The sequence below is a fragment of the Planomonospora alba genome, from assembly GCF_039534085.1.
Classification (GTDB): Bacteria; Actinomycetota; Actinomycetes; order Streptosporangiales; family Streptosporangiaceae; genus Planomonospora_B; species Planomonospora_B alba.
This window is the reverse complement of record NZ_BAAAUT010000012.1, coordinates 57672-115342: the sequence shown is the minus strand read 5'-3', so window position 1 is coordinate 115342 and position 57671 is coordinate 57672. Positions and strand designations below refer to the sequence as shown.

Annotated in this window: 44 protein-coding genes and 1 pseudogene (1 of these 45 only partly in view); 14 read left to right on the top strand and 31 right to left on the bottom strand. The window is 73.8% G+C overall.

What is annotated here, in order from left to right:
• Nucleotides 1-154: 154 nt before the first annotated feature.
• The 3 genes from ABD823_RS09630 to hemG all read right to left on the bottom strand — a co-directional run bounded on the left by ABD823_RS09630 (nucleotide 155) and on the right by hemG (nucleotide 3422).
• Complete coding sequence (locus tag ABD823_RS09630) at nucleotides 155-1045, bottom strand: hypothetical protein (RefSeq protein WP_344857984.1); 891 nt, start codon at nucleotides 1043-1045, stop codon at nucleotides 155-157.
• Nucleotides 1046-1166: 121 nt separating this feature from the next.
• Nucleotides 1167-1874 carry a hydrogen peroxide-dependent heme synthase gene (hemQ, locus tag ABD823_RS09625; RefSeq protein WP_344857982.1) on the bottom strand — a complete coding sequence of 236 codons (708 nt, stop codon included), beginning with the start codon at nucleotides 1872-1874 and terminating at the stop codon, nucleotides 1167-1169.
• A gap of 123 nt (nucleotides 1875-1997) precedes the next feature.
• Nucleotides 1998-3422 carry a protoporphyrinogen oxidase gene (hemG, locus tag ABD823_RS09620; protein WP_344857981.1) on the bottom strand — a complete coding sequence of 475 codons (1425 nt, stop codon included), beginning with the start codon at nucleotides 3420-3422 and terminating at the stop codon, nucleotides 1998-2000.
• 126 nt (nucleotides 3423-3548) lie between these two features.
• Between hemG and ABD823_RS34590 the strand changes: the two are divergent.
• A pseudogene (locus ABD823_RS34590) lies at nucleotides 3549-4367 on the top strand (DUF4349 domain-containing protein); the annotation flags it as partial.
• Between the two features lie 230 nt (nucleotides 4368-4597).
• On the opposite strand, the gene hemE reads toward ABD823_RS34590, so the two are convergent.
• On the bottom strand, nucleotides 4598-5638 hold the full coding sequence (hemE, locus tag ABD823_RS09610) for a uroporphyrinogen decarboxylase (protein WP_344857977.1): 1041 nt from the start codon (nucleotides 5636-5638) through the stop codon (nucleotides 4598-4600).
• Nucleotides 5639-6311: 673 nt separating this feature from the next.
• Between hemE and ABD823_RS09605 the strand changes: the two genes are divergently transcribed.
• The 5 genes from ABD823_RS09605 to ABD823_RS09585 all read left to right on the top strand — a co-directional run bounded on the left by ABD823_RS09605 (nucleotide 6312) and on the right by ABD823_RS09585 (nucleotide 11351).
• The gene (locus ABD823_RS09605) at nucleotides 6312-6908 is read left to right on the top strand and encodes a DUF3000 domain-containing protein (protein ID WP_344857976.1); all 597 of its coding nucleotides are present in this window, start codon (nucleotides 6312-6314) and stop codon (nucleotides 6906-6908) included.
• Nucleotides 6905-8131, top strand: a complete 1227-nt coding sequence (locus ABD823_RS09600) for an HRDC domain-containing protein (protein ID WP_344857974.1) — start codon at nucleotides 6905-6907, stop codon at nucleotides 8129-8131. Before ABD823_RS09605 ends, ABD823_RS09600 begins: the two co-directional genes overlap by 4 nt.
• A gap of 117 nt (nucleotides 8132-8248) precedes the next feature.
• Nucleotides 8249-9391 (top strand): Gfo/Idh/MocA family protein, encoded by a 1143-nt coding sequence (locus ABD823_RS09595; protein ID WP_344857972.1) that lies wholly within the window; start codon nucleotides 8249-8251, stop codon nucleotides 9389-9391.
• Nucleotides 9388-10521 carry a dihydrodipicolinate synthase family protein gene (locus ABD823_RS09590; protein WP_425566585.1) on the top strand — a complete coding sequence of 378 codons (1134 nt, stop codon included), beginning with the start codon at nucleotides 9388-9390 and terminating at the stop codon, nucleotides 10519-10521. Before ABD823_RS09595 ends, ABD823_RS09590 begins: the two co-directional genes overlap by 4 nt.
• Nucleotides 10518-11351, top strand: a complete 834-nt coding sequence (locus ABD823_RS09585; protein ID WP_344857971.1) for a sugar phosphate isomerase/epimerase family protein — start codon at nucleotides 10518-10520, stop codon at nucleotides 11349-11351. Before ABD823_RS09590 ends, ABD823_RS09585 begins: the two co-directional genes overlap by 4 nt.
• A 154-nt stretch (nucleotides 11352-11505) precedes the next feature.
• Here ABD823_RS09585 and ABD823_RS09580 read toward each other — a convergent pair whose 3' ends face one another.
• From ABD823_RS09580 to ABD823_RS09565, 4 genes are all read right to left on the bottom strand, one after another.
• Nucleotides 11506-11697 (bottom strand): ferredoxin, encoded by a 192-nt coding sequence (locus ABD823_RS09580; RefSeq protein ID WP_344857969.1) that lies wholly within the window; start codon nucleotides 11695-11697, stop codon nucleotides 11506-11508.
• Between the two features lie 44 nt (nucleotides 11698-11741).
• Nucleotides 11742-12899 (bottom strand): cytochrome P450, encoded by a 1158-nt coding sequence (locus tag ABD823_RS09575; protein WP_344857968.1) that lies wholly within the window; start codon nucleotides 12897-12899, stop codon nucleotides 11742-11744.
• Complete coding sequence (locus tag ABD823_RS09570; RefSeq protein ID WP_344857966.1) at nucleotides 12880-15984, bottom strand: ATP-binding protein; 3105 nt, start codon at nucleotides 15982-15984, stop codon at nucleotides 12880-12882. The genes ABD823_RS09575 and ABD823_RS09570 overlap by 20 nt, the downstream gene beginning before the upstream one ends.
• A gap of 143 nt (nucleotides 15985-16127) precedes the next feature.
• The gene (locus tag ABD823_RS09565; protein ID WP_344857964.1) at nucleotides 16128-17126 is read right to left on the bottom strand and encodes a LacI family DNA-binding transcriptional regulator; all 999 of its coding nucleotides are present in this window, start codon (nucleotides 17124-17126) and stop codon (nucleotides 16128-16130) included.
• Nucleotides 17127-17338: 212 nt separating this feature from the next.
• Between ABD823_RS09565 and ABD823_RS09560 the strand changes: the two genes are divergently transcribed.
• Both ABD823_RS09560 and ABD823_RS09555 read left to right on the top strand, forming a co-directional pair.
• Nucleotides 17339-18538, top strand: coding sequence for a thiolase family protein (locus ABD823_RS09560; RefSeq protein ID WP_344857962.1), 1200 nt, complete (start codon nucleotides 17339-17341; stop codon nucleotides 18536-18538).
• Nucleotides 18535-20607, top strand: coding sequence for a 3-hydroxyacyl-CoA dehydrogenase NAD-binding domain-containing protein (locus tag ABD823_RS09555; RefSeq protein ID WP_344857961.1), 2073 nt, complete (start codon nucleotides 18535-18537; stop codon nucleotides 20605-20607). Before ABD823_RS09560 ends, ABD823_RS09555 begins: the two co-directional genes overlap by 4 nt.
• Nucleotides 20608-20726: 119 nt before the next feature.
• Here ABD823_RS09555 and ABD823_RS09550 read toward each other — a convergent pair whose 3' ends face one another.
• Complete coding sequence (locus tag ABD823_RS09550; RefSeq protein ID WP_344857959.1) at nucleotides 20727-22175, bottom strand: amino acid permease; 1449 nt, start codon at nucleotides 22173-22175, stop codon at nucleotides 20727-20729.
• Nucleotides 22176-22477: 302 nt separating this feature from the next.
• Here ABD823_RS09550 and ABD823_RS09545 point away from each other — a divergent pair, with 302 nt between their 5' ends.
• Nucleotides 22478-23722: a hypothetical protein gene (locus tag ABD823_RS09545; protein ID WP_344857957.1), complete on the top strand. Its 1245-nt coding sequence runs from the start codon at nucleotides 22478-22480 to the stop codon at nucleotides 23720-23722.
• A 30-nt stretch (nucleotides 23723-23752) separates the two neighbouring features.
• On the opposite strand, the gene dxs is transcribed toward ABD823_RS09545, so the two are convergent.
• A complete protein-coding gene (gene dxs / locus ABD823_RS09540; RefSeq protein ID WP_344857956.1) occupies nucleotides 23753-25672 on the bottom strand; it encodes a 1-deoxy-D-xylulose-5-phosphate synthase in 1920 nt (639 codons plus the stop codon).
• 119 nt (nucleotides 25673-25791) lie between these two features.
• Here dxs and ABD823_RS09535 point away from each other — a divergent pair, with 119 nt between their 5' ends.
• A complete protein-coding gene (locus ABD823_RS09535) occupies nucleotides 25792-26640 on the top strand; it encodes a neutral zinc metallopeptidase (RefSeq protein ID WP_344857954.1) in 849 nt (282 codons plus the stop codon).
• 23 nt (nucleotides 26641-26663) lie between these two features.
• On the opposite strand, the gene ABD823_RS09530 is transcribed toward ABD823_RS09535, so the two are convergent.
• The 7 genes from ABD823_RS09530 to ABD823_RS09500 all read right to left on the bottom strand — a co-directional run bounded on the left by ABD823_RS09530 (nucleotide 26664) and on the right by ABD823_RS09500 (nucleotide 36026).
• Nucleotides 26664-27866, bottom strand: a complete 1203-nt coding sequence (locus tag ABD823_RS09530) for an ROK family transcriptional regulator (RefSeq protein ID WP_344857952.1) — start codon at nucleotides 27864-27866, stop codon at nucleotides 26664-26666.
• A 35-nt stretch (nucleotides 27867-27901) separates the two neighbouring features.
• Nucleotides 27902-29152, bottom strand: coding sequence for a sugar ABC transporter permease (locus tag ABD823_RS09525; RefSeq protein WP_344857950.1), 1251 nt, complete (start codon nucleotides 29150-29152; stop codon nucleotides 27902-27904).
• Nucleotides 29149-29913, bottom strand: coding sequence for an ATP-binding cassette domain-containing protein (locus ABD823_RS09520; protein WP_344857949.1), 765 nt, complete (start codon nucleotides 29911-29913; stop codon nucleotides 29149-29151). The genes ABD823_RS09525 and ABD823_RS09520 overlap by 4 nt, the downstream gene beginning before the upstream one ends.
• A gap of 71 nt (nucleotides 29914-29984) precedes the next feature.
• The gene (locus tag ABD823_RS09515; protein ID WP_344857947.1) at nucleotides 29985-31103 is read right to left on the bottom strand and encodes a sugar ABC transporter substrate-binding protein; all 1119 of its coding nucleotides are present in this window, start codon (nucleotides 31101-31103) and stop codon (nucleotides 29985-29987) included.
• Nucleotides 31104-31307: 204 nt separating this feature from the next.
• A complete protein-coding gene (locus ABD823_RS09510) occupies nucleotides 31308-31997 on the bottom strand; it encodes a sulfite exporter TauE/SafE family protein (protein ID WP_344857945.1) in 690 nt (229 codons plus the stop codon).
• A gap of 354 nt (nucleotides 31998-32351) precedes the next feature.
• The gene (acnA, locus tag ABD823_RS09505; protein WP_344857943.1) at nucleotides 32352-35096 is read right to left on the bottom strand and encodes an aconitate hydratase AcnA; all 2745 of its coding nucleotides are present in this window, start codon (nucleotides 35094-35096) and stop codon (nucleotides 32352-32354) included.
• A 201-nt stretch (nucleotides 35097-35297) separates the two neighbouring features.
• Nucleotides 35298-36026: a metal-dependent hydrolase gene (locus ABD823_RS09500; protein WP_344857942.1), complete on the bottom strand. Its 729-nt coding sequence runs from the start codon at nucleotides 36024-36026 to the stop codon at nucleotides 35298-35300.
• A 409-nt stretch (nucleotides 36027-36435) separates the two neighbouring features.
• Here ABD823_RS09500 and ABD823_RS09495 point away from each other — a divergent pair, with 409 nt between their 5' ends.
• Complete coding sequence (locus tag ABD823_RS09495; RefSeq protein ID WP_344857940.1) at nucleotides 36436-37221, top strand: PadR family transcriptional regulator; 786 nt, start codon at nucleotides 36436-36438, stop codon at nucleotides 37219-37221.
• Between the two features lie 121 nt (nucleotides 37222-37342).
• On the opposite strand, the gene mug is transcribed toward ABD823_RS09495, so the two are convergent.
• The 5 genes from mug to ABD823_RS09470 form a co-directional block, all read right to left on the bottom strand.
• Nucleotides 37343-37894, bottom strand: coding sequence for a G/U mismatch-specific DNA glycosylase (gene mug, locus ABD823_RS09490; RefSeq protein ID WP_344857938.1), 552 nt, complete (start codon nucleotides 37892-37894; stop codon nucleotides 37343-37345).
• 86 nt (nucleotides 37895-37980) lie between these two features.
• Nucleotides 37981-39399 carry a sugar porter family MFS transporter gene (locus ABD823_RS09485; protein ID WP_344857937.1) on the bottom strand — a complete coding sequence of 473 codons (1419 nt, stop codon included), beginning with the start codon at nucleotides 39397-39399 and terminating at the stop codon, nucleotides 37981-37983.
• A gap of 123 nt (nucleotides 39400-39522) precedes the next feature.
• The gene (locus ABD823_RS09480; protein ID WP_344857935.1) at nucleotides 39523-42102 is read right to left on the bottom strand and encodes a polynucleotide kinase-phosphatase; all 2580 of its coding nucleotides are present in this window, start codon (nucleotides 42100-42102) and stop codon (nucleotides 39523-39525) included.
• Nucleotides 42099-43679, bottom strand: coding sequence for a 3' terminal RNA ribose 2'-O-methyltransferase Hen1 (locus tag ABD823_RS09475; protein WP_344857934.1), 1581 nt, complete (start codon nucleotides 43677-43679; stop codon nucleotides 42099-42101). Before ABD823_RS09475 ends, ABD823_RS09480 begins: the two co-directional genes overlap by 4 nt.
• 198 nt (nucleotides 43680-43877) lie before the next feature.
• Entirely contained in the window at nucleotides 43878-44801 is a 924-nt protein-coding gene (locus tag ABD823_RS09470) for an LLM class F420-dependent oxidoreductase (RefSeq protein WP_344857932.1), read from the bottom strand.
• Nucleotides 44802-44948: 147 nt separating this feature from the next.
• On the opposite strand from ABD823_RS09470, the gene ABD823_RS09465 reads away from it, so the two are divergent.
• Complete coding sequence (locus ABD823_RS09465; protein ID WP_344857930.1) at nucleotides 44949-46022, top strand: glycoside hydrolase family 18 protein; 1074 nt, start codon at nucleotides 44949-44951, stop codon at nucleotides 46020-46022.
• A gap of 32 nt (nucleotides 46023-46054) precedes the next feature.
• Here the strand turns inward: ABD823_RS09465 and ABD823_RS09460 are convergent, their stop codons facing one another.
• Together ABD823_RS09460 and ABD823_RS09455 are read right to left on the bottom strand one after the other, a co-directional pair.
• A complete protein-coding gene (locus tag ABD823_RS09460; RefSeq protein ID WP_344857928.1) occupies nucleotides 46055-47296 on the bottom strand; it encodes a class I SAM-dependent RNA methyltransferase in 1242 nt (413 codons plus the stop codon).
• A 62-nt stretch (nucleotides 47297-47358) separates the two neighbouring features.
• Nucleotides 47359-49401 carry an APC family permease gene (locus ABD823_RS09455; protein WP_344857926.1) on the bottom strand — a complete coding sequence of 681 codons (2043 nt, stop codon included), beginning with the start codon at nucleotides 49399-49401 and terminating at the stop codon, nucleotides 47359-47361.
• Between the two features lie 118 nt (nucleotides 49402-49519).
• On the opposite strand from ABD823_RS09455, the gene ABD823_RS09450 reads away from it, so the two are divergent.
• Both ABD823_RS09450 and ABD823_RS09445 read left to right on the top strand, forming a co-directional pair.
• Nucleotides 49520-50185 (top strand): potassium channel family protein, encoded by a 666-nt coding sequence (locus ABD823_RS09450; RefSeq protein ID WP_344857925.1) that lies wholly within the window; start codon nucleotides 49520-49522, stop codon nucleotides 50183-50185.
• Nucleotides 50185-50844, top strand: coding sequence for a potassium channel family protein (locus ABD823_RS09445; protein ID WP_344857923.1), 660 nt, complete (start codon nucleotides 50185-50187; stop codon nucleotides 50842-50844). Before ABD823_RS09450 ends, ABD823_RS09445 begins: the two co-directional genes overlap by 1 nt.
• Before the next feature lie 43 nt (nucleotides 50845-50887).
• Here the strand turns inward: ABD823_RS09445 and ABD823_RS09440 are convergent, their stop codons facing one another.
• The 7 genes from ABD823_RS09440 to valS all read right to left on the bottom strand — a co-directional run.
• Nucleotides 50888-51559 carry a DUF3159 domain-containing protein gene (locus tag ABD823_RS09440; RefSeq protein ID WP_344857921.1) on the bottom strand — a complete coding sequence of 224 codons (672 nt, stop codon included), beginning with the start codon at nucleotides 51557-51559 and terminating at the stop codon, nucleotides 50888-50890.
• Nucleotides 51560-51596: 37 nt separating this feature from the next.
• Complete coding sequence (locus tag ABD823_RS09435) at nucleotides 51597-51992, bottom strand: OB-fold nucleic acid binding domain-containing protein (RefSeq protein WP_344857920.1); 396 nt, start codon at nucleotides 51990-51992, stop codon at nucleotides 51597-51599.
• Between the two features lie 47 nt (nucleotides 51993-52039).
• Nucleotides 52040-52708 (bottom strand): DUF3710 domain-containing protein, encoded by a 669-nt coding sequence (locus tag ABD823_RS09430; RefSeq protein WP_344857918.1) that lies wholly within the window; start codon nucleotides 52706-52708, stop codon nucleotides 52040-52042.
• A gap of 43 nt (nucleotides 52709-52751) precedes the next feature.
• On the bottom strand, nucleotides 52752-53195 hold the full coding sequence (gene dut, locus ABD823_RS09425) for a dUTP diphosphatase (protein WP_344857916.1): 444 nt from the start codon (nucleotides 53193-53195) through the stop codon (nucleotides 52752-52754).
• 64 nt (nucleotides 53196-53259) lie between these two features.
• A complete protein-coding gene (locus ABD823_RS09420) occupies nucleotides 53260-53814 on the bottom strand; it encodes a PaaI family thioesterase (protein ID WP_344857914.1) in 555 nt (184 codons plus the stop codon).
• 36 nt (nucleotides 53815-53850) lie between these two features.
• On the bottom strand, nucleotides 53851-55158 hold the full coding sequence (locus ABD823_RS09415; protein ID WP_344857912.1) for an AI-2E family transporter: 1308 nt from the start codon (nucleotides 55156-55158) through the stop codon (nucleotides 53851-53853).
• A gap of 270 nt (nucleotides 55159-55428) precedes the next feature.
• Nucleotides 55429-57671 carry the 3' portion of a valine--tRNA ligase gene (valS, locus tag ABD823_RS09410; protein WP_344857911.1) on the bottom strand. Its footprint extends 298 nt past the window's final position, so 2243 of the gene's 2541 nt are visible here — the last part of the coding sequence; its start codon lies off the right edge, out of view; its stop codon occupies nucleotides 55429-55431.

The window sequence follows — 57671 nt, the reverse complement described above, 5'->3', positions numbered from 1 at the left end:
AGAGTGGTCGTTCCAGGGGGCCGCCGTGCATCTCCGCCACAGGTGGGAGATCATCGAGAGCATCGGCAGGGTGATCACTCAACGCTGCCAAGTGTGCGGTAAGACCCGCGTCAGAGTGCGGTGACCCGCCGGAGGGCTCCGTGGCGCGCCGGGCTCACCCTTCGGGTTCGGGATGGGTGACCCGGCAGCTGGAGTCGTCGGGCCCCAGCACGTTGGCCAGCACCGGGTTGCCGTTCTCGCCGAACCTCGCCTGGACGAAGACCACGGGCTCCTCCTCGCCGAGTTCCTCGGCGAGGTAGTCCAGGCCCGTCTCGCACAGCTTGATCGCCTGCTTGGAGTTGTCCGCGGACTCGGGCAGGTCCGTGTAGATCCGCAGGTAGCCGCCGACCATGCGGATGTCCCTCACCCGGTCCATCGCCTCGTTCCGCTGGAAGTAGGCGATCGCCCGGGTGTCGGTGTGCCTGGAGCGCCCCGCCGCCTTGACCTCCTTGGCCGACTGGCCCTTCTTCCCTTCGCCGGGCCCGTCGGCCTCGGGCTCGACCGCGCCCGGCTCCCGCCCGGCCGTCCTCCCGGGGCCGGTCTCCCCCCGGCCGGGCGCCCCTCCGGATCCCGTCGCCCCGGACCTCTGCCCGTCCGGGGCCGCGGACCCGTCCGCACCCGGCCCGGCGGCCCGGCTCCTCCCGGAGTCCTCGCGCGCCCCGGCCCCGCCGGCGGCCCGCTCCTTTCCCGCGGGCGCTCCGGAGCCCGTGCCGTCGAGCTCGGCCGTCACCATGGAGGAGCGCCGCCCACCCGCGGCGGGCGGGGCGGCGGTCGGGGAGGACACCGCGGAGGCCACCGCGTCCGGCGCCCCTCCCGGCGGCACGGCCGCCCGCGCCTGCGGGGCCCCGGCCGCCCCGCCGGGCGCCCGCCCTGCCCCGAACGGCGAACCCGCGACCACGACGCCGGTGACCGCCACCGCCACCGCGGCGGCGCCGACGTACAGCTCGATCGCCCGCGACCGGGCCTTCTTCCTCCGGTGCCCGCCCCTGTGCCGCCTGGAACGCACCGGACCTCCGCCCCTCGTCACCCTCGGCCTCACACGACAGGAGATTTTTCCTGAGTATGACAAAGATTTGACGAGAGGCCGCCCTTTTCCGGCAGAGCTTTGCCTCCGCTGCGGCCTTCCCTTACGGGAGCGCGGCGACCAGCTCGCTCACCGGCTTGCGGACGCCGGTGTAGAAGGGCACCTCCAGCCGGGTGTGCCGCCGCGCCTCGGCCCCGCGCAGGGTGCGCATCAGGTCGACGATGCGGTGCAGCTCGTCGGCTTCGAAGGCCAGCATCCACTCGTAGTCGTTCAGCGCGAAGGAGGAGACCGTGTTGGCCCGGACGTCGGGGTAGTCGCGGGCCATCATGCCGTGCTCGGCGAGCATCCGGCGGCGGTCGGCGTCGTCCAGCAGGTACCACTCCAGGGAGCGGACGAACGGGTACACGCACACGTAGCCGCGCGGCTCCTCCTCGGCGAGGAACGCCGGGACGTGCGACTTGTTGAACTCCGCCGGGCGGTGCAGCGCCATCGCCGACCAGACCGGCGTGGTCAGCCGCCCCAGGTCGGTGCGGCGGAAGCGGGAGTAGGCCTCCTGCAGGTCCTCGGGGGCCGGCGCGTGCCACCAGAACATGAAGTCGGCGTCGGCGCGGAAGCCGGCGACGTCGTAGACGCCGCGGGTCACCACGTCCTTCTCGGCCAGCTGCGCCAGGAGATCCTCGACCTCTCCGGCCATGCCCTCCCGGCTGGCCGGGCAGGCGTCGGTCAGCCGGAAGACCGACCACATCGTGTAACGGATCACCTGGTTCAGATCGCGCGCTTTGGGCCGCTGGTTCGCGTCCGTCGTTCTCACCCTCTCGTGAAGAGTCTGCTCCCCCGCCCCTCAAATCTATCGGGGCAGGTGACCGGTCCGTTCCCGGGCCGGGCCTCCGCGGCGGCCCCGGCGGCCCCAGGGACCTCCAGCCCCCGGGGCGCCTCAGGCCACCGAGGAGCCGCTCTCCCGGGAGCCCAGGTGGTCCAGGACCCGGGCCGCCGCCGTACGGGCGGTGGCGATGCAGGCGGGGATGCCGACGCCGTCGTAGGCGGCGCCGCACAGGGCCAGGCCCGGCTGCTCGGCGACCGCGGCGCGGATGCGGGCGACCCGGTCCAGGTGGCCCACGTTGTACTGCGGCAGGGAGCCGCCCCAGCGGGTCACCCGGGAGTCGAGGGGCAGCCCGCGCACCCCCAGGATCTCGGCCGTCTCCGCCATGGCGAGGGCGACCAGTTCGGCGTCGTCGCGCTGGAGCACCGCCTCCTCACCGAGCCGCCCGATCGAGCAGCGCAGCAGGATCAGGTTGGGGTCGGCCTCGGCCAGGTGCGGCCACTTGACCGAGCTGAACGTCGCGGCCTTGACCGCGCGTCCCTCCACCGGCGGGACGAGGTAGCCGGTCCCGGACGGAGCCTGCGGGAACGCCGCCCGCGGGTAGGCCAGGGTGACGATGGCCATGCTGGCGTACTCGATCCTGGCCAGCTCCGCCGCGGCCCTGGGCACCTCGTCTGCGAGCATGCGGCCCGCCGCGGTCGCCGGTGCGGCGACGACCACCGCGTCGGCCTCGACGATCTCCGGCTCGGGCACCGGCCCGGTGACCAGGCGCCAGCCGCTCCCGGCCCGGCGCAGCTGGCGGACCGTCACCCCGGTCCGGATCTCCGCGCCGGAGGCGGCGGCGACCGCCTCGGGCAGGCCGCCCATGCCCTGGCGGAGCGTGGCGAAGACGGGCCCGGCGTCCTTGGGCGCCTCCGCGCCGAGCCTGCGGGCGGCGGCGAGCAGCGAGCGCTCGGAGCGGGCGACGGCGGCGATCCTCGGCATCGTCGCGTCGAGGGAGAGCGCCTCCGCCCGGCCCGCGTAGACGCCGCCCAGGAGCGGCTCGACCAGCCGGTCGACCACCTCGCTCCCCATCCGGGCGCGGACGTAGGCGGCCACCGAGACGTCGGTGGTGACGAGCGTGGGCGGCAGGATCTGGTCCAGCGGCACCCGGGCGAGGCCCGCGGGGCTGAGCAGGCCCGACCTGGCCAGCGCGAGCAGGTCGCCCGGGACGCCCATGATCTGCCCCTTCGGCAGGGCGCGCAGCCTGCCGCCGACCAGCAGGCTCGCCTGGGCGTCACCGGGGTGCCTCAGCTCCCCGGCCAGCCCGACCGCCCGGGCCAGGTCCTTGCCCTCCGGCCGCCGCACGAGCATCGCCTCGGCTCCGGCGTCGACCGGGACACCGGCCACCTCGCTCGTGTGGAGCTTGCCGCCGATCCGCGGGGCGCTCTCCAGGACGGTCACCCGTACGTCCGCGTCGCCCTGCCGCAAGTGCCACGCCGCGGCCAGGCCGGCGATCCCGCCGCCGACCACCACCACATGGCTCCGCTTCCCTTCCATGACTCCTGACCGTACCGCCCTCGCGGGCCGGTCCGTATCGTGCCCCGCCCCGGCCGCCCGGGGAACGTGACGGCATCGTGACCCGTCCCGCAGAACCCGCCCGGGAAGGCCTCCGTCTCCCAGGACATGACCACATTCCGGTACGGCCCGCGACTGGTGATCCCCCTCGCGGGCCTGGCATTGCTCACGGCGGCCTGCGGCGGCGCGGAGAACGCGAGCGGGGCCGCCCCCGTCCCGGCCGCCTCCGCGCCGGCGGGCGGGTCCGGCGAGGCGGGGACCGACCGGGCCGGGGACGTCACCGCCGAGTCCGCGCAGGACGCCGGGGCGCCCAGGCGGCAGACCGGGCAGGTGGAGGCGGTCCCGACCGAGCGGGCCATCGTCTACACCGGGGAGTTGACCGTGCGCGCCGGGGACGTGGCGGCAGCGGCCGACACGGCCAAGCGGATCGTCGCCTCGGCCGGGGGGTACCTCTCCCAGGAGAGGTCGGACGCCTTCCGCGGCGGCGAGGCCTCCTCCACCCTCGTCTTCAAGATCCCGCCGGCGGGCTATCCCCGTGTCGTCGACCGGCTCGGCAAAGAGCTGGGCGAGCGGGAGTCGCTCCAGCAGAACACCGAGGACGTGACCGAGGAGGTCGCCGACGTCGAGAGCCGGCTGAAGTCGGCGGAGTCCGCGCTGGACTCGCTGCGCGAGCTGCTGAAGCGGGCCGAGACGATCGGCCAGGTGCTGGAGGTCGAGCGGGAGATCGCAGACCGCGAGGCGGAGCTCGAGTCGCTCCAGGCCCGGCAGCGGAAGCTGGCTTCGCTCACGGGCATGGCGACGCTGACGCTGAACCTGATCGGCCCGGCGGCCGAGGCGCCCGAGCCTCCGGAGGAGGAGACCGGCGGCTTCCTCAGCGGGCTGGAGGCGGGCTGGAACGCCTTCGTCACCGCCCTCCGGATCGGCCTGACGATCCTCGGGGCGCTGCTCCCCTGGCTGCTGGTGATCGTGCCGGTCTGGGCGGCGGTGGTCTTCTGGCACCGCCGCCGGAGGGCGCGCGCCGTACCGGACGGCGGTCCCGCCGGCCCGGAACAGCGCTCCCCGGGACCGGACGCGCCGGAACCGGACGCGCCGGGACCGGGCTCGCCGGACCGGTGGGGCCTCGCACGGCCGGGGGCGGCCCCGGCGGCCCCGGGCGCTCAGCGGGCGGAGGAGCGGTGCACGAGGTCGGTGAGGCGGGCCAGCTGGTCGGGGTCGGTGCCGGGCAGCACGCCGTGGCCGAGGTTGAACACGTGCCCCTCGGCCTTGGCCCCCCGGGCGAGCACGTCGGCCGCGCGGCGCTCGACGACCTCCCAGGGGGCGAGCAGGAGCGCCGGGTCCAGGTTGCCCTGGAGCGCCTTGCCGGGGCCGACCCGGCGGGCCGCCTCGTCGAGCGGGACCCGCCAGTCGACGCCCACCACGTCCGCCCCCGCCTCGCCGAGCAGGCCGAGCAGCTCTCCGGTGCCGACGCCGAAGTGGATGCGCGGGACGTCCAGGTCGGCCAGTCCTGCGAAGATGCGGCCGCTGTAGGGCAGGACGAACTCGCGGTAGTCCTCGGGCGCGACGGCCCCGACCCAGGAGTCGAACAGCTGCACGGCCGAGGCCCCGGCGGCGATCTGGATGCGCAGGAAACCGAGGGTGATCTCCGTCAGCCGGTCCATCAGGGCGTGCCACAGCCGCGGCTCGCCGTACATCATGGCCTTGGTGCGGTCGTGGTTCTTGGAGGGGCCGCCCTCGATGAGGTAGGAGGCGAGGGTGAACGGCGCGCCCGCGAAGCCGATGAGCGGGGTGGCGCCCAGCTCGCCGGTCAGGGCCCGGACCGCCTCGGTGACGTAGGGGACGTCGCCGGGCTCGATCGGGCGCAGCGCCCGCAGCGCGTCGGCGTCCCTGACCGGGGCGGCCACCACCGGGCCGACGCCGGGCTTGATGTCGAGGTCGATCCCGATCGCCTTGAGCGGGACCACGATGTCGCTGAAGAAGATGGCCGCGTCCACCCCGTAGCGGCGGACCGGCTGCAGCGTGATCTCCACGATCAGCTCGGGGGTGGCGCAGGCCTCGAGCATGGGCACCCCCTCGCGCACGGCCCGGTACTCGGGCAGCGACCGGCCCGCCTGGCGCATGTACCACACCGGCGTGCGGGAGACGGGCTGGCGGCGGCAGGCGCGCAGGAACGGGGAGTCGGCAAGCTCGGGATTCACCATCCCAGGGTGCCATGCCCGCCACGCGGTCCGGCACCCGCCCGGCGGCGGCGCGCCGCCGCACGCGACGCCGCTCCGGGGGAAGATGGCGGGGATCCCGGGAGCCCGCGGAGAAAGACATCAATGAAATTCATCCCATTCGGGCGTTCTGTCCGGAAAAGAGCCGGCACCCCGACGGCCCCGATCCGGCGAGGCCGCGCGCGGCGATCATGTTTGCGGGTACAGTTCCTCCCATCGGTGGACCAGGGGCGGCTCCCGGCCGATCCAAATGTTCGCCAAATGACCGCGCGGCGTCGATTCCGGCACCACTTTGAGGACACGCCGAGCACGTTGCGCGGAATTGTCGGCGCGACGTGCCAACGTCGGACCACGACCCGACGAAAGGCCGTGTGCGATGACCACGATGTGGAATTCACCCGAACGCCGCGGTGAGCACTGCGTCTCCTGTGCCGCCGAGCGGGTTCTCGAGCAGCCGCCCTGCTCCGACGGCCACGAACCGGGCGGGTGCCCCGAATGGTCCTGCGTCGAATGCGGTCACGCGTCGTTCCCGGGAGATCCGGACGGCTCCGGCGCGCCCGCCCCCGACCGGTCGACGGCATCGGTTTGATCGGCTCCGATGGCACCTACGAACACCCCGATGGTCCCCATGCACTCAGTTTCGACCTACTCTTCCGATATGACCCTCGGTGACGCGCCGTCCGCCCCCGCCGCCTTCCGGCGTGCGGTGGCCACCCTGCGCCCGGCCGAGGTCAGGCCGGAGATCGAGCTGGAGGACATCCCCGCACCGCAGCGCCTGGCCCCCTACTCGGCGGCCATCGGCGCCTCGGTCTACCGCGACGACGACGAGCTCGCGGTCGGGCGCCTCATCGTGCTCTACGACCCGGACGGCCAGCGCGGCTGGGACGGCCACTTCCGGCTGGTCGCGTACGTCCGGGCGGACATGGAGCCGGAGATCACCGAGGACCCGCTGCTCGGCCCCGTCGCGTGGAGCTGGCTCACCGAGTCGCTCGACGCGCACGCCGCCGGCTACGCCGCCGCCGGGGGCACCGTCACCCGGGCGGTCTCCGAGGGCTTCGGCAACAAGTCCGACGACCCGGTGACCACCGAGCTCGAACTGCGCGCCTCCTGGTCCCCCCGGGAGGAGGATCTCTCCGGCCACGTCGCCGCCTGGTGCGACCTGATGTGCCTGGCGGCGGGCATTCCCCCTCTGCCCTCGGGCGTGGCGACCCTGTCGCCGCGCCGCCGTGAAGATCCGGAGTCCTTCAGAACGTGACCGACGAGACGACGATCGTTCCACTGCTGGAGCCTCGGGAGGGTATCCCGCCCGTCATCGAGGACCCGGCCGGCCTCGCGCGCGTCGTGCGCGCCTTCGCCGAGGGCACCGGGCCGGTCGCCGTGGACGCCGAGCGGGCCTCGGGTTACCGCTACAGCAGCCGGGCCTACCTGGTGCAGCTGCGCCGCGCGGGCGCCGGCAGCGCCCTGATCGACCCGGTCCGCTGCCCCGACCTGTCCGAGCTGGACGCGGCGCTGGCCGGTGCCGAGATCGTGCTGCACGCCGCCTCCCAGGACCTGCCGTGCCTGGCGGAGCTCGGCTTCCGCCCGCGGGCGCTGTTCGACACCGAGCTCGCCGGGCGGCTGCTCGGCTACGAGCGCGTGGGGCTCGGCATGATGGTGGAGAACGTCCTCGGCCTCCGGCTGGAGAAGGGCCACTCGGCCGCCGACTGGTCCACCCGCCCGCTCCCGGAGGACTGGCTGCGCTACGCGGCGCTCGACGTCGAGGTCCTGATCGAGCTCCGGGACGTCCTGTACGAGCAGCTGGAGGCGCGCGGGAAGCTCGCCTGGGCCCAGGAGGAGTTCGCCGCGGTGCTGGCCTACCGGTCGCCGGGGCCGCGCGCCGACCCGTGGCGGCGCACCTCCGGCATCCACAAGGTCCGCTCGCTGCGCGGGCTGGCCGTGGTCCGGGAGCTGTGGGCGCTGCGCGACTCCCTGGCCCGCGAGGCCGACCTGGCACCGGGCCGGGTGCTGCCCGACTCGGCGATCGTCGCCGCGGCCCTGGAGCTGCCCCGCACCACCAAGGCCCTCACCGAGATCCCCGCCTTCACCGGCCGCAGCGCCCGCCGCCACCTGCGCGACTGGCTGGCGGCGATCACGCGGGCCCGCGGGCTGCCGGAGTCCCAGCTGCCCCAGCCCAGCGCCCCCGGGGACGGCCCGCCGCCCGCCAACCGCTGGATGGACCGCGACCCTGCCGCGGCCCGGCGCCTGGCCGCGGCCCGGGCCGCCGTCGCCGCGCTCGCCGACGAGCACGGCATGCCGACGGAGAACCTCCTCCAGCCGGACGCCGTGCGCCGTCTGACCTGGGAGCCGCCCTCGGTCCTCGACGAGGCGGCCGTCGCGGCCCGGCTGCGCGAGCTGGGCGCCCGCGAGTGGCAGATCGCCCTGACCGTCGGTCCGCTGGTCGACGCCCTCACCCGGCTGGAGGCCCGAGGGGAGGCCTGACACCGGCGCGATGCCGGGCCCGGCCGGGCCCGGCGCCGCCGGGAAGGCGCTTGCCCACAAGGCCTGACCTGCCGTACGGTGGTCAGGAAAGCGCTTTCCATAGGAGGCTCGGAGAGAATGTCCCCCCGAAGCATCGGCGTCGTGATGAACGGTGTCACCGGCCGCATGGGTTACCGCCAGCACCTGGTCCGCTCGGTCCTGGCGATCAATGAGCAGGGCGGGGTCGCCCTGTCCGACGGGAGCCGGGTCCTGCTCAGGCCGGTGCTGGTGGGCCGGAACCCCGACAAGCTGGCCAAGCTCGCCGCCGACCACGGCATCGCCGACTGGACCACCGACCTCGACGCGGCCCTGGCCGTCGAGGAGAACCAGATCTACTTCGACGCGCAGGTCACCCAGGCCCGCGTCAAGTCCGTGCTCAAGGCGATCGAGGCCGGCAAGCACGTCTACACCGAGAAGCCCACCGCCGAGACCGTCGAGGAGGCGGTCGCGCTGGCCCAGGCCGCCGAGGCCAGGGGCATCAAGAACGGCGTGGTGCAGGACAAGCTGTTCCTGCCGGGCCTGCTCAAGCTCAAGCGCCTGATCGACGGCGGCTTCTTCGGCCGCATCCTGTCGGTGCGCGGCGAGTTCGGCTACTGGGTGTTCGAGGGCGACTGGCAGTCCGCCCAGCGCCCGTCGTGGAACTACCGGACCGAGGACGGCGGCGGCATCGTCCTCGACATGTTCCCGCACTGGGCCTACGTGCTGGAGAACCTGTTCGGCCGCGTCCGCTCGGTCTACGCCCAGACCGCCACCCACATCCCCGAGCGCGTGGACGAGCGGGGCGAGACCTACGCCGCCACCGCCGACGACGCCGCCTACGGCGTCTTCGAACTGGAGGGCGGGATCATCGCGCAGATCAACTCCTCCTGGTGCGTCCGGGTCAACCGCGACGAGCTGGTGGAGTTCCAGGTGGACGGCACGCACGGCAGCGCCGTCGCCGGCCTGCGCAACTGCCGCTTCCAGCACCGGGCCGGCACGCCCAAGCCCGTCTGGAACCCCGACCTGCCCGTCACCGCGCGCTTCCGCGACGACTGGCAGGAAGTGCCCGACAACGACGAGTTCGACAACGGCTTCAAGATCCAGTGGGAGATGTTCGTCCGCCACGTGGTCGAGGACGCGCCGTTCCCGTACGACTTCGCCTCCGGCGCGCGCGGCGTGCGGCTCGCCGAGCTGGGCCTGCGCTCCTCCGCCGAGGGCCGCCGCCTGGAGGTCGGGGCGTGACGTCGATCGTCCTCCCCGGCGGGGAGTACACCCTGCGCGAGCCGGTGGCCTGGGAGCGGCCCGCCGGACCGCCGCAGAGCCGGATCGTCTACGCCGCCGCCCACGTCGTCGCCGACCCCCTCGGCGACAACACGCCCGGTTCCCCGGCCGCCGTCGACTGGGACGCCACGCTGCGCTTCCGCCGCCACCTGTGGTCGCACGGCCTGCGCGTCGCCGACGCCATGGACACCGCCCAGCGGAACATGGGTCTGGACTGGGCCGCCACGAGCGAGCTCATCCGGCGCAGCGCGGCCGAGGCGGCCGGGTTCGGAGACCCGGCCGCGCTGGTGGCCTGCGGCGCCGGCACCGACCACGCCCCGGACGCCGGGACGCTGGAGGCGGTCACCGCCGCCTACACCGAGCAGATCGAGACCGTGCGCGAGGCGGGTGCCGGGGTCATCGTCATGGCCAGCCGGCAGCTGGCCCGCATCGCGCGCGGCCCGGAGGACTACCACGCGGTCTACGGCAAGCTGCTCTCGCAGGCCGACCGGCCGGTGATCCTGCACTGGCTGGGCGAGATGTTCGACCCGAACCTGGCCGGTTACTGGGGTTCGCGGGACGTGGCGGAGGCCACCGCGTCGTTCCTGGAGCTGATCCGCGAGCACGCGCCGGTGGTGGACGGGGTCAAGGTCTCGCTGCTGGACGCCGAGCACGAGATCGCGCTCCGGGCGGCGCTGCCGGAGGGCGTGAAGCTCTACACCGGCGACGACTTCAACTACCCGTCGCTGATCGCCTCGGGCAGCCACGCGCTGCTGGGTATCTTCGACGCGATCGCCCCGGCCGCCGCGGCGGCCCTGGCGGCGCTCGACGCCGGGGACCTCGCCCGCTACGAGGAGATCATGGCGCCGACGGTCCCGCTCTCACGGAAGATCTTCGAGGCGCCGACGTACAACTACAAGACCGGCATCGTCTTCCTGGCCTGGCTCAACGGCCACCAGGACGCCTTCGCGATGGTCAACGGCGCCCAGGCGGCCCGGTCGCTGCCGCACCTGGCCGAGGTGTTCCGGCTGGCCGACGCGGCGGGGCTGCTGTCCGACCCCGAGCTGGCCGTGCGCCGGATGCGGACGCTGCTGGAGGTGCACGGGCTGTGAGCCGCCTGTCCCTCAACCAGTGGACGACCAAGCGCTGGTCGGTGGCCGAGGCCGTCGACGGCTGCGTACGGCACGGCGTCGAGGCCATCGGCCTGTGGCGGCAGGACGTCGCCGCGCAGGGCCTGGACGAGACCGTGAAGCTGGTGGCCGACGCCGGGCTGCGCGTGTCGTCGCTCTGCCGGGGCGGTTTCCTCACCTCCGGTGACGCCGCCGCCCTGGACGACAACCGCCGGGCGATCGACGAGGCGGCCGCCCTGGGCGCCGCGTGCCTGGTCATGGTGGTCGGCGGGCTGCCCGGCGTGGTGCCCGGCGAGCCGCTGGAACGTTTCGACCGGGACCTCGCCGGGGCCCGGGAGCGGGTCGCCGAGGCGCTGGCCGTGCTGGCGCCGTACGCGGGCGAGCGCGGCGTGCGGCTGGCGCTGGAGCCGCTGCACCCGATGTACTGCGCCGACCGGGCCGTGCTGTCCACCCTGGCGCAGGCGCTCGACCTGGCCGAGCGGCACCCGGCCGAGCAGGTCGGGGTCGTCGTCGACACCTTCCACGTGTGGTGGGACCCGCAGGTGCTGGAGCAGATCGCTCGGGCCGGGGAGCGGATCGCCTCCTACCAGGTGTGCGACTTCCTGCATCCGCTCCCGCAGGACGTGCTGCTCGGCCGGGGGGTGATGGGCGACGGAGTGATCGACTTCGCGCCGCTGACCGCGGCCGTGACCGCGGCGGGCTACACCGGCGACATCGAGGTGGAGATCTTCAACGCCGACGTGTGGGCCGCCGACCCCGACGAGGTCCTGGCGCGGGTGAAGGCCCGGTTCGGCGAGCTCGTCGCCGCCTGACGTCCGCGCCCTCGCGGCGCACCCGCGCGGGTGCGCCGCCCGGCCGCACCGCCCGGCCGCCGCCGGATCAGCCGGCCGGGCGGTCCGGGCCCTCCGGTGCCGGAGGGCCGGGCTCCGCCCGCGCGCCGGGGTTCTCCTCCCCCGGCGCGCGGGCTCATCCGACGGCGATGCTCCGGGTGGGGCAGTGGGAGCGCGCCCGGCGCACCGCGTCGTGCAGCTCCGCGGGCGGGCTCGGGTCCAGCAGGACCACGAGCCCGTCCTCCTCTCCCTGGGCGAAGACCTCGGGCGCCGCCAGCACGCACTGCCCGGCGCCGCAGCAGCCGTCCCGGTTCACGGTGATCCTCATGGCGACCTCCCGGCCTCCTCCCTCCGCGGCCTCCGCGGCGCCGCTCACCAGGTCACCGGGAGGGCGACCAGCCCGTGGATCGCGGCGTTCTCCCGCACGGGCACCTCGGCCGGCGGCACGGCCGTCCGCAGCCCGGGGAAGCGCCGCAGCAGCCCCTGGAGGGCGATCTCCAGCTCCAGCCGGGCGAGGTTCTGCCCCAGGCACTGGTGGGGGCCGAAGCCGAGCGCCACGTGCGCGGTCTTGGGGCGGGTGACGTCGAGCCGGTCGGGATCCGGGCAGAGCGCGGGGTCGCGGTTGGCCGCCGAGAGCGAGGTCAGGGCGAACTCCCCCGCCTTGATCTCCTGCCCGCCCAGCACCAGGTCCTCCTTGGCCATCCGGAACATCACCAGGTCGACGATCGACAGGTGGCGCAGCAGCTCGTCGGCGGCGCCCTGCGCCCCCTCGCGGACCCGGGCCAGCTGGTCGGGACGGTGGAGCAGCAGCAGCGCGCCCAGGCCGATCATGTTCGCGGTCGTCTCGTGTCCCGCGATCAGCAGCATGATCGCGATGTTCACCAGCTCCTCGTCGGTGAGGTCCTCCCTGCGCGCCAGCTCGCCGAGGAGCCCGCCACCGGGCTCGTCCCGCTCGGCGGCGACCCGCTTCGCCAGGTAGGCCGCGAGCCGGGCCATGGCCGCCTCGATCTCCCCCTGGGAGGAGCCCAGGTCGGCGAACGTGCGGGCGGCGTCCTGGAAGGCGCTCCGATCCTCGTACGGCACGCCGAGCAGCTCGCAGATGACCATGGACGGCACGGGGAGCGCGAACTCGGCGACCAGGTCCACCGGGCGGGGCAGGCGCTCCATCGCGTCCAGCCGCTCGGCGACGATCCGCTCGATCCCGGGGCGGAACCGGTTGACCCGCTGCACGGTGAAGTGGGGGGTGAGCAGGCGCCGGTAGCGGCCGTGCTCGGGCGGGTCCATGTCGATGAACATCCCCGGCTCCGGTGTGATCGCCCGCAGGGGCTGGTCCGGGCCGAAGCCGCCGTCGGTCGACGAGCTCCACCGGGGGTCGGCGAGCACCTCGCGGACCAGGTCGTGCCGGGTGACCAGCCAGACCTCCCCGCCGGCCGGCAGCGTGACCCGGGCGACCGGACGGTGGGCCCGCAGCTCCGCCAGGCCGGGCGGCGGGTCGAAGGGGCAGGTTCTCTCATTCGGAAGCGCTGTCATGCCCTCCACGGTGCGCGGCGGCGCTCACCGCGGGCCGACCCGGCGCTGACGCCCACTCCGCCACCGCGGTGAGCGCCGCGTCGGCGCCCGCCCCGGCGCCCGCCCGCCGGGCCCCGCCGTAGCGGGCCGCGCCCAGCAGCTCCTCGGCCCTGCGGGCGGTCTCCGCGGTGTCGGGGCCGGACATCGCGAACCCGCGCAGCGCGCAGGCGCAGCCCAGCAGGAACGCCGCCCGCTCGGCGTCCCCGCGGGCCAGCGCGAGGTCCGCCAGGCCCTCGGCCGCCGAGGCCGCGGCGGGCCGGTCGCCTCCGGCCGCGGCGAGGCCGACGGCCTCCCGGTGGTGCCGGAGTGCGGCCTCGAGGTCGCCCCGCTCCCGCGCGACCCGGCCGAGGCCGGTCAGGATCCGCCCCCGGACCTGCTCCACACCGCCCCAGTGCGGCTCGCACGCGGCCAGCGCCAGAGCGTACAGCTCCGCGGCCTCGTCGGTCCGGCCGCTCCGGCGGGCCACCTCGGCCGTGGCGAGGTGGACCGTGGCCCAGACCTCGGGGACGGCGAGCCCTCGCGCGACGGCCGCCGCCTCGGCGCAGTCCGCGGCGGCGGCGCCGGTCTCCCCCGCGCACAGGCGCTCGGCGGAGCGGCGGCAGAGCAGCAGGGCACGGTCCTCGGGCGAGCCGATCCGGTCGGCCAGCTCCATGGCCCGCTCGACGGTCGCCACGGCCCGGGCGTGCTCGCCCCGCCAGCCCTGCGGCTCGGAGAGCACGAGCAGGACCTGCGCCATGCCCCACCGGTCGCCCAGTGCGGTGAACCCGTCCAGCGCCCGGGTGAACTCCTCCTCGGCGTCCGCCACCCGGCCGGAGCCCATCCGGATGACGCCCAGGACCATCCGGGCCATCGCGCTGACCCAGGGGTCGGGGGCGGCGACGCCCCGCAGCGCGTCCTCCTCCGCGAGCCCGTAGCCGCCCCGCAGCAGGGCGATGACGGGCCCGGCCAGGCGCAGGACGGAGTGGCGCGGCCGGTCCGGGAGGGCGGCCGCGAGCCGGGCGGCCTGGTCGACCAGGGAGCGGTCGGGGATGCTCACGGTGGCCGCGGCGAGGATGCACAGCAGGTACTCCTCCTCCAGCCCGCGCGGCGGCGTCCGGCCGACCAGGTCGAGCGCGCGCCCGGCGTACGCGCTCCCCTCCGCCCGCAGGCCGCGCAGGATCCAGTACCACCACAGCCCGGCGACGAGCCGGACCGCCCGGTCGCCGTGCCCGGCGTCCAGGGCCCGGCGGAGCGCGGCGCGCGCCTCGTCGTCCTCGGCGGCCAGGCGCCGCAACCACACCAGCTGGTCCCGGCCGCGCAGCTCGGGGTCGGCGCGCTCGGCCAGCGCGGTGACGTACTCGGCGTGGGCCGCGCGCACCCGTTCCTCCTCGCCCGGGGCGGCCGGCTGCTCGGCGCAGAAGGCCCGGATGGTCTCCAGCATCCGGTAGCGCCCCTCGGCCACCTCGACCAGGGACTTGTCGACGAGCGCGGTCAGCAGGTCGAGCGGGTCCCGGCCGCGCAGCGCGCCGCCGGAGCCGCGGGCGCCGTCCCCGCAGACCCGCTCGGCCGCCTCCAGCGTGGCACCGCGGGCGAACACCGCGAACCGCCGGGCGAAGACCCGCTCCTCCTCCTCCAGCAGGTCCCAGCTCCAGGCGACGACGGCGCGCAGCGTGCGGTGCCGGGGCAGCGCCGTACGGCTCCCGCCGGTGAACAGCCGGAAGCGCTCGTCCAGCCGGTCGGCGACCTCCCCGGCCTCCATCGAGCGCAGCCGCGCGGCGGCCAGCTCGATCGCCAGGGGCAGCCCGTCCAGGGCCCGGCAGATCCTGCGCAGCACCTCGTCACCGGCGGCCAGGCCGGGCCGTACGGCGGCCGCCCGGTCCCGCAGCAGCCGCACGGCGAGGTCCTCCGGGAGCGGCCGGACGGGGAAGAGCAGCTCCCCGGTGATCCCGAGGGGCTCCCGGCCGGTCGCCAGGATCCGCACCCCGGGACAGGCCGCCAGCAGCCGGTCGGCCAGGCGGGCGACGGGCTCGACCAGGTGCTCGCAGTTGTCCAGGACCAGCACCGGCGCGTGCCCGGAGAGCGCGGCCACCAGCCGGTCCTCCGGGTCGGGCGCCCGGGTCAGGTGGAGTCCGGCCTCCCGGACGCCGAGCTCGCCGAGGAGCAGCCGCGCCAGGTCGCGGCCGTCGCTCAGGCGGGCCAGCTCGGCGAAGCAGACCTCGCCGCCGAGCCCGGCGGCGGTCTCGGCGGCGAGCCGGGTCTTGCCCACTCCGCCGGGACCGGTGAGGGTGACCAGCCGGTGCTCGCCCAGCAGCGCGCGCAGGCGCGCGACGTCCTGCCGCCGGCCCACGAAGCTGGTGAGCTGGGCCCGGACGCCGCGCCTGACCGGCTCGGCGCCGCGCAGGATCTCCAGGTGGGCCGCGGCCAGCTCGGGGGCGGGATCGGCGCCGAGCTCCTCGGCCAGCAGGCGCCGGGTGCGCTCGAAGGCGGCCAGCGCCTCGGCCTGGCGTCCCTCCGCGCGCAGGGCGCGCATGAGCAGCCCGCACAGCCGCTCGCGGAGCGGGTGCCCGTCCAGCAGGGCGCGCATCTCGGCGACCGAGCCGCCTCCCGCCTCGAACCGGTCCTCCAGCACGCCGAGCCGCACCTCCTCCAGGCGGGCGGCGAGCTGCTCGGGCGCCGGGCCGCGCCAGAGCCCCAGCGCCTCCTCCAGCAGGGCGAGCGCGGTGCCGCGCTCACCCGAGGCCAGGGCGCGGCGCCCCTCGGCGGCCAGCCGTTCGAACCGGTGCGCGTCGACGTCGTCGGCCCGGGCGGCGACCCGGTAGCCCGCGGGGGTCAGCTCGACGGGGACGCCGAGCCTGCGCAGCCGGGAGACCTGGGAGTGCAGCGACCGCGTCGCGCCGGGCGGCGGGGGCCCGGCGTGCAGCAGGCCGATCAGGCGCTCGGCGGGGACCGCCGCGCCGGGCTCGCGCAGGAGCGCGACCAGCAGCGTGCGCAGTCCGGGGCCGGGGACCTCGGCGGACCGGCCCCCGTCGTCCACCAGGCGGACGGGGCCCAACAGCTCGAAGCGCATGCTCCGATTCTCCCCGGCGGCGCGGCTGGCGCGGCGGGTTCCGGCGCCGCGGCCGGGGCGCTCCCGCCGGCCGCGCGGTCACCGGCGCGGCCACCGCCTCCCGCCGGGTCCCCGGGGCCGGGTCCCGGCCCCGGGGACGGGCCTCACACCGGGCGGGTGCTCTCCCGGAGTACGACCTCGCCGGCCACCCGCTCGACCCGGGGTTCCCGTGCCTCCTCCACCGCCTCCAGGGCCAGCTCCAGGGCGCGGGCGCCCATGTCCGCCAGCGGGAGCCGTACCGTCGTCAGCGCGGGGACGAGGTCGCGCAGCGTGGCGATGTCGTCGAACCCGGCGACCGAGACGTCCTGCGGCACCCGGATGCCGCGGTCCCGGAAGGAGGCCAGCGCCCCGACGGCCATCACGTCGTTGACCGCGAAGACGCACGTGGCGTCGGTGACCTCGGCCGCGGCGGTGTAGCCGCCGTCGCGGTCGAACGTGCCGTGCACGAGCTGCGGCGCGGGCAGGCCGAGTTCGGCGAGCGCGCCGGTGAAGCCGGCCACCCGGTCCTGCGCGGTGATCAGCCAGGGCGGCCCGGCCAGCACGGCGAAGCGCCGGTGCCCCAGCCCGGCGAGGGCGCGGGCGAGGTCGGCGGCGCCCTCGGCGTTCCCGGGCGTCACCGTGTCGGTGCCGAGCAGGGCCTGGCCGACGCAGGCGACCCGGCCGCCGGTCTGCCGGTAGCGGTCGAGCTCCTCGCGCAGCCGCCGGGTGACCGCGGGGTCGGCGATCCGCGACCCGGACAGCAGCACCGCGCGCACGCGCTGCGCGTTGAGGGTCGCCACGTAGGCGATCTCCCGCTCGGGGTCGCGGTGCGTGGTGGCGACCATGACCATCATCCCCTGGTCCTCGGCCACCCGCATCGCCCCGTCGGCGAGCGCGGCGAAGTAGGGGTCGGTGAGGTCGTGGACGACGAGCCCGATCACGTTGCTGGCCCCGCGGGCCAGCGTCTGGGCGGCCACGTTGGTGCGGTAGCCGAGCTGCTGCGCGGCCTGCTCGACCTTGGCCCGCAGCGAGGCGCCCACCTGCCGGGTGCTCCCGTTCAGCACCCTGGACGCCGTGGCGAGCGAGACCCCCGCGTGCCTGGCGACATCTTCGAGCGTGACCACCGGCGACCTCCTGGAAAACGATTGCCAATCTTGCCAGATCGATCACTGCGCCGCACCTCCGGCGGGAATGCCCTCCGTCGGGCGGAACGCCGCGGGCCGTCCCCGACCTCTCGATCCGGACACGTCCGCCTCCGGGCCGCCCCGTTCGCGCCAAACCTTGTTACCGACCAGTAGCATGGGGGCGAAGCCACCCATCAACGAGGAGCGAACCCGTGCCTTCCTCTCGTGACGTCGTATTCGTCGACGGAGTGCGCACGCCTTTCGGCAAGTCGGGACCCAAGGGCCTGTACGCCGAGACGCGCGCCGACGACCTGGTGATCCGCGTCATCCGCGAGCTGATCCGGCGTAATCCGAACCTGCCGCCGGAGCGGGTCGACGAGGTGGCCATCGCGGCCACCACCCAGATCGGCGACCAGGGGCTGACCATCGGCCGCTCCGCCGCCGTCCTGGCCGGGCTGCCCAAGAGCGTGCCCGGCTTCGCCATCGACCGCATGTGCGCCGGCGCGATGACCGCCGTGACCTCCGTCGCGGGCGGCATCGCCTTCGGCGCCTACGACGTCGCCATCGCCGGCGGTGTCGAGCACATGGGCCGCCACCCGATGGGCGAGGGCGTCGACCCCAACCCCCGGTTCGTGGCCGAGCAGATCGTGGACGGCTCCGCCCTGGTCATGGGCATGACGGCGGAGAACCTGCACGACCGCTACCCGACCATCAGCAAGGAGCGCGCGGACGCCTTCGCCCTCGCCTCCCAGGAGAAGGTCGCCAAGGCCTACGCCGACGGCAAGATCCAGCCCGACCTGGTCCCGGTGGCCGTGCGCTCGGCCGAGAGGGGCTGGGGCCTGGCCACCGCCGACGAGGCGCCCCGCCCGGGCACCACGATGGAGGGCCTGGCCACGCTGAAGACGCCGTTCCGCTCGCACGGCCGGGTCACCGCGGGCAACGCCTCCGGCATCAACGACGGCGCCACCGGCTGCATCGTGGCCGCCGCCGACGTCGCCGCGGAGCTGGGCCTGGACGCCAAGATGCGCCTGGTCTCCTACGCCTTCGCCGGCGTCGACCCCGAGGTCATGGGCGTCGGCCCGATCCCGTCGACCGAGCGGGCGCTCCGCCTGGCCGGGCTCTCCATCGACGACATCGGCCTGTTCGAGATCAACGAGGCCTTCGCCGTACAGGTGCTGGCCTTCCTGGAGCATTTCGGCATCGCCGACGACGACCCCCGGGTCAACCCGTACGGCGGCGCGATCGCCTTCGGCCACCCGCTCGCCTCCTCCGGCGTGCGGCTGATGACCCAGCTCGCCCGCGAGTTCGGCGAGCGCCCCGACGTGCGCTACGGCGTCACCACCATGTGCGTCGGCATGGGCATGGGCGGAACGGTCATCTGGGAGAACCTCGCCTGGGAAGGTGCGAAGTGACGGAGATCAAGGAACTGTTCGCCGACGAGGTCGTCACCAAGGCGGTCGTCCGCGACGTCGAGCTGCCGTACGGCGCGGGCACGATGGCCCTGATCACGCTGGACAACGGCCACGACCACACCAAGCCGTCGACCTTCGGTCCCGCCGGCCTGACCTCGCTGAACGAGGCGATCGACTCGGTCGCGGGCCGCACCGACCTGGTCGCGGTCGGCGTGACCGGCAAGCCGTTCATCTTCGCGGTCGGCGCCGACCTCAAGGGCGCCGCCCTGGTCTCGCGGCGCGAGCAGGCCCTGGCCATCGGCAAGCTGGGCCACGACGTCTTCCGCCGCCTCGGCGAGCTGGACGTGCCGTCGTTCGCGTTCGTCAACGGCGCGGCGATGGGCGGCGGCCTGGAGGTCGCCCTGCACTGCACCTACCGGACCATCTCCTCCGGGGTGCCCGCGGTGGCGCTGCCCGAGTGCTTCCTCGGCCTGGTCCCCGGCTGGGGCGGCACCCAGCTGCTCCCCCGCCTGATCGGCCCGGCGAACGCGCTGAAGCTGATCATCGAGAACCCGCTCTCGCAGAACCGGATGATCAAGGGCAGGGACGCCTTCGCGCTCGGGATCGCCGACGCGATGTTCGAGCCCGCCGACTTCCTGGAGGAGTCGCTGCGCTGGGCCGCCCAGGTGCTCCGCGGCGAGGTGGCGGTGGAGCGCGCCGACCACACCGCCGAGGACTGGTCCGAGGTCGTCAACGGCGCCCGCGCCCTGGTCGACATGAAGCTGCACGGCGCCAGCCCCGCCCCCTACCGGGCACTGGAGCTGGTCGAGCTGGCCCGCACCGCCTCCCGCGACGAGGGCTTCGCCGCCGAGGACGAGGCCCTGGCCGACCTCCTCATGGGCGACGAGCTGCGGGCCGGGCTGTACGCCTTCGACCTGGTGCAGCGCCGCGCCAAGCGGCCGGCCGGCGCCCCGGACAAGGCGCTGGCCCGCAAGGTCACCAAGGTCGGCGTCGTCGGTGCCGGTCTCATGGCCTCCCAGATGGCGCTGCTGTTCGCCCGCCGCCTGGAGGTCCCGGTCGTGCTGACCGACCTGGACCAGGCCCGCCTCGACAAGGGCGTCGGCTACGTGCACGCCGAGGTGGACAAGCTGCTCGGCAAAGGCCGGATCTCCGCCGACCAGGCCAACCGGCTCAAGGCCCTGGTGACCGGCTCGCTGACCAAGGACGCGTTCGCCGACGCCGACTTCGTCATCGAGGCCGTCTTCGAGGACATGAAGGTCAAGCAGCAGGTCTTCGCCGAGGTCGAGGCCGTGGTCTCGCCCGAGTGCGTGCTGGCGACCAACACCTCCTCGCTCTCGGTGACGGAGATGGGCTCGAAGCTGGCGCACCCCGGGCGCCTGGTGGGCTTCCACTTCTTCAACCCGGTCGCGGTCATGCCGCTGCTGGAGATCATCCGCGGCGACGCCACGGACGACGCCGCGCTGGCCACCGCGTTCGCGGTCGGCAAGTCGCTGAAGAAGTCCAGCGTGCTGGTGAAGGACGCCCCGGCGTTCGTCGTCAACCGGCTGCTGACCCGCTTCATGGGCGAGGTCATCGCCGCCGTGGACGAGGGCACCCCGCTGGAGCTCGCCGAGCACGCGCTCGACGACCTCGGCCTGCCGATGACGCCGTTCGCCCTGCTCCAGCTGGTCGGCCCGGCGGTCGGCCTGCACGTCGCCGAGACCCTGCACACGGCCTTCCCCGACCGCTTCGGCGTCTCGGAGAACATGGCCGAGCTGGTCGCCACGGGCAAGCCCGGCGTCTACCGGGCGGACTTCTCCCTCGACCCGGAGGCCGTGGAGATCTTCTCCGGCGGCACCTCCCCGTCGACCGCGGAGCAGGTCCGCGAGCGCGTGCTGCGCGCCCTGGCGCAGGAGATCCGCATCATGCTGGAGGAGGGCGTGGTCGCGGCGGCCCAGGACATCGACCTGTGCATGATCCTGGGTGCGGGCTGGCCGTTCCACCTGGGCGGCATCACCCCGTTCCTGGACCGGTCCGGCATCGCGCAGCCGCGCTTCCTGGAGCCGGGCGTCGCCTCCGTGCCCGCCTGATCCGGGGCCGGTCGGATCCGGGCCCGGGGGACCGGGCCGCGGCCCGGGGCCTTCCGGGTCCGGGCCGCGGCCCGCCGCGTTCCGCCCCCACCGCCCGTCCGGGCCGGGGGCGGACCCCGCTACCGCCCCGCGAGGACGCTGCGGCGGCGGCCGTAGAGGAAGTAGACGCCGATGCCGACGACCATCCACACCAGGAACCGGATCCACGTCTCCACCGGCAGGTTGAGCATCAGGTAGAGGCACGACAGCACCGACAGGGCCGGCACCAGCGGCACCAGCGGGGTGCGGAACGAGCGGGGCAGGTCCGACCGGGTGCGGCGCAGGATCACCACCGCCAGCGAGACGACCACGAACGCGAAGAGCGTGCCGATGTTGACCAGCTCGGCGATCTCGGCCAGCGGGACCAGCCCGGCCAGGACCGCGACGACCGCGCCCAGCAGGACCGTGATCCGGTACGGCGTGCCGTACCGGGGGTGGACCCTGGCCAGGCCCCGCGGGAGCAGGTTGTCCCGGCACATCGCGAACATCACCCGCGACATGCCGAGCATGAGGATCATCACGACCGTGGTCAGGCCCGCCAGCGCGCCGATGCTGATCAGCGACGCGGCCCACGTCTGGCCCACGGCCTTGAACGCGTCGGCCAGCGGGGCCGCCACGCTCAGCTCCCGGTACGGCTGCATGCCGACGACGACCACGGAGACCGCGACGTACAGGGTCGTGCAGACGGCCAGCGAGGCGATGATGCCGATCGGCAGGTCGCGCTGCGGGTTCCGGGTCTCCTCCGCGGCGGTGGCGACCACGTCGAAGCCGATGTAGGCGAAGAACACGATCGCGGCGGCGCTGAAGACGCCGATGACGCCGTAGGCCACCGGCGTGATCCCGAAGAGCACCTGGATCAGCGGCGCGGACAGGTCCCGGACGGCGGGCGTGGGTTCGGCCGGCGGGATGAACGGCGTGTAGTTGGCCGCCCTGACGAAGAACAGCCCGGCCACGATGACCAGCAGGATCACCGCGACCTTGATGGTGACGACGATGAGGTTGAGCCGGGAGGAGAGCTTGATCCCGGCGACCAGCACCGCGGTGAGGGCCAGCACGACGAGCGCGGCCGGCAGGTTGAAGACCGGGTCCTCCCCGGCCAGCGCGGGGGGCAGGCGCAGCCCCATGGAGGCCAGCAGCGAGGTCAGGTAGCCCGACCAGCCCACCGCGACGACCGCGGAGCCGAGCATCATCTCCAGGACGAGGTCCCAGCCAATGATCCAGGCGGGGAACTCGCCCAGGGTGGCGAAGGCGAAGGTGTAGGCCGAGCCCGCCACCGGCACGGTGGAGGCGAACTCGGCGTAGCACAGGGCGGCCAGCCCGCAGGCGACGGCGGCGACGACGAACGACAGGGCGACCGCGGGTCCGGCGAGGTTCCTGGCGACCTGGCCGGTGAGGACGAAGATGCCGGTGCCCACGATGACGCCGACGCCGAACACGGTCAGGTCGAGGGCCGACAGGTCCTTCTTCAACCGGTGCTCGGGCGCCTCGGTGTCACGGATCGACTGCTCGACCGGCTTGACACGGAACATGCCCGTAGGGATCTTGACGCGCGACATGCCCATCGGCACTTCCCCCGATTCTCCCGACCACACCGGGTCCTCCCCCGCCGCCCGGCGGGTCATGCGGGCCGCCGGGCGGGACGGTCCGCGGGCAGGGGGCCGTCGCGGCCGTCCTCCGGCCGATGTCGGCCATCACCCCGACATGTCAGGTTCAACCCCCGTGCCACCCGATGTAACCATCCGATTACGAAAACCCCTCTTGCGGCACGTCGCCCCGGCCGTACGGAGAAAGTGAAACCGCTCCGTCGCCCATCGGGTCCCGAGGTGGTCTCATGTCCGATTCCCCTGGTAGAGACGCTTGCGACGACGTCCGGGCCGCCCGGCGGGGACGCCGCCGCCGCGGCTCCTCCTCCGCCGGCACCGCGGCAGAGGGCCCGCCGCGCGAGCGGGACGCCGCCGGCCGCCTCCCCGGGCACGCGCCGGGCGCGCGGAGGGTCCCGGCCACGCTGCGCGGCGCCCTGGCGGCGCCGTCCGGCGCCGTGCGCGTCGTACCGCTCGACGTCGACGGGCACCGCGTGCGCGTGGCGGTCGCGCCGACCGGCCGCTCGGACGCCGCACGGGAGGCGGCCGTCTGGCACGACCTGCTCGCCGCAGTCGCCTCCTGCACGACCCCCGGCGTACGGCTCCGCCCCGCGGCCGCGGAGATCTCCGCCGTCGAGATCACCGACCGGTCCGCGCTGGTCCTGAACGCCCTCCTCGGCCGCGCCGCCACCCGGACCGCGGTCCGGGCCCTGCACAGGGGAACGTTCCAATTGCCGGTGCGAGCGGGCGGCGGCCCTGGGACGCACCTGCGCCCGGCCCGCGCGACCGCCGCCCTCGCGGCGGCCACGGCCCTGGCCGGAGCGCTCGTCGCCTACTCGGGCGCCGCCTCCCCTCCCGGCGCCGGACCGGCCTCCCTGGCGGTCCCCGGATCGGCGGCCCCGCCGCTCCCGGCGACCGGCCCGGTGGCCCCGCCGCTCCCCGTGCTCTCCGGCCCGGTGACGCCGGCGCCGCCGTCCGCCTCGCCCACCGCCTCCGCGCCGCCGGCCTCCGGGCCGGTCTCCCGGGAACGACGGCCCATGACCCTGGCCACCGCACCGGCGCCCGCCCGGATCCTCCACGCGCCCGGCCCCACCGCGCCGCCGGAGGACAGCGGCCGGACCCGGGGCGCGCGGCCCGCGGCGCCGAAGGCGGTGCCGTCCTCCGCGCCGCGCGGGAGCGCACCGCCGAGCAGCAGCGGGCCGTCGCACGACGAGGCCGCGCCCGCACCGCGGCCCGCCTCCGGTGGCGGGCGGGAGTCCGAGCGCGAACGGGCGCGCGACCACGGGCGGGAGTCCGGCCGCGAGCGGGCGCGCGACCGCGGCGGGGACGCGCCCGCGCGCCCCGCCGCCACCCCGTCGCCGTCACGGCGGCCCTCACCGCCGCCGCAGCCCTCACCCCCGCCTCCGGAGCCGTCGGAGTCCCCGCGGCCCGAGCGGACCTGCCTGCTGAAGGCCGGGGTGGAGACCTCCCTGCTCGGGGTCGGCGTGTGCCTGTGACCCGGGGGCAGGAGGACCGTCCGCCCCGCCTCAGCGGGCCGGGTGGTTCTCCAGGACCGGGGAGCGCTTGGCGACCGCCTCGGTGATCTCCCGGGCGATGTCCTGGGCGGTCAGGCCGATGTCGGCGAGGATCTTCGCCCGCTTGGCGTGGTCCAGGAAGCGCTGCGGGATGCCGTAGGTGCGGACCGGCACGTCGACGTCGGCGTCGCGCAGCATCCGCGCCACCGCGTCGCCGACGCCGCCGACCCGGCCGTTGTCCTCGACCACCACGACCAGCTTGTGCACCCGGGCGGCCGCCACCAGCGCCTCGTCCAGCGGCTTGACCCAGCGCGGGTCCACCACGGTGGCCGAGATGCCCTGGGCGTCGAGCATCGCGGCGGCCTCCAGGCACATCTCGGCCATCGGGCCGACGGAGACGACCAGCACGTCGGGGTCCCCGGCGCGCAGCACGTCCATCTCGCCGAGCTTGCCGACGGCCTCGATCTCGGGGCCGACCGGGCCCTTGGGGTAGCGCACCACGGTGGGGCCGTCGTCGACGGCGACGGCCTCGGAGAGCAGTTCGCGCAGACGCGGCTCGTCGCGCGGGACCGCGACGGACAGGCCGGGGATCACCTGCAGGATCGACAGGTCCCACATGCCGTTGTGGCTGGCGCCGTCGTCGCCGGTGACGCCCGCCCGGTCGAGCACGACCGTGACCGGCAGGCGGTGCAGGGCGACGTCCATGAGCAGCTGGTCGAAGGCCCGGTTGAGGAAGGTCGCGTAGACCGCCACGACGGGGTGGAGCCCGCCCATCGCCAGCCCGGCGGCGCTGGTCAGGGCGTGCTGCTCGGCGATGCCGACGTCGTAGAGGCGGTCGGGGTAGGCCTCGGAGAACGGGATCAGCCCGGTCGGGCCGAGCATGGCGGCGGTGATGGCCACGATGTCCCGGCGCTCGGCGCCGAGCCGTACCATCTCCTGGCCGAACACGTTGGTCCAGCCGTGCGGCTTGGGCTTCTCCTCGCCGGTCAGCGGGTCGAAGGCGCCGGGCGAGTGGAAGCAGTCCTCGCCGTGGTTCTCCGCCGGCGAGTAGCCGAAGCCCTTCTTGGTGAGCACGTGCACGATGACCGGGCGGCGGAAGCCCCGCGCCCTGCGCAGCGCCGCCTCGACGGCCTGGGTGTCGTGGCCGTCGACCAGCCCGATGTACTTCAGGCCCAGGTCCTCGAACATGGCCTGGGGGGCCAGGACGTCCTTGATGCCCTTCTTCATCCCGTGCAGCGCGTCGTAGACCGGGGCACCGACCACGGGGACCTTGTTCAGGTTGTCCTTGACGAACTCCAGCACGTCCTCGTAGCGCTGGGTGGTGCGCAGCGAGGCCAGGTGGTTGGCGAGGCCGCCGATGGTCGGCGAGTAGGAGCGGCCGTTGTCGTTGACCACGATGATCAGCGGCAGGTCCTTGTGCGCGGCGATGTTGTTCAGCGCCTCCCAGGCCATGCCGCCCGTCAGCGCGCCGTCGCCGATCACCGCCACGACCGTGCGGTCGTCCTCCCCGCGCAGCCGGTACGCTTTGGCCAGGCCGTCGGCGTACGACAGCGCGGTGGAGGCGTGGGAGTTCTCGATGACGTCGTGCTCGGACTCCGCCTGGCTCGGGTAGCCGGACAGGCCGCCCTCCTGGCGGAGCGTGTCGAACCGGTCCGCCCGGCCGGTGAGCATCTTGTGCACGTAGGCCTGGTGGCCGGTGTCCCACAGGATGCGGTCGCGCGGAGAGTCGAAGACGCGGTGCAGCGCGATGGTCAGCTCGACCACGCCCAGGTTGGGGCCGAGGTGGCCGCCGGTGCGGGCGGTGGCGCTGACGAGGAGGTCCCTGATCTCGGCGGCGAGCCGTGGCAGCTCGTCCGCACCCAGTGCCTTGAGGTCCCGTGGTCCCTTGACCGACTCCAGAAGACCGCCCAGCCGCCCGGCCCGCTCGCTCACGGAATCATTCCCCTCTGTCCTGTGGTGACAGGGCGAGTCTAGTTCGCCTCTAGCGCGCTGCCCGCAAAGACGAGCAATCTATACGTTTTATCCACAGTTGCCATACCCTTTCCCTCACTATGAACCATCGTCCCCCTGGGCAGCTCAGGTCACTGACGTCTGTCCTCATCACCTCCCTCACACTCGCCCTCGCGGCAGGCACCGGCACCGCCGGGGCGGCGACGGGCGGCTCCGGGGCGGCGCCCGCCGTCCAGCAGCAGGCGCCCCCGCGCGGCAAGGCGGCCGCGACGGCCAACCCCCTCTACCGCACCGGAACGATGCCCACCGTCACGTGCTCGGCCGGCACGATCCGCCAGGGGAGCGCCGCCTCCTACAGGGCTTTCATGACGCGGATCAACTCCTGCCTGGGACGCGCGTGGAAGACCCAGCTGAAGAAGGCGGGCCTGCCCTTCTCCACGCCGAAGCTGCGGTTCGTGACCTCCGCGGTGAGCAGCCCCTGCGGCAAGTGGCCCGCCGGCGCGGGTGGTTACTACTGCTCCGGTAACCGCACCATGTACATCGCCGTGACCCGCAGGAACCTCAAGAACCCCTACGGGCCCAACCACGCGCAGTTCATGGCGCACGAGTACGCCCACCACGTCCAGTACCTCATGGGGGTCATGCCCTACTACGCCCAGGCCACCTGGCGGGCCCGGCCCTCGGCCAAGCTGGCGCTCTCCCGCCGCCTGGAGCTGCAGGCCGACTGCCTGGCGTCGGCTTTCCTCCGCGGGGCCGCCCAGGATCTGGAGCTCACGCCGGAGCACTGGAACGCCATGCTGGAGTGGACCGAGGAGAACGGCCACAAGGCCTGGCCCAAGAACGACCACGGCAAGGGCACCAGCCAGGCCTACTGGATGCGGCGCGGCTTCAGCAAGGGGAGCCCGGCCGCCTGCAACACCTTCACGGCTCCCAGCCGCCTCGTCAGCTGACGTCCGGTCCTCGCCCGCGCGCGTCAGGAACCGGCGCGGGCGAGGACCTCCAGGGGGTCGGCGAGCACCTGGGTGAAGGCCAGTTCGGCGGCGCCGACGAGGGTGGCGTCGTCACCGAGGGCCGAGGTGCGCAGCCGCAGGTGCTCCCGCGCCGGTCCGAGGGCGTCGACGGTGAGCCGGCTGCGGACCTGGGCGGCGGAGCCGAGATATATCTCCCGGAGCATGCCGCCGAAGACGACCATCTCGGGGTTGAAGACGTTGACGAGGTTGGCGACGCCCAGGCCCAGCCAGTCGCCGACCCGGTTCAGCGCCGCCTGCGCGACGATGTCGCCGCGGTCGGCCGCGGCGACCACCGCGCGGACCGCGTCCCTGCCGACCTGCGGGCCGAAGCGCCCGGCGGCCTCCAGCAGGGCCCGCTCCCCCACCTCGGCCTCCAGGCAGCCGTGCGAGCCGCAGCCGCAGGGCCGGCCGTCGGGGTTGACGACCATGTGCCCGACCTCGCCGCCGAAGCCCTGGTGGCCGCCGAGCAGGGTCCCGTTGACGATCACACCGCCGCCGACCCCCACGTCGCCGTGGAGGTAGACGAGGTCGCGGCAGCCGGCGCCGACGCCGCGCAGGTGCTCGGCCATCGCCGCCAGGTTGGCGTCGTTGCCGACCGCCACGGGCAGGCCGAGACCGAGGCGGCGGGACATCTCCTCGCCGAACGGCACGTCCACCGAGCCCATGTTCGGCCCGAACCTGACCACGCCGTCCTGGCGGGCCACCCCGCCGGAGAAGGCCGCGGCCGCCCCGACGCAGACCGTGTCCGGCCGGGTCTTGCGGTGCATCTGCCGGACGAAGCCGGCCAGCGGCCCGGCGACCTCCTCCAGCGAGAAGGGGCCGCGCCGCCGTACCGTCTCCCGCCGGTCGAGGATCGTCCCGCCCAGGCCGACCCGGGCGGCGACCAGCCGGTCGACGCCGACGTCCAGCGCGAACACGTAGACGCGGGCGGACTCGGGGCGGACCACCAGGGAGGGGCGGCCCGCCCGGCCGGTCTCGCGGGGCAGTTCCTCGCGGACCAGGCCGGCGGTGGTCAGGTCCGCGGTGAGCGCCATGATGGTGCTGCGGTTGAGCCCCATCCGGCTGGTGAGTTCGGCGCGCGAGGTCGGCCCGCTCAGGTGGACATGGCGGAGCAGGGCGCCGAGGTTGTGGCGCCTGATCTCCTCTTGGGAGGGACCGGCCCGCATCGCGTGGTGCTCCTTCGGAGCGTCGAGATCACCGATCACCTTAGACCAGCGGCGGCCGCGCGCTTGCGGGAGAGCGCGTCCACGCCGGCGGCCAGCAGCAGCACGGTCCCGGTGACGATGAACTTCACACCGGCGCTGTAGCCCATCAGGCCCATGCCGTTCTCGATGACGGCGACCACGGCGCCGCCCAGGATCGCGTCCAGCACCCGGCCCTTGCCGCCGAACAGGCTGGTCCCGCCGATGACGGCCGCGCCCACGGCGTAGAGCAGCACGTTGCTGCCGCCGGTGTTGGGGTCGACCGAGCTGGCGCGGGAGGCCGCGATGATGCCGCCGACCGCCGCCATGGTGGAGCAGATCATGAAGGCGGCGATCTTCATCCGGTCCACGTTGATGCCGGCCCGGCGCGCGGCCTCGGCGTTGCCGCCGACCGCGTACAGGTGGCGGCCGAACCCGGTGCGGCGCAGCACGAACGTCAGGACCACCAGGAGCACGACGATGAGCGGGACGACGATCGGCACGCCCTTGAGCGAGACGACCGCGGCGTTCCGGCTGCGCTCCAGGTTCAGGACGTAGACGGCGAGCCCGCCGAGGACGGCCAGCGCCCCCACCCGGACCGCGATCAGCGAGATCGGGTCGGCGGACAGGCCGCGCCCGGCCCGCTTGCGCGCGCGCAGCAGCTGCAGCGCCGCGTAGGCGGCGACGCAGGCGGCCAGCAGTCCCCAGCCCAGCGCGGGCGGCAGGTACTTGTTGGCGATCGCCAGGATCGTCTCGTCCCGGATGGAGATGTTGGTGCCGCCCTTGACCAGCAGCAGCACCAGGCCCTGGAAGCCGAGGAAGGCGGCGAGCGTCACCACGAAGGACGGGATGCCGAGTTTGGCCACCAGGGCGCCGAGCACGGTGCCGATCACCACGCCGGTGAGGATCGCGGCGGCCACCGCGGCGTACCAGGGCAGGCCCTGGTCGGTGAGCAGGATCGCCAGCACCGCCGCGCAGACGCCGCTGGCGAAGCCCGCCGACAGGTCGATCTCGCCCAGCAGCAGCACGAACACCAGGCCCATGGCGATCACGGTGACCGCCGCGCCCTGGGTGAACAGGTTGGCGAAGTTGCCCGGGGTGAGGAAGGAGGGCCGCAGGACGGAGAAGACCGTGCAGAGCACGACCAGGCCGAACACCGCGGGCAGCGCGCCCATGTCACCGCCGCGGACCCGCTCGGCGTAGCCGCGGAGGTTGGCTCCGATCGAGGGGGCCGGGGCCGTGGCCGCGGCGGGCTTGATGGTGGTGGTCATGCCGGAACTCCGTTGGTGAGGCCGAGGTCCCCGCTCCGACCGGAGGTGATCAGTTCGACGACCTGCGCGTGGGTGACGTCGGAGGTCTTCACCTGGGCCGCCATCCGGCCGAGGTAGAGCGCGGCGATCCGGTCGGACACCGCGAAGACGTCGTTCATGTTGTGCGAGATGAGCACGACGGCCAGGCCCTGGTCGGCGAGGCGGCGGACCAGTTCCAGCACCTGCGCGGTCTGGGCGACGCCGAGTGCCGCGGTGGGCTCGTCGAGGATGACGACCTTGCTGTTCCAGAGCACCGCCTTGGCGATGGCGACGGTCTGCCGCTGACCGCCGGAGAGGCTGGAGACGAGCTGCCGGATGGACTTGACGGTCCGGACCGAGAGGCTCTCCAGGGTCTTGGCCGCCATCTCCTCCATGGTGTCCTCGTCGAGCACGAGGCCGCGCTTGTGCTCGCGCCCGAGGAACATGTTCTGGACGATGTCCAGGTTGTCGCAGAGGGCGAGGTCCTGGTACACGATCTCGATGCCCAGGGCGGCGGCGTCCCGGGGGGAGCCGACCTGGACGGGCTTGCCCTCGAAGAGGTACTCGCCGGAGTCGATGGGGTGGATGCCGCCGACGCACTTGACGAGCGTGGACTTGCCGGCGCCGTTGTCGCCGACCAGCGCCGTCACCTCCCCGGGGTAGACGGAGAGGGCGACGTCGTGCAGGACCTGCACGGGACCGAAGCTCTTGTCGATCCCGCGGAGTTCCAGTACGGGGGTCATACGGTGCTCCTCGGATGGGGGGAACGGCCGGCCGGCGGGGAGAGGGGCCGGCCGGCCGTGCCCTCGGCGCGTTACTGGATTCCGGCCTCGGTGCACTTGGCGGCGAACTCGCCGGTGCACAGCTCTTCCTTGGTCACGAAGCCGTCGTTGACGACGTCCTTGACGTTCTCGAAGAAGATCGCCTGAGGCTCGAGCAGGACGGCGGGCACGTCGGCGCCGCTCTCGGTGTCCTTGACCGTGCCGGTCGCCGCGGGCTTCTCGCCCTTGGCCAGGCCGATGGCCAGCTGCGCCGCCGCGTCGGCCTCCTTCTTGATGGCCTTGTAGACCGTCATGCACTGGTCGCCCGCGAGGATGTTCTGCAGGCCCTGCACGGTGGCGTCCTGGCCGGTGACCGGGACCTTGCCGTTGAGCTTGTTCTTCTTCAGCACCGTGATGGCGGCGTTGCCGAGGCCGTCGTTGGCGGCCAGCACGCCCGCGATCTTCGGCTGCTCGGTCAGCATCTGCTCGAAGATGGTGGCGGCCTGGGCGTTGTCCCAGTCCGGGACCGACTGGTCCGGGCCCTTGACGTACTCGCCGGAGTCGTACTTGGGCTGGAGCACGCCGTCGTAGCCGTTCTTGAACAGCGTGGCGTTGTTGTCGGTCGGCGAGCCGTTCAGCTCCGCGACGATCGGCTTCTCGACCTTCTTGTCGGCCAGGCACTTCACCAGGCCCTCGCCCTGCAGGGTGCCGACCTTGGTGTTGTCGAAGCTGACGTAGTAGGAGGCGCCGCCGTTCAGCGTCAGGCGGTCGTAGTCGATGGTGGCCACGCCCTGGGCCTTGGCCTTGTCGAGCACGGCCTTGCCGGTGCCGCTGTCCAGGTTGACGATCATCAGGACGGTGGCCCCGTTGGTGATCATCTGGTCGGCGATGGTCTGGAACTGGTTCTTGTCACCCTGGGCGTTCTGGATGTCGTAGGCCACGCCGGCGGCCTTGAACGCCTCCTCCAGGAACTTGCGGTCCGCGGTCTCCCAGCGGGCGGAGGACTTGCTGTCGGGCAGGATGACGCCGATCTTCCCGGCGGCGGCCTGGCTCGCGGCCCCGGAGGGAGCGGCGCTGCTCTGCGCGCTGGTGTCGCCCTCGCCCCCGCAGGCGGTGAGACCGAGGGTCATCGCCGCGGCGGCGGCGGACAGGCTGAGGATCCCCTTGCGCATGGTGCACGGGTCCTTTCTTCGAGAACTTCGAGAGTGGGGGGTCGGGGAAGTACGGCATGCCGAATCCAACGGCACGGTTCCCCGGGTCGCGGACCACCGTGCCGTTGAATGTTGTTTGCGGCAACGTATTCCGGCTTGGCCAGGAATGCCAGACCTCAGGCGGGTAAAGTTTGTTGTGGGCGGTAACAATCCAGAAACGTGGACTTAACCCAGGATGCTCTGAATGATCAGCATCAGTGCGGACAGCGCCGCCACCGCGAGCACACCGGCCCGGATCCGCCCGCCGTCCAGATAGCGGCGGAGCGGTCCCGAGGCCAGGAAGCCCGCCACCAGGAACGGGACCAGCGCCAGCCCCGCGAGGGCGGCCCGGGCGGGCATCTCCCCGCCGACGGCGTTCAGCGCCGTCGACCCCAGGGCCCCGACGGCGAAGTACATCGCGAGCGTGGCGCGGATCTGCGGTCCCCGGGCGTGCTGGTAGACCAGCCCCATCGGCGGCCCGCCGATCGAGGTGGCCTGCCCGGTGAACCCGGAGACCAGGCCCGCGGCCGCCAGCGTGCGCGGGGTGCGCGGCAGCGACACCGACCACGCGGTGAGGCCGACCGCGACCAGCACCATCAGCCCGACCCCGACCCCGAGCGCGTCGCGGGGCGCCGTCTTGAGGATCCAGAGTCCGGCGAGCATGCCGGGCAGGCGGCCGAGCAGCGCCCACGAGATGCCCCGCCAGTCGACGTGCCGCCACTCCTTGGCCAGCGTGAACAGCGGGAGCACCGCCGAGACGAGCTGCAGGGAACCGGGCATCAGGCCGGGATCGAGGATCATGACGACCGGCGCCGCGACCAGGGCGAGGCCGAACCCGACCGCCCCCTGGACGAGCGCCCCCACGAAAACCGACATACCTGCAAGGACAAGTACGAAAAGCTCGTCACCCATGGGGAGACCGTACTGGTGGCCCGTCGGCCGCTCCGGACCGCATGCCGCCCCGGGGGCGGACACGGAGGGCGCCCGTGGAGGCGGAGAGGGGACGCGGAGGGGAGAGGGGACGCGGAGGGCGCCGGCGAAGGCGGGAGGACGGCTCCGGGCCGCAGGAGACCCTCCGGGACCGCAGGACGGGCCCCGGAGCCGGAGGACGGGCCCCGGAGCCGGAGGACGACGGAGCCGCCCGGTGGGAGTGTGTCCCATCGGGCGGCTTCGGTCTGGGGGATCTCCCCGGTGCGGACGGAGCCCGCGTGCGGGCTCCGCCCCCCTGCGTCAGCTCTTGGCGAGCAGGGAGCGCAGGACGTACTGCATGATGCCGCCGTGGCGGTAGTAGTCGGCCTCACCCGGCGTGTCGATGCGCACGACCGCCTGGAACTCCTTGTCGCCGGCCTTCACCGTCACGGTCCGCGGGATGCCGCCGGAGTTGAGCTCCTCGACACCGGTGATGTCGAAGGTCTCCTCGCCGGTCAGGCCGAGGGAGTCGGCCGACTCGCCCTCGGGGAACTGCAGCGGCAGCACGCCCATGCCGATCAGGTTGGAGCGGTGGATGCGCTCGTAGGACTCGGCGATGACCGCGCGCACGCCCAGCAGCGCCGTGCCCTTGGCCGCCCAGTCGCGCGAGGAGCCGGAGCCGTACTCCTTGCCCGCCAGGACGACCAGCGGGATGCCGGCGGCCTGGTAGTTGACCGAGGCGTCGTAGATGAAGCTCTGCGGGCCGCCCTCCTGGGTGAAGTCGCGGGTGTAGCCGCCCTCCACGCCGTCGAGCAGCAGGTTCTTCAGCCGGATGTTGGCGAAGGTGCCGCGGATCATCACCTCGTGGTTGCCGCGGCGGGAGCCGTAGGAGTTGAAGTCCTTGACCTCGACCCCGTTGGCCCGCAGGTACTCCGCGGCGGGGGTGCCGACCTTGATCGAGCCGGCCGGCGAGATGTGGTCGGTGGTGACCGAGTCGCCGAGCTTGGCGAGCACCCGGGCGCCGGAGATGTCCTTGACCGGCTCCGGCTGGGCGGGCATGCCGTCGAAGTAGGGCGCCTTGCGCACGTAGGTCGAGGCCGGGTCCCACTCGAAGGTGTCACCGGTCGGGACCGGCAGCGACTGCCAGATCTCGTCGCCCTTGAACACGTCGGCGTAGTCCCGCAGGAACATCTCCTGGTCGATCGAGGAGTTGACGACCTCGGAGACCTCCTCCGGCGAGGGCCAGATGTCCTTGAGGAAGACCGGCTCGCCGTCGGCGCCGGTGCCGAGCGGCTCGCTGTTCAGGTCGATGTCCATCGTGCCCGCGAGGGCGTAGGCGACGACCAGCGGCGGCGAGGCCAGGTAGTTCATCTTGACGTCGGGGTTGATCCGGCCCTCGAAGTTGCGGTTGCCGGACAGCACCGCGGTGACCGCCAGGTCGTTCTCCTGGACGGCGGCGGAGATCTCCTCCGGCAGCGGGCCGGAGTTGCCGATGCAGGTGGTGCAGCCGTAGCCGACCAAGTTGAAGCCGATCTTGTCGAGGTACGGCTGCAGCCCGGAGCGCTCGAAGTAGCCGGTGACGACCTGGGATCCGGGCGCCAGGGAGGTCTTGACCCACGGCTTGCGGGTCAGGCCCTTCTCGACCGCCTTCTTGGCCAGCAGCGCGGCGCCGAGCATGACGTACGGGTTGGAGGTGTTGGTGCAGCTGGTGATGGCCGCGATGGTCACCACGCCGTGGTCGATCTCGAAGCTCGTGCCGTCGGCGAGGGTGACCGGGACCGGCTTGTGCGGGCGCACGCCGTTGGCCCGGGCGTTGGAGGCGGGGGCGTCGGAGGCCGGGAAGCTCTCCTCGCTCTCCTCGTCCACGCCGTCGCCCTCGAAGTCGGTGACGTAGTTGCGCACGTCGCGCCGCCAGGTCTCCTTGGCCGCCGAGAGCGCGATGCGGTCCTGCGGGCGCTTCGGGCCGGCGATCGACGGCACGACGGTGGACAGGTCCAGCTCGATGTACTCGGAGAAGACCGGCTCCGGCGCGGACGGGTCGAGCCAGAGGCCCTGGGCCTTGGCGTAGGCCTCGACCAGGGCGACCTGCTCGTCGGAGCGGCCGGTGAGGCGCAGGTAGTTGATCGTCTCGCCGTCGATCGGGAAGATCGCGCAGGTGGAGCCGAACTCGGGGCTCATGTTGCCGATGGTGGCGCGGTTGGCCAGCGGCACGCTGGAGACGCCCTCGCCGTAGAACTCGACGAACTTGCCGACGACGCCGTGCTTGCGCAGCATCTCGGTGATGGTGAGCACCAGGTCGGTGGCGGTGGCCCCGGCGGGGAGCTTGCCGGTCAGCTTGAAGCCGACCACCCGCGGGATCAGCATGGAGATCGGCTGGCCGAGCATCGCGGCCTCGGCCTCGATGCCGCCGACGCCCCAGCCGAGCACGCCGATGCCGTTCTCCATGGTGGTGTGGGAGTCGGTGCCGACGCAGGTGTCCGGGTAGGCCTTCCCATCGCGGATCATCACGACGCGGGCCAGGTGCTCGATGTTGACCTGGTGCACGATGCCGGTGCCCGGCGGGACGACCTTGAACTCGTCGAAGGCGGTCTGACCCCAGCGCAGGAACTGGTAGCGCTCGCGGTTGCGCTCGTACTCCCGCTCGACGTTGCGCTGGAACGAGTCCGGCCCGCCGAAGAAGTCGACGATGACGGAGTGGTCGATGACCATCTCGGCCGGGGCGAGCGGGTTGATCTTCGCGGGGTCGCCGCCGAGGTCGCGCACGGCCTCGCGCATGGTGGCCAGGTCCACCACGCAGGGCACGCCGGTGAAGTCCTGCATGATCACGCGGGCTGGCGTGAACTGGATCTCCACGCTCGGCGCGGCGGACGGGTCCCACTGGCCCAGCGCGCGGATGTGGTCGGCCGTGATGTTGGCGCCGTCCTCGGTGCGCAGCAGGTTCTCCAGCAGGATCTTCAAGCTGTACGGGAGGCGCGCCGACCCCTCGACGGCGTCCAGCCTGTAGATCTCATATGCCGCGTCACCGACGCGGAGCGTGTCACGGCTGCCGAAGCTGTTCGCGGACACGATTCGCCTCCCTCATCACCAGGTCGTCTGGGTCGTCTGGCGCCCTGTCGATAAAGGCGCACCTGAAATCCTGCCGCACCGCGGGAGTGGCCATGTCGGTTAGGTATGCCTAACCCGCATGTCACCGGTGGGTTGCAGCAGATGTCTCGACATCAAGATATCCCGCCAGATATCTCGACATCAAGTTACCTGCCAGTACGATCACATCGGGAGGAGGCGCCAGTAGGCCAGCCCGAGGACGGCGACGGAGAGCACCGGCGCGAGGAACTTCTGCTCGAAGGCCCGGCCCGTCTTGAGCCCCATCTTCCACGGCAGCAGCCAGCGCTGCCTCATCGGCCACAGCACCGGGCAGCCCTTCTCGGTGCAGCAGTCGCCCACCACGTGCACCAGGCACCCCATCGCGACCGCCACCCCGAGCCAGGCGTAGCCGACGCCGTCGGAGCGGAACACCAGGAACAGCCCGGCCGTCAGCGCGACGTTCACCATCGCCGAGGCGAACTTCTTGCCCGGGATCCCGATCCCGATCGCCCGCAGCGCCAGGCCGATCATCAGCACGACCAGGACGTCGCGGCCGACCGGATGGGTGGAGGCGAGGTAGTGCGCGCCGAACCCGGCGGCGACCGCGAACAGCAGCGAGTGGGTGGCGTTGCGGTGCCCGCCGGCCAGCCAGTTGACCGCCTTGCTCAGCACCCAGGTGACCGGCCCGAAGGTCTGCGCGATCGTCGCGCTGGGATGGTCGAGGTCCGGCAGCATCGCGGCCCCGGCGCAGACCAGGGCCCCGGCGATGAACTCGGCCGGCGTCAGCGCGTCCGCCATGACGCCGATCTCGACGTATCGGGAGGGTTCGGTGAGCAGTGGCAGCGCGGCCAGGGCGGGCGCCACGCCCAGCCAGGCGATCGCCCCCGTCAGCGCGTGCGTGTGCCCCATCATTGCTCGACCACCACCATCAAGATCACACCTGGTGAGCGTACGGCATGTCCGCGCGGAGCGGCGGACCGCTCCATTGTCACCGGGGCGATCACCGGAGGGGAAGCGGCGGCCAGGGCCGCGAGGCGGGGAAACGGCAGACGGGACCGTTCCGCACCGAAAGCACCCCCCAGCCCTTCCGGCACGGAACGAATCCCGTCTATGTCATTTGTAACGCCTAGGTCTCAGTGCTTGTTCCGAAATCCGGCGAGAATCTCGTGATCTATCTCACTTTTCCGCTGGGTGACCGGAGAATTCCGCCGAGTGATCGCCTCACGGGTCCGGAATGCGGGTGTTGTCTTCGGAACAGTCTAGATATATCTTTGAAGAGTCTAGAGCGATCGAAGGTCGATCGTGGAGACGGGAGGACGACATGGCATCCGCAGAGGCGATGGGCGGCTGGCCGTACACCGACCCGCGTGAGATCCGCCGCGAGATGAGGCGCGCCGCCCGGAGGGCCTGGCGCGCCCTGGCCGAGGGCCGCCCGGAGTACGGTCCCGGTCCCGGGCGGCGCGGGCATCACGGCCCGCCCGTTCCGCCCGGCCTGCCCGGGGGCGGGCCGCATGAGCGCCGTCACCGCGGGCGCCCTGGTGGCGGGCCGTTCGGCGCCGGCTTCCCCTGGGAGTGGAGTCGGGGCGGCCCCTGGGGCGGCGGCCCGGGCGGGCCGTTCGGCGGGCGGCCGCCGTTCGGCCGGGGACGCAAGGCCAAGCGGGGCGACGTGCGCGCCGCGATCCTGGCGCTCCTCGCCGAGGAGCCCCGCAACGGCTACCAGATCATCCAGGAGATCGCCCAGCGCAGCCAGGGCGGCTGGAAACCCAGTCCGGGAGCGGTCTACCCGGCGCTGCAGCAGCTCACCGACGAGGGCCTGGTGCTGTCCGAGGAGCACGACGGCCGCAAGACCTTCCGGCTCACCGAGGCGGGCCGCGCCTACGTCGCCGAGCACGCCGACGAGGTGCGCGCCCCCTGGAAGGAGATGACGCCCGACGTCGACGAGAGCACCTGGGAGCTGGTCGAGCTGGCCCGGCAGTCGGGGTTCGCCATGATGCAGATCCTGCAGACCGGGAGCGAGGCCCAGATCCGCCAGGCCAGGCAGCAGCTGGTCGAGACGCGCCGCAGGCTCTACCAGATCCTCGCCGACGGCGACCCCGGCGAGGAGTGAACGCGCCCGGCGGCGACCCCGGCGAGGAGCGGACGCGGGAACGGGCCGCGCCCCGGGGGCGGGCCGTTCCCGCCGCGACCGCCATGGTGAGCGGGACCGGGGGCGGGGACGCCCCGGCGGGTCACAGCGGCGGCCGGCCGATGGACTCGCGCAGCCGCCGCATCTCCCCCGCGATCCGCTCCAGCGTCCAGTGGGCGTTCAGGCCGCTGGGGTTGGGCAGCACCCACACCGCCGCGTCCCCGATCCGCTCCGGCTGGGGGCCGACCGCCGCCTTCGGTCGCCCGAACGCCGCCCGGTAGGCGGTCACCCCCGCCACCGCCAGCACCCGCGGCCGGACCTCGGCGACCAGCCGCGCCAGACGCAGGCCGCCGGCGCGGAACTCCTCCGCCGACAGCTCCGCCGCCTGCGCGGTGGCGCGGGCCACCACGTTGGTGATGCCGAGCCCGAAGGACGGCAGCAGGTCCTGCTCGGCGGGCGAGAGCAGCCGGGGGGTGAGGCCGGAGCGGTGCAGCGCCGGCCAGAAGCGGTTGCCCGGACGGGCGAAGTGGTGGCCGGTCGCGGCGGAGTAGAGACCGGGGTTGATGCCGCAGAACAGGATGTCCAGCGCGGGACCGAGCACGTCGTCGATCACCCGGTCCCGCGCCGCCTCGAGTTCGGCTCTGGTGGGAGGCATGATCGGATATCTGACCGCTCCGGGCGCCCGCTAACCCGCCCCCGGCGGGCGAGGCGGCCCCCGGCGGGCGAGGCGGCCCTCGCGCGTCAGCCCATCTCCTCCAGTCTCCGCCCCTTGGTCTCCTTCACCTTCACCAGCACGAACGCCAGGGACAGCGCGGCGAAGGCCGCGTAACCGACGTAGGCCCCGGCCAGGCTCCACTCCGACAGGGAGGGGAACGAGACGGTGATCAGCCAGTTGGCCACCCACTGCGCGGCGGCGGCCACCGAGAGCGCGGCGGCCCTGATCCGGTTGGGGAACATCTCGCCGAGCAGCACCCAGACGACCACGCCCCACGACAGTGCGAAGAACAGCACGAACACGTGCGCGGCGACGAGCGCGACGGCGCCCTGCAGCTCCGGCAGCGTCACGGTCTCGCCGTGCGGCACGCCCGCGCTGAACGCCCACGCGGCCGTGGCGAGCGCGACCGCCATGCCCGCCGAGCCGATCATCAGCAGCGGCCGGCGGCCGATCCGGTCGACGAGCGCGATCGCGATGAACGTGCCGACGATGTTGATGATCGAGGTGGAGAAGCTGATCAGCAGCGAGTCGCTCTGGTTGATGCCGACCGACTGCCACAGCGCCGACGAGTAGTAGAAGATGACGTTGATCCCGACGAACTGCTGGAAGACCGAGAGCGTGATGCCGATCCAGACGATCGGCAGCAGCCCCAGCGCCGAGCCCCGCAGGTCGCGCAGGCGCGGCCGGTGCTCCAGGCGCAGCGACCGCTGGATGTCCGCCAGCCGGGCGTCCAGGTCGGCGCCGCCGCCCTCGACCTCGGCCAGCACCTCGCGGGCCCGCTCGGCGCGGCCCGCCGCGACGAGGAAGCGCGGCGACTCGGGGATGACCGAGGCGAACAGCAGATACAGCAGGGCCGGGACCAGGCAGGCGCCGAGCATCCACTGCCAGGCCTGGACGCCCAGCAGCTCGTTGTTCACGTCACCCCCGGCGACCTGCGCGATCGCGTAGTTCACCAGCTGGGAGACCGCGATGCCCAGCACGATCGCGAGCTGCTGGAAGGAGCCGAGGCGGCCCCGGTAGGCGGGCGGCGAGACCTCGGCGATGTAGGCGGGGCCGAGGACCGAGGCCATGCCGATCCCCACGCCGGCCAGCACCCGCCAGAAGGCCAGGTCCCAGATGCCGAACGGCAGGGCCTGGCCGACGGAGCTGACCGCGAACAGGACCGCGGCCACCTGCATCGTCCGGGTCCGCCCCCAGCGGTCGGCCAGGCCTCCGGCGATCCAGGCGCCGAGCGCCGAGCCGAGCAGCGCGATCGCCACCACGAAGCCGGTCGTCACCGGTCCCACCTCGAAGTGGCGCTGGATGCCGGTGACGGCGCCGTTGATCACGGCGCTGTCGTATCCGAAGAGGAAGCCGCCGATCGCCGCCGCGGCGGTGATGAAGACGACGTGCCCGAGATGTTCGCTGTGGGTGCCCGGGGTGCCCGGGGACGCGGTACCGACCATGGCGGTCCTTTCCCCCGAAAGAAGACCTGAGTCCTCCCCCTACCCGGGCACCGCATGGTGTCACCGCGCGCTTACCACATGTCCGGATGTCCGGGCGCTCCCCCCGGGCGGCGGGACGGGGCGTCAGAGCCGCGGGTCCACCGGCTCCGACTCCAGTGCGAGGACGGCGAAGACCGCCTCGTGCACCCGCCAGAGCGGCTCGCCCTCCACCAGCCGGCACAGCGCCTCCAGGCCGAGCGCGTGCTCGCGCAGGGCCAGCGAGCGCTTGCGGCCCAGGAAGCGCTCACGCAGCACCGGCAGGCTCTCGGTGTAGTCGGGGCCGTAGATGATCCGCAGGTACTCCCGCCCGCGCACCTTGATCCCCGGCTGCACCCGGGAGGTCTGGGACGCCGCGGGCACGGCGGTCGGCTTGACCACCATGCCCTCGCCGCCCTCGGCGGTCAGCGCCGACCACCACTCGGTCGCCGCCCGCACCGACTCGGCCGAGTCCAGGTCCGCGTGGACGTGCCGGGTGTGCGTGATCAGCGGGTCCTCCAGGCGGGAGAGCATCTCCAGGTGCCAGGGGTGCGGCTCGGTCACGGCCGTCGCCCGGCCCTCGCAGGCGAGGATCTGGAAGGGGGCCAGGCTGACGCCGTCCAGTCCGGAGACGGGCCGGCAGTAGCGCGCGTAGGCGTCCCGGAACCGGGCGGCGTTGTCCAGCCGGCGCCGGGTGTCCGCCAGCAGGTCCCCCACGTCGAGTCCGCGCCGGGCCGCCGCCTCCAGCGCCGCGACCGCCTCGGGCAGCGCGGCGCGCGCCGCGGCCCCCACCGACGCGTACTGCTCGCGGATCAGCCCCTCGGCCTTGGCCGACCACGGCAGCAGTTCGCAGTCGAGCACCAGCCAGTCCGAGTCCAGCTCGTCCATGAGCGGCGCGCACGCCCGCCGGAGCCGGTCCACCAGCTCGCCGGTCGTCGCGAGGTCGGTGAAGAACGGCCGGCCGGTGCGGGTGTACACCGCGCCCGCGCTCCCGTCCGCGACCCCGAACCGGGCCGCGGCGGCCTCGGGGGTCCTGGCCAGGACGACCACCGCCCGCGAGCCCATGTGCTTCTCCTCGCACACCACGCGGGTCACCCCGGCGGCCGCGAACTCCGCGAACGCCTCGGCCGGGTGCTCCAGGAAGCCCTCCAGCCGGGACGTCTCCGGCGGGGCCATCGTCGGCGGCAGGTAGACCAGCCAGCGCGGGTCCGCCGCGAAGCGGCTCATGACCTCCAGCGCGGCGGCGGCGTTCTCCTCCCGGATCTTGATGCGGCCGCCGCCGTGGCGCACCTCGATGTGCCGGGTGCCCCGCACGTCGTCGATGGCCAGCAGGCCCGGGTCCCTGTGCGCGGCGCCGTGGCCGGTCCCGCCGCCCGCGGGGGCCAGGGGCCGGGCGGGCTCGTACCAGACCCTCTGCGCGGGGACCGAGACGATCTCCCGGCTCGGGTAGCGCAGCGCGGTCAGCTTCCCGCCGAAGACCACGCCGGTGTCCAGGCAGATGGTGTTGTTGACCCACTCGGGCTCGGTGACCGGGGTGTGGCCGTAGACGACCATGGCCCGGCCGCGGTACTCCCTGGCCCAGGGGTGGCGGACCGGCAGGCCGTACTCGTCGGTCTCGCCGGTGGTGTCGCCGTACAGCGCGAAGGAGCGCACCCGGCCCGAGGCGCGGCCGTGGTAGGCCTCCTTCAGCCCGGCGTGCGCGACGACGAGCCGGCCGCCGTCGAGCTGGTAGTGGCTGATCAGGCCGTCCATGAACTCCAGGGCGGCCCGGCGGAACTCCTCCGGCTCGGCGGCGAGCTGGTCGAGCGACTCCTGCAGCCCGTGCGCGACGCGCACCTTGCGCCCGTGCAGCGCGCGGGCGAGCTTCTGCTCGTGGTTGCCGGACACGCACAGCGCGGTCCCGGCGGCGACCATGCCCATGACGAGCCGGAGCACGCCCGGCGTGTCGGGACCGCGGTCCACCAGGTCGCCGACGAACACCGCGGTGCGGCCCTCGGGGTGGGTCGCTCCGGTCGGGGTGACCTCCCAGCCGAGCTCGCGCAGCAGCGCCTCCAGCTCGGCGCGGCAGCCGTGCACGTCGCCGATGACGTCGAACGGCCCGGTCAGCTCGCGCCGGTCGGTCCACGCCCGCTCGGTGGCGACCGTGGCGGCTTCGATCTCCTCGACGCCGCGCAGCACGTGCACCCGGCGGAAGCCCTCCCGGGTGATCCTGCCCAGGGAGCGGCGCAGGTCCTTGCGCTGGCGCCGTACCACGCCCGGCCCGAAGTCGCGGTCGGGCCGGGCCGCGTTGCGCTCGATCGCGACCTGTTCGGGCACGTCGAGGACGATCGCGTCGGCCAGCACGTTCTCGGCCTTGGCGAGCTCGATGAGCTGCCTGCGGGCCTCGGACTGCACGCTGGTGGCGTCCACGACGGTCAGCAGGCCGCGGCGCAGCCGGGTGCGGACGATGTAGTGGAGCACGTCGAAGGCGTCCGGCGTGGCCGCCTGGTCGTTCTCGTCGTCGGCCACCAGGCCGCGGCAGAAGTCGGAGGAGACCACCTGGGTCGGCCGGAAGTGCCGGCGGGCGAAGGTGGACTTCCCGCTCCCGGAGACGCCGACGAGCACGACCAGCGACATCTCCGGCACGCTGATCGCGGGCGCCCCGGCCGGCGGCGCGGCGGTCCCGTCCGGGACGGCGGTCTCGGTCATCTCGTTCCTCCCAGGGTGAAGACGGCCAGCTGCGTGGGCGGGCCGACCTCGGGGTCGTCGTCCCCGACCGGCCGGAAGGCGGCGGTGTAGCCGTACTCGGCGCAGACCCTCTCCGCCCAGGCGGCGAACTCGGCCCGGGTCCACTCGAAGCGGTGGTCCGGGTGGCGCATGCCCGTCAGGAACGGGTAGCGGACGTTGTACTCGGCGTTGGGCGTGGTCACGACCGCGTGCCCGGGGCGCGCGGCGCCGAAGACAACGCGTTCGAGGGCCGCCAGGCGCGGCGGGTCGACGTGCTCGACCACCTCCATGAGCACGGCGGCGTCGTAGCCGGCGAAGCGGTCGTCGGTGTAGGTCAGCGCGCCCTGGAACAGCTCCAGCCGCTCCCGCCGCCGGTCGGGCATGCGGTCGAGCCGGAGCCTGCGGGCGGCGGCGGCGAGCGCCCGCGCCGAGACGTCCGTCCCGGCGACCTTGGTGAAGGACGGGTCGTCCAGCAGCGCGCCGACCAGCTGCCCGGTCCCGCAGCCCAGGTCGATGACCGTGCGTGCGCCCAGCTCGCGCAGGACGGTGAGCACCGCCTCCCGCCGCAGCGTGTTCAGCGGCCGCCCCGCCGCCTGCGGTCCGGGCCCCGACCCCTGCGGTCCGGATCCCGCCGGCTCACGGGGCGCGCCGTCCTGACCGTTCCCGGTCCCGGCGCCGTCCCCGGCCCGCTCCCCGGTCCCGGCCCGCTCCTCGCCCTCCGGCACGTCCTCCGTCTCCGCGAGGAGGGCGTCCGCCTCGCCGGGCGCGGCCAGCGCGCCCGTCTCCTCCTCGGCGGGGGGCTCCAGCTCCTCCTCCACGTCGTCGCCCAGCTCGGCCAGGCGGGCGAGGGCGGTGCGGGCCAGGGACCGGCGCCGGCCCAGGTAGCGGCGGGTGATCAGGCCCCTCTCCGGGTGGCCGGCCAGCCACGACTCGCCCGCGCCGACGAGCTTGTCCACCTCGTCGGGGGCGATCCAGTAGTGCTTGGTGTCGTCCAGCACCGGCAGCAGCACGTAGAGCTGGTTGAGCGCGTCGGCCAGCCGGACCCCGCCGCGCAGCGCCAGCCGTACGTAGCGGGAGTCCCCCCACTCGGGGAAGGCCTCGTCCAGCGGTACGGCGTGCGCCTCGACCGCCCAGCCGAGCGGCGCGAAGAGGCGGTGCGCCAGGTCGGGCCCGCCCCGGCAGGGCAGGGCGGGCAGCGTGATCTCCAGCGGGATCGGCCCGGCGGCGAGCTCGGGGCGGCTCGCGCAGCGCCCGGCGCGGGCGGTGCGGAACACGTCCGCCAGCGCCCCGGCCAGCAGCGACGACGCCGCGTAGGGCCGGTCGTTGACGTACTGCCCCAGGGTGTGGTCGGGCGTGGAGCGGCCGCGGGAGCGCGCCAGGCGGACCGGGTCGACGTCGAGCAGCAGCGCCGCCGTGCAGCGCTGCTCGTTCGCCTCCGGGTAGAAGACGCGGGCCGTGCCGTACGACCGGCCGAACTCCTGGACCCGGTCCGGATGCTTGTGCAGCAGGAAGCCGAGGTCGGTGGCGGGCCGCACGGTCGTGGAGATCGTCAGCAACACCCGGGACAGTCTGCCGTATGTCCGATTCGCCGGACCATCGATTAACAGGCCGGGCGGACCGGACCGCCGCCTCCCCGGTGCGTCCCGGGAGCCGCCCCGAGACCCGCTCCGGGCCTGCTCCGGGCCTGCTCCGGAGAGAGGCGGGCGCGGGGCGCGGGATGCGGAGGCCCGCGCCCGCCCGGCCCGGGGCGCGCGGCCCTACACCCGGGGCAGCACCTCGGCCGCGATGAGCTCCAGGTGCTCCAGGTCGCCCAGGTCGAGCACCTGCAGGTAGACCCGCTCGGCGCCCAGCTCGGCGAACCTGCCGATCTTCTCGACCACCTCGGCGGGCGTGCCCGCCAGGCCGTTCTCGCGCAGCTCGGCGGGGTCCCGCCCGACGGCCCCGGCCCGGCGGGCGATCTCGGCCTCGTCGGCGCCGACGCAGACGACCTGCGCGACCGAGAGCACCATGTCCGAGCGCCCCTCCTTCTCGCACGCCTCCCGCACCCGGGAGAAGCCGACAGCGGTGTCCTCCAGGGTGCGGAACGGCAGGTTGTACTCGTCGGCGAAGCGCGCGGCCAGCCGCGGGGTGCGCTTGGCGCCGAACCCGCCGATGATGATCGGCGGCCTGGGGCTCTGCACGGGCTTGGGCAGGGCGGGCGAGTCCGCGAGCCGGTAGTGCGCGCCCTCGAAGGAGAACGTCGTGCCCGCGGGCGTGGTCCAGAGCCCGGTGATGATCTCCAGCTGCTCCTCGAAGCGCGCGAAGCGCTCCCCGATCGGCGGGAACGGGATGCCGTAGGCGGCGTGCTCGGCGTCGAACCAGCCGGTGCCCAGGCCCAGCTCGACCCGGCCGCCGCTCATCTGGTCCACCTGGGCCACGCTGATCGCCAGCGGCCCGGGCAGCCGGAAGGTCGCCGGGGTGACGAGCGTGCCCAGTCTGATCGTGGAGGTCTCCCGCGCCAGGCCCGCCAGGGTCACCCACGCGTCGGTGGAACCGGGGCCGGGGTCGCCCGGCCCGATCCGCACGTAGTGGTCGGAACGGAAGAAGGCGTCGAACCCCAGGCGTTCCGAGGTCCGCGCGACCGCCAGCAGCTCGTCGTAGGTGGCGCCCTGCTGCGGCTCAGTGAAGATCCTCAACTTCATGACCCCATTATCCGGGCGCCCCGCGCGGCATCCGCGGAAAGCCCGCCCCGCGGCACGCCCCCTTGCTAACATCCGGACTCCGGATGCAAAGAGTGTCCAAGCTGATACTCTGCGCGATGACTCGACGCCGTCGAGAAGGTGGATCACATGTCCGTGGTGGCAGACCGCTCCGCCGCTCGCCACGCTCGCGAGCCCGGCACCCCGCCCCGTTCCGTCGTCGTGCTCGCCTCGGTGGCCCTGACCGTCACGACCGGCGCCGCGCTCTGGGCCCTGCCGTCCGACACCGACGAGTGGATGCGCCCCGCCCAGGCCCGGGCCCAGACCGCCGCCACCCTCGCCGCCACCCGGCCCGCCGCCTCCGGCCTGGCCGCCGCGCCGTCCGCGCCCCTGCGCGGCACCGGGCCGTCCGGGTTCGCGGCGTTCGTCGACGTGGTCAACGACCCCCGCTTCAACCTGCCCCGCGCGGCCCAGCAGAACGGCGTGCGCTGGTTCACGCTCGGTCACCTCACCGCCGGGCAGGACGGCTGCACCCCCCGGTGGGGCGGGCGCCAGGACCAGGGCGGCAACCCGGTCGCCAACCGCCTGGGCCGGCTCCGGACCGCCGGCGGCGACGCCGGCCTCTCCTTCGGCGGCTCCGCCGGGCGGGAGCTCGCCTCGGCCTGCCTGGTCCCCGGCCGGCTGGCCGCCGCCTACCGCCAGGCCGTGGGGGCCTTCGACGCCGCCCACATCGACTTCGAGATCCGGGACCCGGCCGACCACGAGGCCGTACGGCGCCGCGCCGCCGCCGTCGCGACGCTCCAGCGGGAGAAGAGCGGCGCCGGGCGGCCTCTCGCGGTGAGCTTCACCGTTCCGCTGACCGGCGAAGGGCTCTCCTCCCATGACCAGCTGATGCTCCGGACCACCCGCGAGGCGGGCGTGCGGATCACCGCGGTCAACCTCCTGGTGCCGCTGCGGGCCGCCGAGACTGCCCGGGGCCGCCTGCGCCCGGTCGCCGCGGCGGTGCGCGCCGCCCAGCCCCAGATCGCCCGGGCACTGGGCGAGTCCCCGGCCTGGCGGCGGATCGCGCTCACACCCGTCCTCGCCGGGCCCACCGACCTGTCCGCCGCCGACGCCCGCAAGCTGGCCGGCTTCGCCGCCCGCCACCGCCTGGCCTGGCTGTCCACCCGGGGCGCCACCCCGGTGCCCGAGGTCGTCCGCCTGCTGGCCGCCCCGCCCCGGTAGGCGGCGGGCCGCCGGCCGCCCGGCGGACGCGGTCAGGAACGCACGAGCAGCGCCACGCTCTCCACGTGGCTCGTCATCGGGAAGGCGTCGAAGGCGCGCAGGTCGGCCAGGCGGTAGCCGCGCTCGGCGAGCCACGCGAGGTCGCGGGCGAGCGTGGCGGGATCGCAGGAGACGTAGACGATCCGGGACGCCTCCAGGCCGGCGACGCGCTCGACGACCTCGCGGCCGAGCCCCGTCCGGGGCGGGTCGACGACGACCAGGTCGGCGCGCTCGATGCCGTGCCGGTCCAGCGCGCTCTCCACGAGGCCCCGGGCGAAGCGGGCCTGCGGCAGGTCGCGGAGGTTGCGCTCGGCGTCGCGGACCGCGACCGGGTCGGACTCCACGCCGAAGACGGCGCCGTCGGGGCCGACCGCCTCGGCCAGGCCCGCGGCGAACAGGCCGACCCCGCAGTAGAGGTCGAGCGCCCACTCCCCCGGCCTCGGGTCGGCGAACTCCATGACCGTCCGGAGCAGCGTCGCGGCGGCGCCGGGGTGGATCTGCCAGAAACCGCTCCCGGTGACCTGGAAGTCGCGCCCGCCGACCCGCTCGGTCACGTGGTGGCGGCCGTGGACCGTCCGGGTGCGGCCGCGGCCTTCGTTGACGAGGACGGCCACGCCCTCGTCGAGGTCGGGCACGGCCACCGTACGGCGGGGCTTGGGCGCCACCACGACCGCCCGCTCCCCCGTCGAGGAGGCGATGACCTCGACCGAGGAGGCGCCGCGCCAGTCCATGACCTCGGCGCCGACGTCCTCCACCCCGGGGTGCGCGATCAGGCAGGCGTCCACCGGCTGGATGTCGTGGGAGCGGTGGCGGCGCAGGCCGACCGTCCCGTCGCGGTCGACGGCGAACTGCACGCGGGTGCGCCAGCCCAGCCCGTCGGGGGCGCCGGGCACCTCCTCGACCTGCCCGGTCCACTCGATCCCGGCCAGGCGCCGCAGCTGCTCGGCCACCACGGCGGTCTTCAGGCGGCGCTGCGCGGGCAGCGTGGCGTGCTGCCAGTCGCAGCCTCCGCACAGGCCGGGACCGGCGAAGGGGCAGGGCGCCACCACCCGGTCCGGGGAGGCGTCCAGGACCTTCACGGCGTCGGCGCGCAGGAAGCGGGAGGTCTCCTCGGTGATCTCGGCCAGGACCCTCTCGCCGGGGAGCGCGTGCCGGACGAACACCACCCGGCCCTCGTGGCGGGCGACGCACCAGCCGCCGTGCGCGACCGGTCCCACCGTCAGTTCGATCGCCATCGTGCCCCCATGCCCCGTTCTCTCTCGTGCCTCCCCTGCCTCGCAGAGCGGTCCGTGCAAGGTTATGCCTTGCCGTCGGGCTGTCGCGCCGCCTTGCGCCGGGGGCGGCGGACCGCCCCGGCGGCGGGGGGCTCGGGACGGCCCTTGAGCCGCGCGGAGGACTCCAGCTGCCACGGCACGCTGATGACCATCACGCCGGGCTGGAAGAGCAGCCGGCCCTTCAGCCGCAGCGCGCTCTGGTTGTGCAGGATGTGCTCCCACCAGTGGCCGACGACGTACTCGGGGATGTAGACGCTCACCACGTCGCGGGGGGAGCGCCGGCGCACCGACCGGACGTACTCCAGGATCGGCCGGGTGATCTCCCGGTAGGGCGAGTCGAGGATCTTCAAGGGCACCGGGATGCCCCGCCGCTCCCACTCGTCGGCCAGCGCCCGGGCCTCGGCGCCCTCCACGCCCACGGTGAGCGCCTCCAGGGTGGAGGGGCGGGTGGCGCGGGCGTAGGCGAGGGCGCGCAGGGTCGGCTTGTGGATCTTGGAGACGAGGACGACGGCGTGGTTGCGCGCCGGCAGCACCGACTCGTCGATCTGCGCGTCCTCGGTGACGGCGAGTTCGCGGGCGACCTTCTCGTAGTGGCCGTGGATGCCCTTCATCATCGCGAACAGCACCGGCATGGCCACGCAGACGATCCAGGCGCCGTGGGTGAACTTGGTCAGCAGCACGACCACCAGCACCAGGCCGGTCATGACGCCGCCGAAGAAGTTGATGGCCCGCGAGCGCTGCATGTGCAGCCGGGCCCTGGCGTCGATCTCGCCCTTCATGTGCCGGGTCCAGTGCCGGACCATGCCGATCTGGCTCAGCGTGAAGGAGACGAAGACGCCGACGATGTAGAGGTTCAGCAGGCGGCTGACGTCGGCCTGGAATCCCCACAGCAGCAGGCAGGCGGCCGCCGCCAGGATGAGGATGCCGTTGGAGAAGGCCAGCCGGTCGCCGCGGGTGTGCAGCTGGCGGGGGAGGAAGCGGTCCTGCGCGAGGATCGAGCCGAGCACGGGGAAGCCGTTGAAGGCGGTGTTCGCCGCCAGGAACAGGATCAGCGCGGTGATGCCGGAGATGACGAAGAACAGCGGCGAGCCGTCGCCGAAGACCGCCTCGGCCACCTGCGCGATGATCGGCTGCTGGTGGTAGTCGTAGCCGGCGGGGTGGCCGTCGATGAACACGTCGCGGTAGGCGGAGGCGGGGTCGGCGACCCGGACGCCGGAGGCCAGGCCCAGCGTGATGATGCCGGTGAACATCGTCACCGAGATCAGGCCCATCATGAGCAGCGTCCTGGCCGCGTTCCTGCTCTTGGGCTTGCGGAAGGCGGGCACGCCGTTGCTGATCGCCTCGACGCCGGTCAGCGCGGCGCAGCCGGAGGAGAACGCGCGCAGGATCAGGAAGGCCGCGGCGAAGGAGGTGAGGTTGGTCTGCTCGGCGATGATCTCGTACTCGGCGGTGGGGGCGCGCAGCTCGTCGCCGAGGACGTACAGCCGGAAGAAGCCGTGGACGATCATGCCGAGGACCGCGGCCATGAAGGCGTAGGTGGGGATGGCGAAGGCCATCCCGGACTCGCGCACGCCTCTGAGGTTGAGGAGCATGAGCACGATCACCACGATGATCGCGACCAGCGGTTTGTGCGTCGCGACGTACGGGATGGTCGCGCCCACGTAGTCGACGCCGTTGGCCACCGAGACGGCGACGGTGAGGACGTAGTCGACCATGAGCGCACTGGCGACGGTCAGGCCGGCGTTCCTGCCGAGGTTGACGGTGGCCACCTCGTAGTCGCCGCCCCCGCTGGGATAGGCGTGCACGTTCTGCCGGTAGGACGCGACGACCGTGAGCATCACCACCACGACGCCGCCCGCCACCCAGGGGCTGAAGTTGTAGAACGACAGGCCCGCCAGGGAGAGGATGACGAGGATCTCCTGCGGGGCGTAGGCCACCGAGGACAGGGCGTCGCTCGCGAACACCGGCAGCGCGATGCGCTTCGGCAGCAACTGCTCGTGCAGCTGCGTGCTGCGCAGTGCGCGCCCGATGAACAGGCGTTTGGCGAGGTCCGTCGTTTTCGGCACGTCTGTCGATGCTAGTCGTTCCGGGTGCTCACCCTCACGCGCCGCCCCCGGAAGCGGGCCATACTGGCTGGGTACATCCGACAAGCGAGATCCGCCTCGACACCACCGGCGGGGGAGCATGCATATTGTGATCATGGGGTGCGGCCGGGTGGGCTCCACCCTGGCGCACATCCTCGAGGACGGCGGCCACTCGGTCGCGATCATCGACCGGGACCCGCAGGCGTTCCGGAAACTGCGGGCGGGCTTCCGCGGGCGCCGGGTGACCGGGATCGGCTTCGACCGCGACGTGCTGGAGGAGGCCGGGATCGGCTCCGCCGGCGCCTACGTGGCGGTGAGCAGCGGCGACAACTCCAACGTCATCTCCGCCCGCGTCGCCCGGGAGACCTTCGGCGTCGACAACGTGGTCGCCCGCATCTACGACCCCCGGCGCGCCGAGGTCTACCAGCGCCTGGGCATCCCCACCGTCGCCACGGTCCGCTGGACCGCCGACCAGATCCTGCGGCGGGTGCTCCCCGAGGGCGCCGAGCCGCTCTGGCGCGACCCCACCGGGACGGTCGTGCTGGCCGAGGTCGCCTACCACCCCGCCTGGATCGGCACCCGGACCAGAGACCTGGAGGAGGCCGCGGGGGTGCGCCTGGCGTTCGTCAACCGCATGGGCGAGACCCTGCTGCCCCGGCGCGACACCATGGTGCAGGAGGGCGACATCCTGCACGTCATGGCCGCAGGCAAGGACATGGACCGCATCAACGGCGTGCTGTGCGCGCCGCCGGAGGAGGAGGACTGATGCGCGTCACCATCGCGGGCGCGGGGGCCGTCGGCCGGTCCATCGCGGCCGAGCTCCTGGAGAACGGCCACCAGGTCCTGCTCATCGACGTCGACCCCAAGGCCATCAAGATCGACTCAGTGCCGCAGGCGGAGTGGCTGCTCGCCGACGCCTGCGAGATCTCCTCGCTGGACGAGGCCGGCCTGACCGACTGCCACGTGGTCATCGCCGCCAGCGGCGACGACAAGGTCAACCTCGTCGTCTCGCTGCTGGCCAAGACCGAGTACGGCGTGCCGCGCGTCGTCGCCCGGATCAACCACCCGAAGAACGAGTGGCTGTTCAACGAGTCCTGGGGCGTGGACGTCGCCGTGTCCACCCCGCGCCTGCTCAGCGCGCTGGTCGAGGAGGCGGTGAGCGTCGGCGACCTGGTCCGCCTGATGACCTTCCGGCAGGGGCAGGCCAACCTGGTCGAGCTCACCCTCGCCGAGGACGCGCCGGTGGTCGGCCAGCGCGCCGGCTCGGTGCCGTGGCCGGCCGACACGGCCCTGGTCGCGATCCTGCGCGAGGGCCGGGTGCTGGTCCCCAGCGCCGACGACCCGCTGGAGGCGGGCGACGAGCTGATGTTCGTGGCCAACCAGGAGGTCGAGGAGGAGCTCAGCCGGCTCCTGTCGTCCCGGTAGCGCGCCGCCGCCCCGCCGCGCTCCCCGGTGTCCCGGCCTTCCGCTAGGAGGCGGCGGGCCGGACCGGGGTGCGCCCCCTGGCCAGCACCCAGGCCATGGCGCCGAGGGCGGCGACCTGCAGCGGCCAGCCCATGACGATCTTGAGGATGCCCAGTTCGGCCACGGCGTCGTTGCCGCCGATCAGGTAGACGGGCGCCTGCACGGCCACCCGGATCACGCACGGGATCATCAGCAGCCAGGTGAGCCGGGAGCAGAGCCTCACCACGGCCGGGTCCTTCCGCCAGGCCGTCGGGTCGCCGGTGACCGAGCCGATCAGGAAGCCCACCACCGGCCACCGGGTGACGACCGAGATCAGCATCGCCACCGCGTAGCCCGCGTTGTAGAGGATGCCCGGCAGGTAGACGTCCTTGGCCTCGCCGGTGCGGGAGGCGAAGAACCAGCCGATGCCGATGCCGATCAGGCTGTTGACCACGTACTGCGGGGTGGAGCGCTGCACCAGGCGCACCACCAGCAGGAGAGCCGACGTGGCGACGCTGACGATCAGCGAGAGGTTCAGCTGCGCCGTGGTGATCCACATGACGGTGAAGACCGCCGTGGGCACCGCCGCCTCGATCACGCCCCGGATCCCGCCGAACGCCTTGGCCAGCTGGGCCCGGATCGCGGCCTCCACGGTCTCGTGCGCCGCCTGCTCGGTGGTGGTCATCTCTTCGCTCACCGTTTTCCCACTCGCCGGTTCCGGGCTCCCCCGCCGGTCACGCCCCGCCCGCCGGCTTCAGCTCGTAGCGCGGATTGAACATCACCTTGCGGCCGTCCTGCACGCTGACCAGGCCCTCGGCCAGCACCATCCGGCCGGGCTCGATGCCTGCGATCTTCCGGCGGCCCAGCCAGATCAGGTCGATCACGTCCGAACCGTCGTAGAGCTCCGCCTCCAGGGCGGGCGCACCGCCCCGGGGCCGCAGGGTCACCGTCCGCAGTGTACCGGTCACCTTGAACCGGCGGCGGCCGGCGCACGCGACGATCGGCGTGGCGTCCTGCTGCCGGTCGAGCTCCTGCCGCAGTTCGTCCGCCTCCAGCTCGGCCTTGCTGGTCGCCAGCCGCTGGAAGAAGCCCCGCAGCCCGCGCGGCCTCTGCGACTCCTGCGTACTCACGTCCTTCTCCTTCACGCGTGTCGCCCCAGCGTACGCGATGCCTCCCGTCAGCGGATCTCCGCGATCTCCGGGCCGCGCCGGAACGGGTTGAGGTCGGGCGCCGTCCCGGCCGCCTGCCGGTCCGCCGCCTGCCTGGCCTCCGGGGGCAGGCGCAGCTCGATCGGCTCGTGCGGGGGCATCGGCTCGTCGCCGCGGACCACCACGATGTCGCGGACGACGTCCTCCAGGACCGCGGCGGCCGCCGCCTCCTGCGCGGCGCGTCCGCTGATCACCGCGCGCAGGAACCAGCGCGGCCCGTCGACCCCGAGGTAGCGGACCTGCTGCGGGCCCTCCTCCCCCGGGACCTTCGCCAGCAGCTCGGTGCCGAAGGGGCCCTGGGCCTCCTCCGCGGTGCCCCCGGCCTTGCGCACCGCCGTGACGAGCTCGGCGCGGACCTCGTCCCAGATGCCGCTCCGCTTGGGCGCGGCGAACGCCTGCACCTGCAGGGCGCTCCCGTCCACCAGCGCGATCGCGCCCACGATGCGGTCGCCGGCCAGGTTGAGCTGGATCTCGAACCCGGGGCCGACCGGGAGGCGGAGCCCGCCCAGGTCGACCCGCTCCCGCTCCGGGTGCGGCTCCTCGGCGTCCCACGGGCCGGACTCGCGCTCCGGCGCGCGAGCGGTCTCCTCCGCGACCGCCGGGGTCTCCTCCTGACGGTGACGGCGACGTCCGAACATCTTCCTCACGCTCCTTGGGAATGTAGCGGCGGCCGCTGAGCCGTCAGCGGCCGGTGGAGCCGAACCCGCCGGCCCCGCGTGCCGACCCGGGCAACCGGTCCACCTCGTAGAACGCGGCCCGCTCCACCTTCTGGATGACGAGCTGCGCGATCCGGTCCCCGCGGCTCAGCCGTACCGTGCCCTTGCTGTCGGTGTTGAGCAGGGTCACCCTGATCTCGCCCCGGTAGCCCGCGTCGACCGTGCCGGGCGCGTTCACGATCGTCACGCCGCGCTCGGCGGCCAGGCCGGAGCGCGGGTGCACGAACGCGGCGTACCCGTCGGGCAGGGCGATCGCCACCCCGGTGCCCACCGTCGCCCGCTCGCCGGGGAGCAGCTCGACGTCCTGCGCGGTGCGCAGGTCCGCCCCGGCGTCGCCGGGATGCGCGTAGGACGGCGGCGGCAGGCCGGCGTCGAGCCGGTGGATCAGCACTTCGACCGGGCGGCTCACCGGGCCTCCTCCGCCGGTCCGGTCCGCCGGACCGCCGGGCCCGCGGTCCGCTCGCTCCGCTCGCTCACGGGTTCACCTCGTACTCGTGGTGCTCGGCGAGGAAGGCCTGGGCGTCGCCGTGCTCGGCGAAGTGCTCCATGCCGACCTCGATGAAGAGGGCGGCGGCCCGTACCGCGACCGGGCCGTCCGGGGCGCCGATCCGCCCCTCCGCTTCAAGATATGCCTTCCGGCCGGACATGCCGGTGCACCAGGCGCGCAGATGCAGCCTGGTGCCCACCGGGACCGGCATCAGGTAGTCGGTCTCCAGCCGCCCGGTGACGTAGGGCCGCTGGAAGAGCCAGACGGACATGCCGATGACCTCGTCCATCGCCGCGGCCAGCACGCCGCCGTGCGCGAGCCCCGGGGCGCCCTGGTGCGACTCCCCCACGGTGAACTCGGCGGTGACCGTGGTCCCGTCGGGGGTGACGGCGGACAGGTGCAGGCCGGTGGGGTGCCGGTCTCCGCAGCCGAAGCAGCGGCTGTAGTGCGAGCCGAGCCGGCTCCCCGGGGCGGGCGCGCCGGGCAGCGGCTCCGGCGGTACGGCCCCCGGTGGCGGAGTGGTGATGGTGGAACGGGTCACGTGGGAGAACGTTACCGCCTGCGCTGCGGCGACCGCTCATCCACCGGCGGGTCCGGCCCCCTCGGCGCGGAGTGCGGCGCCCGGCCCCGGGAGGGCCGCGCCTCCGGCCCCGGAGGCGGGTTCCTCCCCCGCCGCGGGCGCGGTGCCCGCCGCCCCCGTCCCGGGCGGCGGCTCCGGGGCGGCCTCTCGCGGCGGGCCGGCCGGGTCCGGCCCCGGAAGGGCTCCACCGCCCGGCGGGGCGTCCGGTCCGCCGCCGGCCGGGCCGGGCGGCGGCGGCAGGGCGGCGGGCGACTCCCGCATGAGCTCGGGCAGGGCCCGGTAGACGATCGCGGCGATCGGCACCGCCACCACCGCGCCCGCGATGCCGGCGATGATGCCGCCGACGGACAGCACCAGGATGATGGCCAGCGGGTGGAAGTGCAGCGCCCGGCCGACGATCAGCGGCTGCAGCACGTGGTTCTCCAGCTGCTGCTCCACCAGCAGGATGCCCAGGAAGACCAGCGCGTAGATCGGCCCCTGGGCGCCGAGGGTCACCAGGGTGGCGACCGCCCCGGCGAAGAAGATGCCGACGATCGGGACGAAGCTCGCCAGGAAGATCAGCACGGCGAGCGGGGCCCAGAGCGGCACTCCCATGCCGGCCAGCACGATGCCCATGATGACGCCGTGCACCGCCGCGACCGCCACGGTGCCCTGCACGTAGTGCGAGAGCGTCACCCAGGCGGCCCGGCCGGCGCGGTCCACCCGGGGCGCGGCCCCGCCGAACGCCTTGAGGAACCAGGCCCAGATCCGGTCGCCGTCCTTGAGCAGGAAGAACGTGACGAACAGCAGCAGGACGATCGAGGCCAGCACCTCCAGCGCCACCGTCGCGCCGGTGAGGACCGTCGAGGTGATCTGCTCCTGCTGCTCGGTGAGCTGCCTGGCGAGCTGGTCGATCCACTCGTCGATCTGGGTCGGCTGCAGATGGAGCGGTCCCGTCTGGAGCCAGCCCTGGATCTCCTTGGCGGTCTCCTGGACCTGGGTGACCAGCCGGGGGAACTCCTCGTTGGCCCGGGCCCCGATGATCCAGCCGGTGCCGCCCAGCACCGCGAGGGCGATCAGCATCGTGACCCACGTGGCGTAGATCGGCCGCAGGCCGATGTTCCGGAGCCGGCGGGTGACCGGGAAGAGCAGCGCGGTGAGCAGCAGTGCGATGGCCACCGGCAGCATGACGATGTGCAGGGTGGCCACGAACGACGCGGCGTAGAAGACGGCCCAGCCGATGACGATCAGGCACAGGCTCCAGGCGGCCAGCCGGAGCAGCGTGCGCGGCACCAGCTGGGTCAGACGTTCCCGGTCGGAGATCACGCGTTCCAGACTGTCACGTCCGGCCCGGGAGCGCGCGCGGTTATCACCCCGTTCGCGGCGCCGCGGACGCGAAGGGCCCGGCCGCACCGGCCGGGCCCCGTCCGCACCGCTCAGCGCTCCTCCGGCGGCCGGGTGATCACCCGGTCCTCGAGGTAGCAGCTGCAGTTCCCGCACCCCGGCGCCGTCTCCGCCATCTCGCCCTCCCTCACCTGATCGTGCTTCGACCGTACGACAGACGGGCGCGACGGGGAGGACACAGTCGCGGCACCGTCAGGGCAGGGCGACCTCCACGACCAGGTCGCCCTCTCCCTCCGCCAGGACGAACTCCTCGACCGCCCCGGCCGCGCACAGGTCGTCCTGGGCCTGCCGGACCAGGGCCGCCCCGGCGCCGGTGACGGTCAGCCGGGAGACCTCGGCCCGCATGGAGAGCTTGGCGTCGGACTTGGCCCGGCGGACCCGGCCGAGCACGCCGGCCACGGCGGGCAGCAGTTCCGGGTCGCCGTCCGCGCCGGCGGGCACGGGCCAGGGCGCCCGGTGGACCGAGCCCTCCCGCCACCAGGACCACACCTCTTCGGTGACGAACGGCAGGAACGGCGCGAACAGCCGCAGCACGGTGTCCAGCGCCCGGCGCAGCGCGGCGTGCGCCGAGCGGGCCCCGGTCTCGGCGGAGCCGTCGCCGTAGGCCCTGGCCTTGACCAGTTCCAGGTAGTCGTCGCAGAACTCCCAGAAGAACCGCTCGGTCCGCTCCAGCGCCCGGGAGTAGTCGTAGTCCTCGAACGCCTCGGTGGCCTCGCGGACCACCTCGTCGAGCCGGGCGAGCATCGACAGGTCGAGCGGCTCGGTGATCTCACCGCCGGAGCCGCCGTCCCCGTCCGGGCCGCCGAAGCCGAGCACGAACCTCGACGCGTTGAGGATCTTGATCGCCAGGCGGCGGCCGACCTTGATCTGCCCCGTGTCGAAGGCCGTGTCGGTGCCGAGGCGGGCGCAGGCCGCCCAGTAGCGGACCGCGTCGGAGCCGTACTCCTCCAGCAGGCCCATCGGGGTGACGACGTTGCCCTTGGACTTGGACATCTTCTTGCGGTCCGGGTCGAGGATCCACCCGGAGACGGTCGTGTTGCGCCAGGGCAGCGCGGCGTGCTCCAGGTGGGAGCGGACCACGGTCGAGAACAGCCAGGTCCGGATGATGTCGTGGCCCTGCGGGCGCAGGTCCATCGGGAAGACCCGCCGGAACAGGTCCTCGTCGCGCTCCCACCCGCCGGCGATCTGGGGGGTCAGCGAGGAGGTGGCCCAGGTGTCCATGACGTCCGGGTCCGCGACGAAGCCGTCCGGCTTGCCGCGCTGCTCCTCGGTGTAGCCGGGCGGCACGTCGCTCGACGGGTCGATCGGCAGCACGGACTCGTCCGGGACGATCGGCGAGGAGCGGTCGGGCTCCCCGTCGGCGTCCAGGGGGTACCACACCGGGATCGGCACGCCGAAGAAGCGCTGCCGGGAGATCAGCCAGTCGCCCGCCAGGCCCTCGACCCAGTTGTCGTAGCGGGCCCGCATGTGCGGCGGGTGCCAGGACAGCTCCCCGCCCCGGGCCAGCAGCGCCTCGCGCAGCGCGCGCTCGCGCCCGCCGTTGCGGATGTACCACTGGCGGGTCGTGACGATCTCCAGGGGCTTGTCGCCCTTCTCGAAGAACTTCACCGCGCGCTTCACCGGCCTCGGCTCGCCCTCCATCTCGCCGGAGGCGCGCAGCAGCTCCACGACCCGCTCGCGGGCCGAGTGCACGGTCTTGCCGGCCAGCTCGCCGTACGGCCCGGCGGGCACGCCCTGCGGCGGCTCGGGCAGGATCCGGCCGTCCCAGCCGATCACCGCCCGCGCGGGCAGGTCGAGCTCCCGCCACCAGACGACGTCGGTGACGTCGCCGAAGGTGCAGATCATCGCGATGCCGGAGCCCTTGTCGGGCTCGGCGAGGCGGTGGGCCAGCACCGGGACCTCGACCCCGAACAGCGGGGTGCGGACCGTGGTGCCGAACAGCGGCCGGTAGCGCTCGTCGTCCGGGTGGGCCACCAGGGCGACGCAGGCCGGCAGCAGCTCGGGCCGGGTCGTCTCGATCCAGACCCGCTCCCCCGGCGGCGTGGTGAAGGCGATCCGGTGGAGGGCGCCGGGGTGCTCGCGGTCCTCCAGCTCGGCCTGGGCCACGGCCGTGCGGAAGGTGACGTCCCAGAGCGTGGGCGCCTCGGCGACGTACGCCTCGCCGCGGGCGAGGTTGCGCAGGAACGCCCGCTGGGAGGCGGCCCGCGCGCGGCCGTCGATGGTGGCGTAGGTCAGCGACCAGTCGACCGACAGGCCCAGCCGCCGCCACAGCTCCTCGAAGGCCTTCTCGTCTTCGAGGGTGAGCCTCTCGCACAGCTCGATGAAGTTGCGGCGGCTGATCGGGATCTGCTGCCTGCCGGGCTCGGCCGGGGGCCGGAAGTCCGGGTCGTAGGGGACGGACGGGTCGCAGCGCACGCCGAAGTGGTTCTGCACGC

Coding starts and splice junctions, on each gene's coding strand:
- ABD823_RS09470 (WP_344857932.1), bottom strand. CDS start 44,801: ATGAAGTTGAGGATCTTCACTGAGCCGCAGCAGGGCGCCACCTACGAC.
- ABD823_RS09500 (WP_344857942.1), bottom strand. CDS start 36,026: ATGATGGGGCACACGCACGCGCTGACGGGGGCGATCGCCTGGCTGGGC.
- ABD823_RS09595 (WP_344857972.1), top strand. CDS start 8,249: ATGTCCCCCCGAAGCATCGGCGTCGTGATGAACGGTGTCACCGGCCGC.
- ABD823_RS09485 (WP_344857937.1), bottom strand. CDS start 39,399: ATGGTCGGTACCGCGTCCCCGGGCACCCCGGGCACCCACAGCGAACAT.
- ABD823_RS09460 (WP_344857928.1), bottom strand. CDS start 47,296: ATGGCGATCGAACTGACGGTGGGACCGGTCGCGCACGGCGGCTGGTGC.
- ABD823_RS09525 (WP_344857950.1), bottom strand. CDS start 29,152: ATGACCACCACCATCAAGCCCGCCGCGGCCACGGCCCCGGCCCCCTCG.
- ABD823_RS09430 (WP_344857918.1), bottom strand. CDS start 52,708: ATGTTCGGACGTCGCCGTCACCGTCAGGAGGAGACCCCGGCGGTCGCG.
- ABD823_RS09570 (WP_344857966.1), bottom strand. CDS start 15,984: ATGCGCTTCGAGCTGTTGGGCCCCGTCCGCCTGGTGGACGACGGGGGC.
- ABD823_RS09465 (WP_344857930.1), top strand. CDS start 44,949: ATGTCCGTGGTGGCAGACCGCTCCGCCGCTCGCCACGCTCGCGAGCCC.
- ABD823_RS09605 (WP_344857976.1), top strand. CDS start 6,312: ATGACCCTCGGTGACGCGCCGTCCGCCCCCGCCGCCTTCCGGCGTGCG.
- ABD823_RS09575 (WP_344857968.1), bottom strand. CDS start 12,899: ATGACAGCGCTTCCGAATGAGAGAACCTGCCCCTTCGACCCGCCGCCC.
- hemG (WP_344857981.1), bottom strand. CDS start 3,422: ATGGAAGGGAAGCGGAGCCATGTGGTGGTGGTCGGCGGCGGGATCGCC.
- ABD823_RS09580 (WP_344857969.1), bottom strand. CDS start 11,697: ATGAGGATCACCGTGAACCGGGACGGCTGCTGCGGCGCCGGGCAGTGC.
- mug (WP_344857938.1), bottom strand. CDS start 37,894: ATGCCTCCCACCAGAGCCGAACTCGAGGCGGCGCGGGACCGGGTGATC.
- ABD823_RS09510 (WP_344857945.1), bottom strand. CDS start 31,997: ATGTCGGTTTTCGTGGGGGCGCTCGTCCAGGGGGCGGTCGGGTTCGGC.
- ABD823_RS09545 (WP_344857957.1), top strand. CDS start 22,478: ATGTCCGATTCCCCTGGTAGAGACGCTTGCGACGACGTCCGGGCCGCC.
- hemE (WP_344857977.1), bottom strand. CDS start 5,638: ATGGTGAATCCCGAGCTTGCCGACTCCCCGTTCCTGCGCGCCTGCCGC.
- ABD823_RS09450 (WP_344857925.1), top strand. CDS start 49,520: ATGCATATTGTGATCATGGGGTGCGGCCGGGTGGGCTCCACCCTGGCG.
- ABD823_RS09495 (WP_344857940.1), top strand. CDS start 36,436: ATGGCATCCGCAGAGGCGATGGGCGGCTGGCCGTACACCGACCCGCGT.
- ABD823_RS09530 (WP_344857952.1), bottom strand. CDS start 27,866: ATGCGGGCCGGTCCCTCCCAAGAGGAGATCAGGCGCCACAACCTCGGC.
- ABD823_RS09535 (WP_344857954.1), top strand. CDS start 25,792: ATGAACCATCGTCCCCCTGGGCAGCTCAGGTCACTGACGTCTGTCCTC.
- ABD823_RS09520 (WP_344857949.1), bottom strand. CDS start 29,913: ATGACCCCCGTACTGGAACTCCGCGGGATCGACAAGAGCTTCGGTCCC.
- ABD823_RS09515 (WP_344857947.1), bottom strand. CDS start 31,103: ATGCGCAAGGGGATCCTCAGCCTGTCCGCCGCCGCCGCGGCGATGACC.
- ABD823_RS09550 (WP_344857959.1), bottom strand. CDS start 22,175: ATGTTCCGTGTCAAGCCGGTCGAGCAGTCGATCCGTGACACCGAGGCG.
- ABD823_RS09480 (WP_344857935.1), bottom strand. CDS start 42,102: ATGACCGAGACCGCCGTCCCGGACGGGACCGCCGCGCCGCCGGCCGGG.
- ABD823_RS09445 (WP_344857923.1), top strand. CDS start 50,185: ATGCGCGTCACCATCGCGGGCGCGGGGGCCGTCGGCCGGTCCATCGCG.